This window comes from Staphylococcus schweitzeri, from assembly GCF_002902405.1.
GTDB classification, from domain to species: Bacteria; Bacillota; Bacilli; order Staphylococcales; family Staphylococcaceae; genus Staphylococcus; species Staphylococcus schweitzeri.
On record NZ_PPQS01000020.1, the window covers coordinates 8,364 to 50,421 of the forward strand.

Sequence of the window (42,058 nt, forward strand, 5' to 3'; positions counted from 1 at the left end):
ATGATAAGCCCAAAAAGAAAATTTAATACACTTATTAAAAGAATTAGGTGTAAGTACTTGTGTAGATGACATTTTACATTTAACAAGAGAAAAATCCTAACAAATATAATATTTTAAAGTATATTTGTTAGGATATATATTATTTATGTTTTCTTATTTTTTAAAAACTACTGCAGTTATAATTATCTTCTTTTTATTATCAGAAAGCTTAACACTCCCCACAGCATACTCAGTTCCTCTAGGTAAAAGAACTTCTTGTTGACCTGGGTATGCTGTTAACTCTTTAGAATCAATATATGCTGCTTTAGTCCCTTTAGGTAATTCTAATTTTAATTCAATTGGTCTACCTGCTACAGCTGCACCACTAACTAGTTGAGTACTAGAGTAGCCATTTTCTCTATAAATTCTACTATTCATAAGATTATTTAGTTTTGACACAAGTGCTTCATCATATTGACCATTGTTAGTTTGTTGTAGCATATGTAAATCTTCTCGCGTAAAGCCAGTTATACTTGATAAGTAGTCTAAATTTAATAATCTATATACATAGACTGAATCTGGTGTTACAGATTTAGATATCGTTGAGTCTAATTGTCTAATCTGCTCTTGAATGTTTTCGGGTAATTTGTTCACGTCACCATTTGCTGATCTTAGAGGAGTATTTATGGGTGAACTATTTTTTGTATAATTATAAATAGCCATCTTATCTTTAGAAGAATACTTGGCTGACTTTATTAATGAGTTTCCCCATTTTGTAGCTTCAACTAAGTCTGTAAAATTTTTAGCCTCGGCAGCTATTGAGATTTTATTATATTTAGAGGAAAAAGATGTATCTATTAAACTAATGCTTGAAAGCACGATAAATGTCGACAAAAATTTTATAATTGTATTTTTCATTTTCAAACTCATCTCCTATTTTGTTAGTATTTAATTTTACGTTTTTTATTAACGTCTTACTCTGTCAATCCAATCTGCAATTTGGCTATTAATTGGCACGACTAAACTACCATCCAAACTCCCTTCTGAAATAACGCCGATTAATTGATCGTTTTCTTTTAAAAACACACCAGATCCTGATTGTCCAGGAGTGCTTTGTAGTGTTGTACGAAGTGCTTTATCATTAAATGTTTCTATAACAGTACCCTCAGTTTTATACTGTTTGTAACCACTTTTATCAATAGGGTAACCTATTGAATATAATTCTTTACCTTTTAATTTGGAAAAATCTACACTTTTAATACTTACATTTATATTTTTTAAATAATGTGAATATTCATCAGTTTGATCAGAAGTCTTTATTAATGCTATATCGAGATCACTATAGGGGTTAAATGTAGATACACTTGCACTCCCTGCTAAAGTTGCTAGACCTGAATGACCAGGATATATTGTCCCTATGTATCCTTCTTCAAAGCCACCATCTTTACAATGTGAAGAAGTCAAACCGACATCTTTTGTAATCATAATTGCGGTGCAGTGATGTTTATCATTACCTTCATATTTTGCGGTATTCAAACTATTCTTAGTGTTGAAAATATCAGTTACGAGCGATCTATTATCTGTCTTGTTTTCTGCTTTAGATACTTGATTGTTAGCAACTAATATTAATAAAAAAGCGAGAAGTAATAAAGTTTTTTTCATAGCTATAACTCCTTTTATGTTTTTTTAATATAATTAAAATTAATGCATTTTTATTATAAAACAATAGTTATTCTTAAATTATTAAATTTATATTAAATGTTATAAATTTATTAACATCTATATTGTGATTTGAACGTTAAAAATTTATTAATAATAATTAAGCTAAAAACAGTGGGATTTAAAATTGTCTAAAAAATCTCGACACTATAAAAATGTTACAGTGCCGAGATTTTCTTGCTTATTTAGTTAATTCAAAGTGTACGCCGGATTCATTAGAAGTCGATGCATTTTTGTTTGTAATAGAGTATCCAGTCATTGAAATTTTAGATTCAATATCTGAAGCGGAATTTGTAGATTCGGGATTATAGAAGCTACATTCATAAGTGTTATCATCTTTCTTTTTAAGAATAAACATTCCTTTGGCTTTAACTTCGACTTTAGTACCATTAATGTCAAAAGTTTGAGTGCTATTACTATAGTTGACACCAGCCCAAACCGATTCATTATCTTTCACAACATGGAAGTCATCATCTTGTTTAACGACAGTTACTTGGCTTGCTTTGGATTTAAAATTATCTTTTGTTATTCCAGGATACAACACATATCCATATTTATCATCTGTATTAGAATGCTTTTGAGTTACTTCATAATACTCATCTTTTTTGTCATCTGACTTTTGACTTTTATTTATATCGCTCCACTTACCAGTATGACTTTCTTTTTTTACAGTTATTTTCGATTTGTTTAAAAAATGATAGCCTATATTGTTTTTAGGTTTATTGGTTGACTCTAAAAAGACTGAATTGGTTTCCTGATTATCGGAAGCTGTTGTTTGTTTATCGTCTGTATATAACGTATACCCATTCGCTTTGCGATTTTCAACAGTTGTCACTGGATTCTTTGATGAATCAGTTCTTTTAATGCCAGTTCCTAAGAAGACAATTTTATCGTTTAATATGAAATATGATTTTTTGGCAGTTAAAGTTTTGTCCTGATTTTCAAAATCCATTCCGATACTTGCATGTTGGTCATCGAATTTTGTTCCGCCTACAAAAGTTTTATCGGAGTTCTTATTTTCTTTAGGTTCCTCATTTTCTAAAGTTGTAGTACCTGCTAATCGTTTCATATCGGCTGTGGCCCAGAACTTATCACGGTAATGTTTCACATCGCTATTGTATAAATAAGACATTCCAGCACCAGTATGCCAGCCTTTTAGGTTTTCATTATTGATACTTTCGTAACGTGCGACGTTTTTCGACGTCATACTTAAGCCAAATGCAAAGTCTAAGTCTTTGTTATGATAGGTGACACGATCCATGTCATTATATATTTTAAGTTGCTGTGTTAAACCGTTAGTAGAAATAGTATTGTCTGACATTAAAGACTTCATTTTATCTATGTCCGAATATGAATTTAAATAATCGGTTTGTTTATAACTTGAATCAGAATTAACAGAAGTTTTAACGATTTGCTTATATCTTTCAGAAGTAGTAGTGTCCATGGCATCACTTAATCTCAACAATGATTTCATTACAGTTGCAGATGCTGAGTGACTCGTTTCATTTTCACGACTGATAGCTCTACCTCGTGATAAATCCATCATTTCACCTTTATAAATGAGTGGCATAAATCCGTCATCAATCCATGATTTTAAAATAGTATCATTTTGGTTATTTTCTTTAAAAGGTGTTTCTTTTATCAACGGCAAAATTTGAGAAATACCCTCTAAGAGTACAACGCCATAAGCACCAGTGTATGGGACGTCTTGATGATCGATATATGAGCCATCTTTATAAAATCCATTACGTTCTTTACCAGTGGCAGAATCTTGAACATAAGTAAACACTTTATTAAAAGAATCTATTGAATTTTTCATCATAGTTGCATCTTTTTCGATAATACTTTCTAAAAGTTTTACCATAGAAATGTCTACTAAATTTCCTCCTTTAGCAGGTTCAGCTTTTCCTACAGAAGATAATATTTTGTCACTATCTGGGGCGAAAGTTTTAATAGGGGCAGTGTATTTTTTCTTTTCATCATTTGAAATATCACCATTCAGTAATATTAGTGTATTTGTTAATGATTTAGGTGTTCCAATTTCATAATCCCACCAATTTAAATTGGTATTCTTTTGAGGTGCTGATTTTGAGAAATTTGTTTTTAAATCAGCAACTTTTTTATCTGGCTCTTTGCCATAGGCATTTTTATGCAGCCACTCAAGTGCATCTTTTACTTTGTTTTTATTATCCTGAGTATTCAATTTAGTATTTTTATGCTTCATCGCTTCTGCGATTTTCTCAATATTACGATAGGTTTTTGTCATATGAGATGAATTAGTTTCAAGGTTTTCCGCTCCTAACCACAAGTATTTCCTATCACTTTCAGTTTTCATTTCCTTGAGTAATTTCTCAGCCTCATTCTCCGTAGCAACAAACTTCTTCTTCATATCTTCATTACTCTCATCATATTTATCATAACCGTAGTTAACGTCAAGCCATGTGTTCCTCAACTTTTCATAATCTGGCGTTTGAGCATTCGTATCAGCTACAGCGATTTGATGTTTATCAACACTTCTGAATTCACCATCATTCAAAGTAATCATACCGGCCATTAATAATGTTATGGTGGATAATTTTTGCCATTTCTTCATTTTATATGTCATTGACATGTCTCCTTTTTGTGTTGCGCGTGCGCAATGAATAGTATGATTAAATAATGATTCAATTTTTCAAAATTCGTTAACGCATACAAATGACTGTTTACTCTCAAACAACCTACAAAGAATGTTGATAAATATAGACAATCAATCGCACCGAAATTTTCGCATCATCCAAAAATTGCAACGAAAATAATTTTGAAAAAATTAAATATTACTAATCTTAGTAATTATAACATTTTAAATTTTTAAGTTATACAATTTTAAAAGTAATTAAAAACGATGAAATGTAAAATGTTAAAAAAGAGACAAATTTCAATTTGAGTAATAAAATAAGAAGTATTCAAATGAGGATGGCAATATATAAAGCAACATTACTTAAGATGCCACCAACATAATTGAAAGGATAGTCCCAATGAAAACTAAAGAAGTCGTAGCGCTCATGAATATATCTCAAGACACTTTAAGATATTATGAAAAGGTTGGTGTGATTCCACCTGTTAATCGAGATAAAAATGGATATAGAATATACAATGATAGTGATTTAAACTGGATTTATTTAGTGAAAAATTTGCGAAATGCAGGCGTCAGTATTGAATCGCTTATCAAATTTTGTAGATTAGCGCAGCTTCCTAAAAATGAAAATATTCAAGCACAGCAAAAGCAAATTTTAAATAAGCAACTTGAAGAATTAAATGAAAATTTAAAGACAATTCATGATGCGAGAGATTTACTACAATATAAAATTGATAATTATGATAATCATATTGCTAAAATCAATGCTAGTGATAATCATGATGCTAATGTTGAACGTCTTTGGGAGAGAATGTAAACCTATTGCTTGATATAGAGTTCGCTCCATGGTTTATAGTGGGCTTACAAGATAAAGGAGGTTCATTTTATGAATCATATTGAAATAAGTAAAGATGTAAAGATACCAGTATTAGGTTTCGGAGTATTTCAAATTCCTCAAGAAAAAACAGCAGAAGCGGTTAAAGAAGCAATTAAAGCGGGTTATAGACATATTGATACAGCACAAAGTTATTTAAATGAAACTGAAGTAGGTCAAGGTATTGAAGCTTCAGGTATTGATAGAAGTGAACTATTCATTACGACTAAAGTATGGATTGAAAATGTTAACTATGAAGATACTATCAAATCAATCGAACGATCATTACAACGATTAAATTTGAACTATCTTGATCTAGTGCTTATTCACCAACCTTATAATGATGTATATGGCTCATGGCGTGCATTAGAAGAGTTAAAAGAAAATGGTAAAATTAAAGCAATCGGTGTATCTAACTTCGGCGTTGATCGAATTGTAGATTTAGGTATTCACAATCAAATTCAACCACAAGTGAACCAAATAGAAATTAATCCATTCCATCAACAAGAAGAACAAGTTGCGGCACTTCAACAAGAAAATGTTGTGGTAGAAGCTTGAGCACCATTTGCAAAAGGTAAAAACCAATTATTCCAAAATCAATTGTTGCAGGCCATTGCAGATAAATATAATAAATCAATTGCACAAGTAATTTTACGTTGGTTAGTAGAACGTGACGTCGTTGTACTCGCAAAATCAGTGAATCCAGAACGTATGGCTCAAAACTTAGATATATTTGATTTTGAACTTACAGAAGAAGATAAACAACAAATTGCGACATTAGACGAAAGTAATAGTCAATTTTTCTCACATGCTGATCCCGAAATGATTAAGTCACTTTCTGGTAGACAATTAGGTGTTTAAAATTAGCATAATAGAGTAAATAAAATGAATTAAGTTAACCTGAAACTTGGATGTTAAAATCTTTGTTTCAGGTTTTTTCATAGCTTTTAAAAAGTAGGAGAGCAAGTAAATAAGTTATTGTTAATTTTTGTATTACACAATAACTTGACTAAAATAATAATTATAGTATTGATAATTTTATAAAATCAAGTATATAATAAAAGTACAATATATAGTATAGGGGATAACAATATGAAATATAAACATTTCGTCATTATTACTTTAATTACAGGTATCATCATGCTTACAACGATGTACTTTGTACCATTTGAATATCATAAATTGCCAATTTTCGCAGGTATGGCAATCATTTTGACAGTGTACTTTAGTAATAAAAAATCAATTGATGAAACGAATATCTTTAGTAAGAAAAATCGCAATAAAAGCAAACAATAAAATAATTTGGAAGATTAAGATTTATAGGTATGTTTTAAGTTTAAATGAACCATTTTCATCAACTGAAAGATGTAATTATATCACAACGCATCAAATGAAAATGCAATAAACCAAGTCATTCTACACACAAGAATTAAAATTTGATGCTCATTTTAATTCGGAACTTCGAACGCCGTATTCCGAAAATCGAATTCCGAACGCAAACTTCGAATTCCAAATTCCAAAAATAAACACATACTGCCAAAATAAAAAGCATTTTCCGTACTACTCGGGAAATGCTTTTTACATATTGATTACTTTGTCATTAATGATTTTACAACGGAAACCATGTCGTCATGTATAACCAAAGTAGCGTCGCTATCATAAGGTGTTCGGTCTTTATTGATAATAATTAAATTGTCGCCTTTAAAATTTGATATTAATCCTGCGGCAGGTTGCACAACGAGTGACGAACCTAGTACAACAAGTGTGTCAGCATCTTCAATTTTATTTAATGCCCGTATGATGATAGGTTGATCTAACATTTCACCGTATAATACGATGTCCGGTCGTATGGCACTACCACAATTATCACAATGTTTCAACGTTCTATCGATAACCTCTTGTTTTGAATATGATTTATGACATGCATTACAATAAAATCGATTTAATGTACCATGTAATTCATCAACATGTTGACTTCCAGCGTCTGAGTGCAAACCATCGATATTTTGCGTGATGACACCTAATGATTGTTGATTATGTTCTAATTTTGCAATCCAATCATGTACGATGTTGGGTTTTGTATCGACAAATAACAATCGCTTATGGCAAAAATTGATAAAACCTTCAGGATCATCTTCTAAATAATCACGGCTTAACAAGTATTCTGGCGAAAGCCCATCTTTTGAAATTTCATCAAATAAGCCACCCATTGATCGAAAATCTGGAACACCGCTTGCAACAGATACACCAGCACCTGTAAAAAATGTGATACGATTCGAACTATCTATAATATGTTTTAATGTCACTAAATCATTTTCCAAATTAAACACCTCATCAAAATAATGAATGATTTATAACGTCTTTTGCTTTTATTATAATACATCAATTTTCTATTTATCAAAGGCGCAGTTTAAACAGTTCTTTTTAAAAATGAATTATACATATAATCGAACAGTTAAATTATATTAGTTTTTACGCAATTTTTATTATAGAATAAGCATGTATATTAAAATGGATGTCTAAACATAAAAGGTAATGCGCAATCGCCTAAATAAAGGAGGCAATTTTACATTGAATAAACATGAACGTTTGGACGAAATTGCTAAACTAGTGAATAAAAAGGGCACGATAAGAACGAATGAAATCGTCGAAGGTTTAAATGTGTCTGATATGACAGTTCGAAGAGATTTAATTGAATTGGAAAATAAAGGGATTTTAACGAAGATTCATGGTGGTGCACGCAGTAATTCAACATTTCAGTATAAAGAAATATCGCATAAAGAAAAACATACCCGTCAAATTGCAGAAAAACGATTTATAGCTAGAAAAGCTGCATCATTAATTGAAGATGGGGATACTTTGTTTTTCGGACCGGGAACAACAGTGGAACTATTAGCAGAAGAAGTCAATCATCATACGCTCACAATTATTACGAATTGTTTGCCGGTGTATAAAATTTTGTTGGAAAAACAAACATCACATTTTCGTGTCTATTTAATTGGTGGTGAAATGCGCCATATTACAGAAGCATTTGTAGGTGAAATGGCGAATGCCATGTTAGAAAAATTAAGATTTAGCAAGATGTTCTTTAGTAGTAATGCAGTAAATAAAGGTGCTGTGATGACATCTACGTTAGATGAAGCCTATACGCAACAATTGGCACTAAGTAATTCAATTGAAAAATACTTGCTAATTGATCATACGAAAGTTGGCAAAGAAGATTTTACATCATTTTGTCAGTTAAACGAATTGACTGCAGTGGTCATGGACTATGAAGATGAAGAAAAAATAGAAACGATTAAAACATATATTGAAATAGTCGACTAAATTAAAAATATAACTGCATTGTTAAAATATGTGTTTATATGCTCATAAGTGAATGTGAATTTGCATTCATTTATGGGCTATTTTTTATGCAAATTTATGTAAACGGGAACCCCGACAAAGTCTTACAACAATTTCAGACAAACACCTAATTAAAACAACTACCTAATATAAATGTTCACTTATTGTTTGAAAATATGTCATAAACAAACAAAATGCAAACATATAATGTTGATTTCTTGTTTATTTATGTTTATAATTTAAACGTAATCAAATTGAAAGCCTTTTCTCAAGATTTTCATAACCTACAAATAAACATGTCATATTTTAAGAAAGGTATTTCAAAATTAAAGTAAAAAGGAGTCTTATTATGGCGATTATTATTGGTTCAGATGAAGCTGGCAAACGATTAAAAGAAGTCATCAAATCATATTTATTAGACAATAAATATGACGTTGTTGACGTAACAGAAGGACAGGAAGTTGACTTTGTTGATGCAACTTTGGCAGTAGCAAAAGATGTTCAAAGTCAAGAAGGTAACTTAGGTATTGTTATCGATGCATTTGGTGCAGGTAGCTTTATGGTTGCTACAAAAATCAAAGGCATGATTGCTGCTGAAGTATCAGATGAACGCTCTGGATATATGACTAGAGGCCATAACAATTCAAGAATGATCACAATGGGATCTGAAATTGTTGGAGACACATTAGCGAAAAATGTCGTTAAAGGTTTTGTTGAAGGTAAATACGATGGTGGTAGACACCAAATCCGTGTAGATATGCTTAATAAAATGTGCTAAGGAGGAAAAATTACTATGAAGATTGCATTAGGATGCGACCATATTGTTACAGATACAAAAATGCGTGTATCTGAATTTTTAAAATCAAAAGGACATGAAGTCATTGATGTAGGAACTTACGATTTCACAAGAACACACTATCCAATTTTCGGTAAAAAAGTTGGAGAACAAGTTGTTAGCGGTAACGCAGACTTAGGTGTTTGTATTTGTGGCACAGGTGTTGGTATTAACAATGCTGTAAATAAAGTGCCTGGTATTCGCTCAGCACTAGTACGTGATATGACATCAGCGCTTTACGCTAAAGAAGAATTAAATGCAAACGTTATTGGCTTTGGTGGACGTATTATTGGTGAGTTATTAATGTGCGATATTATCGATGCATTTATTAATGCTGAATACAAACCAACTGAAGAGAATAAAAAATTAATCGCTAAAATTAAACATTTAGAAACAAGCAGTGCAGACCAAGCTGACCCACATTTCTTTGATGAATTTTTAGAAAAATGGGACAGAGGCGAATACCACGATTAAGGGACGACACATATGATTTTAACTTTAACATTAAATCCATCCGTTGATATTTCATACCCATTAACAACATTGAAATTAGATGATGTTAATCGTGTTCAAGAAGTGAGTAAAACAGCTGGTGGTAAAGGTTTAAATGTAACAAGAGTACTTGCGCAAGTAGGTGAGCCAGTCCTTGCGAGTGGTTTCATTGGCGGCGAATTAGGTCAATTTATTGCTAAAAAATTAGATCAAGACAGCATCAAGCATGCATTTTATAACATTAAGGGTGAAACACGAAACTGCATTGCAATGTTACATGAAGGGCAACAAACAGAAATTTTAGAGCAGGGACCGGAGATTGATAATCAAGAGGCTGCAGGATTTATTAAACATTTTGAACAATTACTAGAAAAAGTTGAAGCAGTTGCTATTTCAGGTAGCTTACCTAAAGGATTAAATCAAGATTATTATGCACAAATCATTGAACGATGCCAAAACAAAGGTGTGCCTGTGATATTAGACTGCTCGGGTGCAACCTTGCAAACAGTTTTGGAAAATCCATACAAACCAACAGTCATTAAACCAAACATTTCTGAACTATATCAGTTACTTAACAAGCCACTTGATGAAAGTATAGAAAGTTTGAAACAGGCACTGTCACAACCCTTATTCGAAGGGATTGAGTGGATTATTGTGTCTTTAGGTGCACAAGGTGCGTTCGCTAAGCACAATCATACATTCTATAGAGTGAATATTCCGAAAATAAGTGTATTAAACCCGGTTGGTTCAGGTGATTCTACGGTTGCTGGAATTACTTCAGCAATTCTTAATCATGAAAACGACCACGATTTACTAAAAAAAGCCAATACTTTAGGCATGTTGAATGCGCAAGAAGCACAAACAGGTTATGTCAATTTAAATAATTATGATGATTTATTCAATCAAATTGAAGTTTTAGAGGTGTAAAAAATGTCAAAATCCAATCAAAAAATCGCATCAATTGAACAATTAAGTAACAACGAAGGTATCATTTCTGCATTAGCATTTGACCAACGTGGTGCTTTAAAACGCATGATGGCAAAACATCAAACTGAAGAGCCAACTGTAGCTCAAATTGAACAATTAAAAGTATTAGTTGCGGAAGAATTAACACAATATGCATCTTCAATTTTATTAGATCCTGAATATGGTTTACCAGCTTCAGATGCACGTAACAAAGATTGTGGATTATTACTTGCTTATGAAAAAACTGGATATGACGTAAATGCTAAAGGTCGTTTGCCTGACTGTTTAGTAGAGTGGTCTGCAAAACGTTTAAAAGAACAAGGTGCAAATGCTGTTAAATTCTTACTTTACTATGATGTTGATGATGCTGAAGAAATCAATATTCAAAAGAAAGCATACATTGAAAGAATCGGTTCAGAATGTGTTGCTGAAGACATTCCTTTCTTCTTGGAAGTATTAACTTATGATGACAATATTCCTGATAACGGTAGTGTTGAATTCGCAAAAGTTAAGCCTAGAAAGGTTAACGAAGCAATGAAATTATTCTCAGAACCACGCTTTAACGTTGATGTATTGAAAGTTGAAGTGCCAGTAAACATGAATTATGTTGAGGGATTTACTGAAGGTGAAGTGGTTTATACAAAAGAGGAAGCGGCACAACACTTTAAAGATCAAGATGCAGCAACTCATTTACCATATATTTACTTAAGTGCTGGTGTTTCTGCAGAATTATTCCAAGAAACTTTAAAATTTGCACACGAAGCTGGTGCTAAATTCAATGGTGTACTTTGTGGCCGTGCTACATGGTCTGGCGCTGTTCAAGTATACATTGAACAAGGTGAAGATGCTGCACGTGAATGGTTACGTACAACTGGCTTCAAAAATATTGATGACTTAAATAAAGTATTAAAAGACACTGCGGCATCTTGGAAACAAAGAAAATAAGTATAAAAGGGGATTCATGCTATGAATAGAGAAGAAGTCCAATTATTAGGTTTTGAAATAGTTGCATTTGCAGGGGATGCACGTTCTAAGTTTTTAGAAGCATTAACAGCAGCTCAAACTGGAGATTTTGCAAAAGCAGATGCTCTGGTTGAAGAAGGAAACAATTGTATTGCGGAAGCGCATAGAGCACAAACAAGCTTGTTAGCTAAAGAAGCACAAGGTGATGATATAGCATACAGCGTAACGATGATGCATGGTCAAGATCATTTAATGACCACTATTTTATTGAAGGATTTAATGAAACACTTATTAGAATTTTATAAAAGAGGGTGATGGCATTGATGCAAAAATTAATCGCGCAAATTGAAAAAGGGAAGCCATTTTTCGAAAAATTATCACGTAACATATATTTAAGAGCCATTCGTGACGGTTTTATTTCTGCAATGCCAGTCATCTTATTCTCAAGTATCTTTCTATTAATTGCATACGTACCAAATATATTTGGTTTTAAATGGGATAAAGGTATGGAAGCTATTTTAATGAAACCATATAACTATACAATGGGACTTGTAGCATTATTAGTAGCAGGAACAACAGCAAAATCTTTAACAGATTCATACAATCGTAAGCTTGAAAGTACGAATCAGATTAACTTTATTTCTACGATGATAGCAGCAATGTGTGGATTCTTGTTCTTAGCTTCTGATCCAGCCAAAGATGGTGGATTCTTAAGTGCATTTATGGGAACAAAAGGTTTACTAACAGCATTCTTATCAGCATTTGTAACTGTTATTGTTTATAACTTCTGTGTGAAGCGCAACATTACAATTAAAATGCCGAAAGAGGTACCGCCGAATATTTCACAAGTATTTAAGGACTTAATTCCATTTTCAGCGGTAATCATTATTCTTTATGCATTAGATTTAATTATTCGCAACAGCTTTAAAGCGAATGTAGCGGAAGGTATTTTAAAATTATTCGAACCATTATTTACAGCAGCAGATGGTTGGATTGGTGTCACAATTATCTTTGGTGCCTTTGCATTATTCTGGTTTGTAGGTATTCATGGTCCGTCAATTGTAGAGCCAGCAATTGCAGCAATTACATATGCGAATATTGAAGCGAACTTCAAGTTACTTCAAGCTGGTGAACATGCAGATAATATTATTACTTCAGGTACACAAATGTTCATCGTTACATTCGGTGGTACGGGTGCAACACTGGTCGTGCCGTTCATGTTTATGTGGATGACGAAATCTAAACGAAACAAAGCGATTGGACGTGCATCTGTTGTACCAACATTCTTTGGTGTAAACGAGCCGATTTTATTCGGTGCACCACTAGTATTGAATCCAGTGTTCTTTATTCCGTTTGTATTAGCGCCAATTGTGAACGTATGGATATTTAAACTTTTCGTTGAAGTGTTAGGAATGAACAGCTTTAGTGTGAACTTACCATGGACAACACCAGGTCCGCTCGGCATTATCATGGGTACTGGATTTGGTTTATGGTCATTCGTATTAGCGATTACTTTAATTGTTGTAGATATTATTATTTACTATCCGTTCCTAAAAGTTTATGACAGTGAAATTCTTGATGAAGAAGAAGGACGTAAAGAAAGTAATTCAGATTTAAAAGAAAAAGTTGCAGCAAACTTCGATACGAAAAAAGCTGATTCAATTTTAGCGGCAAGTGGTGTATCAGATGATGCAGCTAAAGTTTCAAATATCACAGAACAAACAAATGTCTTAGTACTTTGTGCCGGTGGTGGTACAAGTGGATTATTAGCCAACGCACTTAATAAAGCAGCTGAAGAGTATCATGTGCCAGTGAAAGCGGCCGCTGGCGGATATGGCGCACATATGGACATTATGAAAGAGTACCAATTAATCATTTTAGCGCCACAAGTTGCGTCTAACTATGAAGATATTAAGCAAGATACAGATAAATTAGGTATTAAATTAGCGAAGACTCAAGGTGCTGAATATATCAAATTGACACGAGATGGCCAAGCAGCCCTTGATTTCGTTCAAAAACAATTTGAAAATTAAGAATAGGAGTTTTTCATATGACTAAAACATTACCTGAAGATTTTATTTTTGGTGGAGCAACAGCAGCATATCAAGCAGAAGGTGCGACAAATACGGATGGTAAAGGTCGTGTAGCATGGGATACGTATTTAGAAGAAAACTATTGGTACACTGCAGAACCAGCGAGTGATTTTTATAACAGATATCCGGTGGATTTAGAATTAAGTGAAAAATTTAGTGTTAATGGAATCCGTATTTCAATTGCATGGTCTCGTATCTTCCCAAATGGATATGGCGAAGTGAACCCTAAAGGTGTTGAGTATTACCATAAATTATTTGCAGAGTGTCATAAACGTCATGTTGAACCATTTGTAACATTGCATCATTTTGACACGCCTGAAGTGTTACATAAAGATGGTGATTTTCTAAATCGTAAAACGATTGATTACTTCGTAGATTATGCTGAGTTTTGTTTTAAAGAATTCCCAGAAGTAAAATATTGGACTACATTCAATGAAATTGGACCAATTGGTGATGGCCAATATTTAGTAGGTAAATTCCCTCCAGGTATTAAATATGATTTTGAAAAAGTATTCCAATCACACCACAATATGATGGTAGCTCATGCTAGAGCAGTAAAATTATTTAAAGATGGCGGATATCAAGGAGAAATTGGGGTAGTACACGCATTACCAACAAAATATCCTTTCGACCCATCAAATCCGGAAGACGTTCGCGCGGCAGAATTAGAAGATATTATTCATAACAAATTTATTTTAGATGCAACATACTTAGGTAAGTATTCTCGTGAAACGATGGAAGGTGTGCAACATATTTTGTCTGTTAATGGCGGTAAATTAAATATTACAGATGAAGATTATGCAATTTTAGATGCAGCCAAAGATTTAAACGATTTCTTAGGCATCAATTACTACATGAGTGATTGGATGAGAGGGTATGACGGTGACTCTGAAATTACGCATAATGCGACAGGTGATAAGGGTGGATCTAAATACCAACTTAAAGGTGTAGGGCAACGTGAGTTTGATGTAGACGTACCTCGTACAGACTGGGATTGGATGATTTATCCTCAAGGTTTATACGATCAAATTATGCGAGTTGTTAAAGATTATCCTAACTATCACAAAATTTATATCACTGAAAATGGTTTGGGATATAAAGATGAGTTTATAGAATCTGAAAAAACAGTTCATGATGATGCACGTATCGATTATGTTAAACAGCATTTAAATGTGATTGCTGACGCTATTAAAGATGGTGCCAATGTTAAAGGTTACTTTATTTGGTCATTAATGGATGTATTCTCTTGGTCAAATGGTTATGAAAAACGATACGGTTTATTCTATGTCGACTTTGAAACTCAAGAACGCTATCCTAAGAAAAGCGCATATTGGTATAAAGAATTAGCTGAAACGAAAGAAATTAAATAATTAAAGATATTAAAAGGCCTATCAGACGAGTGCTGGTAGGTCTTTATTTATAAAAAGAGATAAATTAAACATGCATATACATATTTATATATTAATCAATGGGGGACACACCATTGAAAGCTAAATAAGCAATCAATTAACAAACGTTAACGGACAACTTTCCAAAGTCATCTTAAAAGTTAATGATGTATTCAAAATCAACTAAAGGACATTTTTAATCACATCCTTTATACTTATATAAAAGATATGAATGGGAGTTAAAAGTGTGAAGAAAATTTTTGTGATTATTACAACATTATTAGCAGTAGCTATTATTATAGGTAGTATCATTACGGTCGTATTCAGTCAAAGGCAAGAACAAACATATAAGATACAACAACAGCAATTTGTTAAAAAATCGATTCCTACTTTATTCTTACATGGATATGGTGGTAGTGCTAACTCAGAAAAATTCATGGTGAAACAAGCAGAAAAAAGAGGTGTCACGAAAGATATCATTACAGCCTATGTTTCAAATGAGGGTGAGGTTACGTTTAAAGGGAAATTAAGCAAAAATGCTGTGAATCCTATTGTGAAAATTGAACTTGAAAATAACAGACAAGGTTACTTAGATAAAAATTCAAAATGGTTTAAAAATGTACTTACGAAGCTACAAACAGAATATAAATTCGATAAATTCAATTTTGTTGGACATTCAATGGGAAATTTGACATTTGCGCAATATATGATGACTTATGGTAACGACAAGTCACTGCCACAGTTAAACAAACAAGTGAATATTGCAGGGACATTTAATGGTGTTTTAAATATGAATGAAGATGTCAATGAAATTACAGTTGATAAAGATGGCAAACCAAGTCGAATGAATCAACCATATCAGCAATTACGTGTGCTAAAAGATATTTATAAAGGTAAAGGTATCGAAGTACTTAATATTTATGGAGATTTGAAAGATGGTACACATTCAGACGGCAGAGTGTCTAATAGTTCTTCGAAATCATTAAAATATTTACTGGGAAATAGTCCGAAAAGTTATCGAGAATCTAAATATGAAGGTGAGTCTGCACAACATAGTCAGCTTCATGAGAATGAAAATGTTGCCAATGAGTTAATCGACTTCTTATGGAAAAAATAAAGCAACTGCTAGTTTTTTTGGGGTGAAAAAGCTTGTAATATTAGAGCTTTTCAAAAAATTACCTATTGTTTAAGAGTTTCTATAAAATGCCTAAGTCGTAACGTTTTAAATTAATAATTATAACAAATATAATGTACTTGAAGTTAAATGAATCAGTGCTTAAGTCAAAATTTAACAACTAAGAATGTATTTGCATACAGACATCACGAAGACACAATTCAAACTTAACGCTTAAGTAACAAATAAGTAAAAGTTTCAAATAAAGAAAGGTGATTAATGATGCAAAACAAGCAAATTCTTTTTAATAAAATTCCTGAAGGTATGCCACAAGAAGATACATTTAAAATCGAGGAAGTTGCAACGCCTGAACTTAAGGAAAACGGTATCTTATTACAAACGCTGTACATTTCAGTTGATCCATATATGAGAGGTCGTATGACTAAGGCGGATTCGTATGTGCAACCATTTGAAATTGGTAAACCGATTGTCAGTCATATCGTTGCAAAGGTAATCAATTCGAAACATGAAGATTACCAGTCAGGAGATGTCGTTGTAGGTATGTTACCTTGGCGTATCATCAATCAAGTCCAAGCTAATCAAATTACTAAAGTTCCAACGATAGATGTACCTCTTGATTTGTATTTAAGTGTCTTAGGTATGCCAGGACAAACAGCATATCATGGGTTGCTCGATATTGGTCAACCTAAATCAGGTGAAACTGTGGTTGTTTCAGCTGCATCTGGTGCTGTAGGTTCAGTTGTAGGTCAAATTGCTAAGATTAAAGGTTGTCGTGTTGTAGGTATAGCAGGTGGCGACAAAAAAGTAAATTATTTAACAGAAACTTTAGGATTTGACGCTGGTATCGACTATAAGAAAGAGGATTTTGCAGAAGTGTTAGCACAAGCAGTACCAGATGGTATTGATGTTTATTTTGAAAATGTTGGTGGTACAGTTGGCGATGAAGTATTTAAGCATTTAAATCGTTTTGCACGTGTACCAGTATGTGGCGCAATTTCGTCATATAATCATCCTGAAGCAGATATCGGACCACGTATTCAAGGTACGCTGATTAAAAAGCAAGTTATGATGAGAGGTTTCTTAGTATCAGAATTTGCTAATGATTTTAAAACTGCAAGTGAGCAACTTGCAAAATGGGTTCAAGAAGGTAAAATTCAGTCACAAGTAACCATTGAAGATGGTTTTGAAAATGCGCCGCGTGCATTTAAAAATTTATTTACTGGCGATAACTTTGGTAAACAAGTTATTAAAGTTACGGAATAATAAAGTATACGTTTTTACAAATCAACTTTGTTAATTGACAAAAATTTAATAATTTTCTAATCTAAAGCAAAGTTGTTCAGTAACATGGTAGAAATAAATCTAAAATGTAATACGAAAGTTGTCTGTAATTATTTATATATTCAAATGAAAAAGGAGTCATGATGCTGCGATATAAGCACACATGGCTTCTATTTTGTATAATAAGAAATAAGTTCATAAATGAGGTGAAACGATATGAAAATGATAGGATTTGAAAAGCCCTTTAAATTGGAAGAAGGAAATTTATTTAAAGTATACGAACAAAAAACGCCAACGCCAGAAAAAGATGATATCTTAGTCAAAGTAAATAGTATTAGTGTAAATCCTGTAGATACAAAGCAACGACTAATGGAAGTCACTCAAGCACCTCGTGTTCTTGGATTTGATGCTATTGGTACCGTTGAAGCTATCGGACCAGACGTTACATTATTTAGTCCGGGTGACGTTGTATTTTATGCTGGATCGCCAAATAGACAAGGATCAAATGCGACATATCAATTGGTGTCAGAAGCTATAGTTGCAAAAGCGCCACACAACATAAGTGCTAATGAAGCGGTTAGTCTACCGCTAACTGGTATTACAGCATATGAAACGTTTTTTGATATATTTAAAATTTCACATAATCCTTCTGAAAATGTAGGCAAATCCGTGTTAATCATTAATGGCGCTGGGGGTGTAGGAAGTATTGCCACTCAAATTGCTAAACGGTATGGTTTAACTGTCATTACAACAGCATCACGACAAGAAACAACAGAGTGGTGTGAAAAGATGGGCGCAGATATCGTATTGAATCATAAAGAGGATTTAGTGCGTCAATTTAAAGAAAAAGAAATTCCATTAGTAGATTATATATTTTGCACCTATAATACAGACTTGTATTACAATACTATGATTGAACTGATAAAACCATTAGGGCATATTACAACTATCGTAGCTTTTAATGAAAATCAAGATTTAAATGCATTAAAATCAAAAAGTATAACATTTACACATGAATTTATGTTTGCGCGTCCAATTCATCGAACGCCTGATATGATTAAACAACATGAGTATTTAGAAGATATTACGAAAAATATAGAATCAGGACATTACCAACCAACAACGACACAAGTTTTTGAAGGTTTATCACCTGAAAACTTATATCAAGCACATCAATTGTTGGAAAAACAGTCAATGATTGGGAAATTAGTAATTAATATATAGTTTAGTAAGTAAAGTCGTCTTATGCAGAAAATACTGTATAGGGCGACTTATTTTTTGTGTTTAGCGACTAGTGATTCTAAAGGGAAATATGGCAATTTTGCAGGTATCAATTCATTAATGCATTAGCAAGGCATTACTTAAATACAATAAAATACTTAGTTGTTCAATGATAAATAATTTGAGTGTGATTTATATATGATTTTTAAAAGGCAAAGTATTATTAATTGCTTCTTTATAAAATTACAAATGATTAAAATGTTGCAGTTAAGGGTATGTGCTAACCATTACATAGAAAGGGTTTGTATTTATGAGAAATAAATCAGTAAGTCTTGTGTTTTGGGTGTCATTAGCGATATGTACAATATTTGTTGCTTTTGGTGCGATATTTCCGAAACAGTTAGAAAAACTCACGCAAAACATTACTACATTTATTGCGCTACATTTTTCTTGGTATTATTTATTGCTCGTTTTAGTCATTTTATTTGTCTGTGTGTATATTTTATTTTCAAGATACGCAAACATTACATTAGGTGAAGAAGGTGAAGACCCAGAATTCTCATTGCCATCTTGGTTTGCAATGTTATTTAGTGCCGGTATGGGAATTGGACTTGTGTTCTGGACAACGGCAGAACCAATCAGTCATGCCTTTAAATTAACTCCTATGCATAAAGCTGGTACGCAATCTGCCATTAATGATGCAATGCAGTTTTCATTTTTCCATTGGGGAATTCACGCATGGGCAGTCTATGGTATTGTCGCGCTTGTGTTTGCTTATTTTAGCTTTCATAAAGGGTACCCTGGCTTAGTCAGCGCTACATTGACGCCTTTATTAGGTGAAAAAGCAATGCGTGGTCCTTTAGGTGGTGCTATTGATGTTTTGGCAGTCATAGCTACAGTAACAGGCGTTGCTGCAACATTAGGATTCGGTGCATTGCAAATAAACGAAGGTTTACATTTTTTATTTAATGTACCGAGTAATTTCACGATGCAAGTAATCTTGATTGTCATTGCAACTATATTATTTACTTGGTCAGCATGGTCAGGTATCGATAAAGGCATCAAAACGCTGAGTAATATCAACATGTTATTAGCCTTTGTGGTATTAGTTGGTCTATTCATTGTTGGACCTACATTATACATTTTAAATACATTTACTAATGGTTTAGGTAATTATATTGCAAATTTCTTTAGTATGAGTTTGCGGATTCCATCAGGTGGTCAAAAATTCCAATGGTTACAAAATTGGACAATCTTTTACTGGGCATGGTGGATATCTTGGGCACCATTTGTAGGTATATTTATTGCACGTGTGTCAAAAGGACGTACGATTAAAGAATTTATTCTAGGTGTGCTTTTTGTTCCAGCGTTAGTTTGTTTTATTTTCTTTGCGGTATTCGGCGCGTCAGCAATTTATTTACAAGATAATCATATTGCCGACATTGCTAAAGCTGCGACAGAAACGGCAACTTTTGCAACGTTACAACATTATCCACTAGGTTTTATATTAAGCTTAATTACTTTACTTGTTATTATGATTTTCTTTGTTACATCAGCAGATTCAGCAACTTATGTTTTAGGTATGTTGAGTTCAAGTGGTGATATTAATCCAAAATCATTTGTAAAAGTAAGTTGGGGTATCATTATGGCGTTATTTGCTATTATCATGATTTATACAGGTGGTACACAAGCGATTCAAAATTTATTAATTATCGCAGCATTACCATTTTCAGTAGTTATTATCGCGATGATATGGTCGCTTTTAAAATCACTTAGTGAAGAAAAACCTAGAAATAGCAACAAAGTTCTAATTAAACATCGAGATCCTGATATTTTAGAATATCGCTCGTCAAAACATATTGACGAAAATTAATTAAAATTTAGGTTTTATTAACAAAAACTAGGGAATAGATAACTAAAATGGTGCTTCATCTTATATATTAAAAATAAATTTAAAGTTATTAATTTATTAGGTTTAACAAATTATTAGATGGGTACATATTTAATATGATTTTTAATTTAACTTTAACTAAGGAGGTGTCGTTAGGGGTGAAACGACTTAAAAACTTTATCCTTGGCTTATTAATAGTAGTTATTGTAGGATTCCTTTTATTCATGTATATACAAGATGGTCGTATTACTGAATATCAAGATTACTTCCTTCAATTTGAATGGTTCCAACCATTGCTTATTTCACTTGCTGCACTATTGATATTAATAGGTCTTATTCTAGTATTTAGTATCTTCAAACCTACACATCGAAAACCTGGATTATACAAAGATTTTGATGATGGACATATTTATGTGTCTAGAAAAGCGGTTGAAAAAACGGCATTTGATACAGTTGCAAAATACGATCAAGTAAGACAACCAAATGTAGTTGCAAAACTATACAACAAAAAAAATAAATCTTATATCGACATTAAAACTGATTTCTTCGTACCAAATAATGTTCAAGTAAAGTCATTGACAGAAGCAATTCGTGCAGATGTTAAGAAAAATGTTGAACATTTTACAGAAATGCCAGTACGTAAGTTAGAAGTTAATGTGAGAGATCAGAAAACATCTGGTCCACGAGTGTTGTAAGGGAGGTATATCATGGCTAATAATCATAACCAAAACGGACAAGACTCTACACAACAAGTTATTAATTTATTAAAAACTTTCAAATGGAGAATCATTGGTTTCTTAGCGTTTCTATTGATTGCTATTTTATTCTTAACGCTAGGATTTTGGAAAACAATACTAATCATCGTGTTATGTTTAATTGGATTAGGTATTGGGTATATGAAAGACCGTAAGCAAGATTTTATGAATTTTTTAAATAGATGGAGTTAATTCATCAATTTAGAATTTAATTAAAAAAATATAAAAAATCAACAAGTAAAAGGAGAATTTATTATGACTGTAGATAACAATAAAGCAAAACAAGCATACGATAATCAAACTGGTGTTAACGAAAAAGAAAGAGAAGAACGTCAAAAACAACAAGAACAAAATCAAGAACCTCAATTCAAAAATAAATTAACATTTTCTGATGAAGTTGTTGAAAAAATTGCTGGTATCGCTGCACGCGAAGTTAAAGGTATCTTAGACATGAAAGGTGGCTTAACTGATACATTCACTAATGCATTCTCAAGTGGTAACAACGTAACACAAGGTGTATCAGTAGAAGTTGGCGAAAAACAAGCTGCTGTAGATCTAAAAGTAATCTTAGAATATGGTGAATCAGCACCAAAAATCTTCCGCAAAGTAACTGAATTAGTTAAAGAACAAGTTAAATATATTACAGGTTTAGACGTTGTTGAAGTTAACATGCAAGTTGATGATGTAATGACTCAAAAAGAATGGAAACAAAAACACGAAAAAAATAATGACAACAATAACCAAGAAAGACAAGGTTTACAATAAGTCATATAATTAAAAGCTCGGCGCTTATAAGTGCCGAGCTTTTTTTGCGTTGCTTTAATTATTTATACGGCAATATAGCATGTATCGTGTAAATGTTTTACTTTAATTGATAGTAGTAAATCATGTCAAAGTTGAAATGCTAACCGACTTATCCATAGAGTGCTTTCTATTCTCTGCGATATAAAGGATTATTAACTTTTATATAAGTATAATGATGGGCCTCATCTTCAAGACGCATCGTTGTAACACATTTATAATCAATCATTGAGGCAAACATTGTAGCTTTAATTTCTCTTATGCGGGCGTCACTAACTTTATTAAATTGATGTGTAGAATGTTCTATTTGATAAAAGATATTATCTAACACATCACGAACAATAATCCATAAATGTTTTTCTAAATTTGAGTCAGTCGATGATTTAGATATTGTTAGAATTAATTCACCTAAATGATTTTGTACGGTTGAATAAAATGCTTTATTAAAGACAGAGGTTTTAGAATCAGTAAGAATTCTAGACTTTTCATGGAAATGAGATGTATCATATCCCATTTTATTCAATTGTACTTTATCAATTCTTAAACCTTCGAAATCTCTTATATACATCTTTTCTAAAAGGCCATCTTCTTGGAATGTTGCAATCGCATTTTGTAGATGTGCTTCCAAAGCAATCCCATATTTTGTTACTAACGGAATGACCAGGCCAAGTAATGCTTTACTGTATGTTTCAATCCACCATCTTGCTGATGTTTCAAATGAAGATAGTCCTGCTGATGACTGATATCGTTTGATCAGTGTTACGACAGGCGCTTCATTGTTAAATGGATAGGTTGCAACTAAACTTGAAGGTATCATTGGTGTGACTGTTTGCGGAATCATTTGATATATGTTTTCCCTGAATAAAGTTCCTAATTGTTCACTTCTTTCAGTTTGATTTTCCGACTTATCTTGGTTGTTATAAAAATGAATACCAGCAACTTCATCAATAATATTCGATGCATAGCGTTTGAAAATTGTATCGCGGTGTAGAATATCATTTAAAATGCGTGTCATTAAAGGACCATTATGTGTCGTTTGTTCGGATAATGTGCGAATCTCACCTGTTATATGAACATTCGTCGACAATTTTATATGTGGTAACATTTCTGGATATTTCGGTACTAAAGTTCTAAATGATAAACCTGCATAATAAGTTAAAGTATGCTTTGATACAACGATCGCATTTTGTGTTACTTCTTTTTGATAATCAGAAAGTAATACATCATTTAATTGCCAAGGATGAACAATCATGATGTGATATTCGCTAAAATTGATATTCTTCGAAAATTCATTTTCTAATTGGTCAATTAAATTAGGGAAGAGTCGTCGTATTGTTGCATCATAATCTTCATTAAGTGACATTGTTCTACTTAATTTGTCGTGAAGCAGTATGACTTTTAATTCAATTGGTTGCCCGAATTCTGATGAATATTGGTATGTTTGTAATGCATTTAAACCTTTACGTAACTTTGCACCTGGATGTAACGGATGCCCTTCGATAACAGCTTGTTCTGACCGTAAATAACAATCATTAAAACTTTCGACAATATTAAATAAAGGTGCATTATCATGTTGCATTGTTAATGCTTGATAGCTCATCGCAAATGTCATATTATTGGCACTGTTTATTAAATCTTGATGAAATTGTTCGCTGGCTTCATTTTCTAAATGAGGCGCTTCAACTAAAATGCAGTCAAGAATTTCATTTGGATGTTGTACACGTGCAATCGTATGCTTGTGATTATATTTAATGTAAAAAGGACCTTCAACATCAATTCGATCAAAGGCATGTTCGCCAGTAATAGGTGCATATAAAGTTCGATTAGATTGTGGAAATTCAATTTCTAGCACTTTAGATGTGGGTATGTCTAATGTATTCAAAACAGTACTAGATAAAATCTCACTACGAGATTTAACTTCAACTAAATTTTCTCGATGCATAGAAGTGACTAATCGCTGTGTGACTTTGTCTCGACCTTGTAAAATCATCTCTTTGAAAATACTCGCCCAATCACGATCGTGTTTTTGTAAAAATAAATATGTTTCTTGTTCTTCTTTATTTAATTTTAAAATTTGTTCTTTAAAAGTTAACTTCAAATTCATAATTCACCTCTATGAAATATTTTACAAAAGCAAGATTGATTTGTATAATCCATATTAATGATAATGATTCTTATTATCAACATAATACGGGTGGAAGTTTTATGACAAAATATTTTTTTAGCAGTTCATTTCTACTATTTTTAGGTAATTGGATTGGACAAATAGGGCTAAATTGGTTTGTGCTTACCACTTATCATAACGCAGTTTATCTAGGGATTGTCAATTTTTGCAGACTTGTACCAATTTTGTTATTAAGTGTCTGGGCAGGGACGATAGCCGATAAATATGATAAAGGCAGGTTATTAAGAATTACGATAACATCCTCGTTTATGGTGACTGCGATTTTATGTGCACTTACTTACACTTTTACTGCAGTTCCAATTATCGTCATCATCATATACGCGACATTAAGGGGAATTTTAAGTGCGATAGAGACACCACTAAGGCAAGCGATTTTACCAGATTTGTCTGAAAAAATGTCTACGACACAAGCAGTATCATTTCATTCGTTCATCATAAATATTTGTCGTTCTATAGGTCCTGCTATTGCAGGTGTGATATTAGCAGTTTATCATGCGCCCACGACATTTTTAGCACAATCAATTTGTTATTTGATTGCGGTTTTATTATGTTTACCATTACATTTTAAAGTGACAAAAATTCCAGAGGAAACGTCACGTTGTATGGCTTTGAAAGTTATAATAGACTATTTCAAAATACATATGGAAGGACGTCAAATATTTATTACATCGCTATTAATTATGGCGACTGGTTTTTCATATACAACACTATTGCCAGTTTTAACCAATAAAGTATTTCCAGGGAAATCTGAAATATTTGGTATTGCGATGACAATGTGTGCAATTGGTGGTATTGTTGCGACACTTATTTTACCAAAAGTGCTGAAATATATTGAAATGGTGAACATGTATTATTTGAGTTCGCTTTTATTTGGCTTCGCTTTATTAGGCGTTGTATTTCATAATATCGTTATCATGTTCGTATGCATTACACTGATAGGACTATTTAGTCAATGGGCACGTACGACAAATCGTGTTTATTTTCAAAATAATGTCAAAGACTATGAGCGTGGTAAAGTACTAAGTATTATTATGATGGATCGGGGTATGATACCGTTAGGAAGTCTTTTAATGAGTATATGTGCAGATATATTTGGCATTGTTAGAACTTTTACAATAATGGGAATAAGTACTATATGCATTACACTGGTATTCTATATAATAAATAGAAAGTTGAAGTTAAAGTTGGAGGAAAGTAAGCATGGTATATCTTGAATGGACAAAAGCGGATAGAAATATCCAATATCGCGTAATTAATGCAATCATTAAAGAACGTATTTATCCCGAACAAACATTTGTTAGGTATAAAGATAAAGAATCATTGATTGAAATACAGTATCATATGCATATGCTAACTATTGAAGTTGAAAGAAAAAGTGCTTTAGAACGCTATGAATTTAAAGGGGATATCACATATTTAAATAAAGGTGAAAAATCATTGATAATTACGTTAGAAGGATTGTTAGATGTATTAAATAATGATTTTGAAATCCCTATTACGGAGCAATTGCGAAATGAGTTAATACACAGTCGAGATAGTTTAGTTGAAACATATAAACAAATGTCTCATAGGCAGACATTGATTAGCCAAAGTTTCAAATTTTCAAGATTACCAGAAAATATTAACTTTTTTGCATGGTTACAACATATTAAAGATAGCGGTATGACAGATGATTTGACCTATTCTGAAAGTTTGGTTCCAGAGGGTCATCCAACACATCCTTTAACGAAAACGAAACTACCATTAACGATGGAAGATGTACGTGCGTATGCACCTGAATTTGAAAAAGAAATCCCATTAAAAATTATGATGATTGAGAAAGACTATGTGGTTTGTACATCAATGAATGGTGATGATCAATTTATCATTGATGAAGTCATTCCAGAATATCATAATCAAATTCGTGTGTTTTTAAAAAGTTTAGGTTTAAAAAGTGAAGATTATCGTGCAATATTGGTACATCCTTGGCAATATGACCACACAATAGGTCAGTATTTTGAGCAGTGGATTGCTAATAAAATATTAATACCAACACCGTTTACAGTAGCTTCAAAAGCAACCTTATCATTTAGAACTATGTCACTCATCGATAAACCATATCATGTTAAATTACCGGTAAACGTTCAGGCAACGAGTGCTGTTAGAACGGTTTCAACTGTAACTACTGTAGATGGCCCTAAATTGAGTTATGCTTTACAAGGCTTGTTAAATCAGTATCCAGAATTAAAAGTTGCAATGGAACCATTCGGTGAATATGCAAATATTGATAAAGATATTGCGCGTCAACTTGCATGTATTATTAGACAAAAGCCTGAAATTGATGGGCATGGAGCAACGATTGTAAGTGCATGCCTAGTGAACAAAAATCCTATCGATCAAAAGGTAATTGTAGATAGTTACTTAGAGTGGCTGAACCAAAGCATTAACAAAGAAAGCATTACAACGTTTATTGATCGATACGCGGAAGCATTAATTACGCCATTAATTGCCTTTATTCAAGAGTATGGTATTGCAATAGAAGCGCATATGCAAAATACACTCGTAAATTTAGGACCGCATTTTGATATTCGATTTTTAGTTAGAGATTTAGGTGGCTCGAGAATAGATATAACTACATTACAACATCGTGTATCAGATATTAAAATTACGAATGATAGCTTAATAGCTGATTCAATAGATACGGTGATTGCAAAATTTCAACATGCTGTTATTCAAAATCAAATGGCAGAATTAATTCATCATTTTAATCAGTATGAATGTGTCGATGAAGCGTCATTGTTTAAAATAGTACAAGAGAAAGTTGCTCATGCGATTGATCCTGCGAGACCACATGCTAAAGTATTAAGAGAAATATTATTTGGGCCAAAAATAACAGTTAAAGCTTTGCTTAATATGAGAATGGAAAATAAAGTTAGACAGTATTTAAATATAGAATTAGATAATCCGATAAAAAAAGAGGTGTAGTACTGTATGGCACATGTGAGCATAAATATATCGAAAATTAAATACAACGCCAAAGTACTCCAGACAATTTTTCAAAATAAAAATATGCAATTTACTCCAGTGATTAAATGTATAGCTGGAGATCGTATGATTGTAAATAGTTTAAAAGATTTAGGTATTACGCATGTTGCAGAATCTAGATTAGATAATATCGTTCAAATTGATGATGATGATTTGTCGTATACCTTAATACGTACACCTTCACAACAGGATATACCAATGATGATTGAAAAGGTGGATATGAGTATTCAGACTGAATTATCCACAATATATAAAATAAACGAAGTAGCGGAATCTTTAGGAAAAAAACATAAAATTTTACTAATGGTGGATTGGAAAGATAGTAGAGAAGGTGTACTTACTTACGACGTTTTAGAATATATTAAAAAAATCATTCATTTGAAAAATATTCATTTCATTGGCTTAGCATTTAACTTTATGTGCTTTAAATCAGATGCACCAACAGATGACGATATCTTTATGATTAATAGATTTGTTACAGCTGTTGAAAGAGAAATAGGATACCGTTTGAAAATTATTTCAGGGGGCAATTCGAGTATGTTGCCACAACTTTTATATAATGATCTAGGTAAGATAAATGAATTGAGAATTGGCGAAACACTGTTTAGAGGTGTTGATACAACGACAAATCAAACGATTGCGATGTTATATCAAGATGCCATTACGATAGAAGCGGAAATACTAGAAATTAAGCCACGTATTAATGCCACAACGCATGAATCATTCTTACAAGCAATTGTTGATATAGGATATTTAGATACCAAAGTCGATAATATTTATCCATTGGATCAATATATTAACATTTTAGGTGCTTCGAGTGATCATTTAATGCTTGATTTGAATGGTCAAGGACATTATCAAGTAGGCGATTATATTAACTTTTCTTTAAATTACGAGGCATTATCACATTCGATGTATATGAAAAATTTACATAAAATTTATGTTGAAGATTCAAAGATTGACACGCTACTTCAAAACTTCGATGTCAAATCACCAACAATGGTAAATCAATATTAACGCTATAAAATAAGTCTAAGTTGTAAAAATGAAAGGCACAATGAGTCGTGCCAACATCGACATTTTCAACTTGGACTATTTTTGTATGTAAACAAATAGCTATTTATTGCTGTATGAAGTGTGAATTTCTATTAAGAGCGTGTCATAGTTATATTTTCAAAGATGAAAATTGGCTCAATTGTAAAATTAATGATTGATTACCTGAATGAAGGGTGGATTAAGTATTTAGTTTATACACAGAGGATTGAGTAAAAAAGAATTCATAGATTGTTTGTAGAAGATATTGATGGTCTGCGTAATTTATCAAAGTATTTATGAACATGTAACTGTAAAACTGACAATTTAAAAATATCAGCAGGTTATAAATAAGTTTAGTATGACACTTTAGATATACAAAAATATAGAAGGCTACTTGACAATGATAATTGTTATCAATAAAATAATAAATGAAGTTTATACATATTAAGGAGTGGAACGATGAGAGGTCTAAAAACTTTTAGTATATTGGGATTAATAGTTGCCTTATTTTTAGTTGCAGCTTGTGGAAATACTGATAACTCTAGTAAAAAAGAAGCATCGACTAAAGATACAATTTCGGTAAAAGATGAAAATGGTACAGTAAAAGTGCCTAAAGACGCAAAACGTATCGTTGTTTTAGAATACTCATTTGCAGACGCATTAGCAGCATTAGATGTTAAACCGGTTGGAATTGCTGATGATGGCAAGAAAAATCGTATTATCAAACCAGTTAGAGAAAAAATTGGAGATTACACATCTGTAGGTACACGTAAACAGCCAAACTTAGAGGAAATTAGTAAATTAAAACCAGATCTAATCATCGCTGATAGTAGTAGACATAAAGGTATCAATAAAGAATTAAATAAAATTGCACCTACATTATCATTAAAGAGTTTTGATGGTGACTACAAACAAAATATCGATGCATTCAAGACAATCGCTAAAGCATTAGATAAAGAAAAAGAAGGCGAAAAACGTCTTGCTGAACATGATAAATTAATCAATAAGTATAAAGAAGAAATTAAATTTGATAGAAATCAAAAAGTGCTTCCAGCAGTAGTTGCTAAAGCTGGATTATTAGCACATCCAAATTATTCATATGTTGGTCAATTTTTAACAGAATTAGGATTTAAAAATGCGTTAAGTGACGATGTAACAAAAGGTTTAAGTAAATACTTGAAAGGACCTTACTTACAATTAGACACTGAGCATTTAGCTGACGTCAATCCAGAACGTATGATTATCATGACGGATCATGCTAAAAAAGATTCACCTGAATTCAAAAAGTTACAAGAAGATGCAACTTGGAAAAAATTAAATGCGGTTAAAAATAATCGTATTGATATTGTCGACCGTGATGTTTGGGCAAGATCTCGTGGTTTAATTTCTTCAGAAGAAATGGCTAAAGAGCTTGTTGAATTATCAAAAAAAGAACAAAAGTAAGGTGGAAGTAAATGGCTATTAAACAAATTAGTAGCCAATCCGCTATAGATTATAAAAGAAAAAGACGCACAACACTCACATATATTGTGAGTGTGTGCTTTCTTTTTATTTGTGTTTATTTAAATATGGCGATTGGTTCATCAAAAATTAACTTTAGCGATATCGTACACTATCTTTCTGGTCATACCGATACAAAAGCGTCATTTTTATTACATAATGTACGCTTGCCACGTATGATAGCAGGGCTATTTATTGGTGGTGCTTTAGCAGTATCAGGATTACTAATGCAAGCAATGACACGTAATCCACTTGCGTCTCCAAAAATATTTGGTGTTAGTTCTGGTGCATCATTCGTCATTGTTTTAGTAACTATTATTATTCCTTCGCTAGAATATTATGCATTATATTTAGGGGTAATTGGTGCCTTTGTAGGTGGTTTAACTGTCTACACGCTTTCAGGTGCTACAAAAGGAATGACGCCAATTAAATTAGCTTTGGCTGGTATGGCAATCCATTTGTTTTTTAGCAGTATGACTGAGGGAATCATTATTTTGAATGAAAACTCAAATGAGCAGGTAATGTTTTGGCTTGTCGGTTCACTATCAAGTATGAAATGGGATGAAATTTTAACAATATTACCATGGATTATTGGAGCTTTAATTGTAACAATTTTTATTGGAAGACAATTAACAATTATGGAACTCGGTGATGATATTGCTAAAGGATTAGGACAAAATATCAATAAAGTTCGAATTATAATAGGGCTATTAGTAATCATACTTACGGGTATGTCTGTATCAGTAGCTGGACCGATAGGATTTGTTGGTTTAATCGTGCCACATATTGTAAAGCGATACGTAAGTAAAAATTATCTAGTAATGATTCCATTAACATTTATTATAGGTGCGAATTTATTACTTCTATCTGACGTTTTAAGTCGTTTAATTACGTATCCATATGAATCACCAGTAGGTATTGTTACATCATTCGTAGGTGCACTTTACTTCTTATTTATAACAATTAGAGGGGTGAAAAGAATATGATGACAGCAAAAATGATTCGTCGTTATAGTTTAATTGTAATCCTTTTAATTATTAGTATTTTCATCAGTTTATGCGTAGGGTCAGTAATGATTCATCCAATTGATGCAATAAAAGGAATATTTACGCAAGATGATTTTATTTTAAATGAGTACCGGATTCCACGAACATTACTTGGAATTATTATAGGTAGTAGTCTTGCAATATCAGGGGCTATTATCCAGGCTGTAATTAGAAATCCATTAGCTTCTCCAGACGTCATTGGTATTTCTAAAGGTGCAAGCTTGGCAGCTGTTATTATTATTATGATTTTTCCAACAGCCCCATTATTCGTATTACCTATCGGCTCATTTTTGGGGGCATTTGCTGTAAGTTTATTTTTATCATTTTTAATTTCTAAGTATGACGTTAAAGGTTCAAAGTTGGCTTTAATTGGTTTGGCTATTGGTGCCATATGTACGGCAATCGTTCAATTTTTGTTAATTAGAAATCCATTAGAAGCGAATAAAGCACTAGTTTGGCTAACAGGTAGTTTATATGGACATGATATGTCTAATATTTATACGATATTACCTTGGTTTTTAATTACAATTCCAATTATCATTTTATTAAGTTATCAGTTAGATGTATTAAACTTAGGCGATGCTGTTGCTACGGCGCTAGGTTTAAAAGTTAAGACAATCAAAATGTTGTTATTAATTTTAGCAGTAGTATTAGCGGGATCTGCAATATCTGTAGTAGGTGGTATTAGCTTTTTAGGTTTAATCGCACCACACATTGCGAGACAACTAATAGGTAATAAAACGCTACATGTCATCATTATGTCAGGATTAATAGGATCAATATTATTAACATTTGGTGACGGTTTGGCGCGTGGAATTCATCCACCACTTGATATACCTGTAGGTGTCATCATTGCAATTATAGGTGCACCATATTTCTTGATATTATTACGTAGAATAAAATAATAAGTTTTATTAAATTGATTACACGGTTGAGTACGATTGTTAAAATTGTACTTAACCTTTTTTAGAATTCACCTTGAAAAAACAGCAATAATAGCGTATATTTAATTACTGTAATTATTCATTATTTTGCATACATAAACATTTTCGGCATTGAATTGATATGAAATATGATTGTTTAATGAATAGAATATTGTATATACTTAAAACGAATATATAGAGAAACGGATTGATTTTATGGATAGCTTTTCAAGGAAAGAGATAGTCATTGGGAGACTTAAATTTATCACAATGTCTTTAATAGGTATCTTGTTATTTCTAATACCTATAACAGTTGAACAAGATGGTCAAAAGCAAACTACGTTACCAGTTGCATTTTTAGCCGGGGTACTTAAAGATGCATTAGGTGATGTTATGCCAATATTAATTGTGACGATAATTACTTTATCAGGTATTCTAACGTTGATTTGTTCTACTATTTTAAAAGATAAGTTGAAACCTGATGGATTAATGCATAATGCTTTTAACGTAAGGATTGGTTGGTTAATTTTACGTATACTAGCGGTTATATTTGCATGGATGACGTTTTTACGAATTGGATCAAAAGTAATATATTCTGATGAAACGGGAGGGTTACTTTTTTCTAGCTTATTGCCAACATTAGTAGCTGTATTCTTGTTTGCGGCATTATTTTTACCTTTATTAATGGAATATGGATTGCTAGAGATGTTAGGACCAATTTTTAGACCAGTTATGAGACCTTTGTTTACGTTGCCTGGACGTTCGACAGTCGATAATTTAGCATCGTTTATTGGAGATGGAACAGTAGGTGTATTAATTACAAGTAGACAGTATGGCGAGGGTTACTATTCTCGCCGTGAAGCAACAGTGATTTCAACAACATTTAGTGTTGTTTCTATAACATTTGCTATCGTTGTTGCTGAAACAGTGCATATGCAAAATCAATTTTTTGCTTTCTATTTATCTGTTATCGTATCTTGTCTTGTTGCAGCTGTCATTATGCCGAGAATTTGGCCATTGAACAAAATTCCTGATGAATATGCTAAAGAAGTACCCGAAAGTGCGCGTACAGAAGCATTGCCAGAAGGTAAGAGTGCATTAAGACATGGATTTGATACGGCAACAGAAGTAGGTATTAAAGCGCCAGGATTTATTGACTTCTTTAAGTCTGGATTGAAAACAGTTATAGATATGTGGTTTGTTATTTTACCAGTCGTTATGAGTATTGGTACAATCGCTACAATTATTGCGAATTATACACCATTGTTCGTTATTTTAGGTAAACCATTTGTGCCATTTTTAGAATTAATGCAAATACCGGAAGCGGCACAAGCTTCTCAAACGATTATTATTGGTTTTGCTGACATGTTTTTACCTTCTATATTAATTGAAGGTGTACAAAATGATATAACTCGCTTTGTTATTGGTGCACTGAGTATTTCACAATTAATCTACTTGTCTGAAGTAGGCGGCGTCATACTAGGTTCCAAGATTCCTGTAAGCATAGGCAAATTGTTTATGATTTTCTTAATTAGAACCATTATCACATTGCCGATTATTTCTTTGATGGCACACCTTTTGTTATAGATATATGGAAAAGGACAACTGTTAAAATTTAGGGGGACAGTTGTCCTTTCGTATATGCTAATGATGTTGTGTATGTCTCTGCTTGTTTTAAATGAATCAAAAAAATCATTCATGAAGCCCTCAATCATGAATGATTTTTTTATACAATTTATTTAGTTAATTCATTGTAAACTTTTTGATCGTTTTGAGTGTAAATAATGTATTCGTGGTCCTCAGTATCGATAATAACGCGATTTGTTTTACCAAATGTTGAGCCGATTCTAGATACATCTTTGCTATCTAGTTTAGGAACTGCGTGAATATCTTGGTCTTGTGTAATATTTTTAATTGCACTTGTAGGAATTTTGATATCAGCAACTCTCCATTGAATACGCACTTCATTATTATCTTTCTTTACTGTCATTGCCATTATTCAAACACATCCTTTAAATATTTTGTAAATATATCATAAACGATTTTGTAATCGTTTTCAAGACTTTATGTGATACTTTTTTAAATTGTGTCATACTAATGACGTTTGACACGAAAATACGTTCGTGTTTTTGGTGGAAATGTGGTAAAATACGTATACTTAAGGAGAACGATTATGACAGGTAAAACACATGCATCATGCGGTATGCTCGTTGGGGCAATTACAACGCAATACTTTCAAACAGATATTTTTTCTTCGGTAACAATTATAATTTTAGCCACTATAGCAAGTTTGTTACCGGATATATGTCACACTCAAAGTAAAATTGGACGACGATTTAAGTTGGTTAGTTTTTTTATAAGATTAATTTTTGGTCATCGAACCTTTACACATTCAATATTATTTATAGCAATTATAACGTTTTTGTTACACATCATACAAACGCCTAGTTATTATATGGTAGCTATTATAATTGGTTTATTGTCACATGTTATACTTGATATGATGACACCTAAGGGCGTTAAGTTATTTTATCCGTTACCGTTTAATGTTAGGTCTCCAATACAATTTAAAACAGGTGGATTTGTAGACTTATCTTTAGCGACTGCATTAATGGTTGGGACAGTTTATGTTTTATTTCAACCTTTCATCAATGATATAATAAGCAATTGGAATAATAAGTTTTTTAAATGAAAAATGATACAAACTCAGCAGGAGGCATAAAATGCTAGATAAAAATCAATTAGCTAAGTATAAGCAAGATCATTTATGTGAGTATGAAAAATTAATGAGCAATAATGAAAAAGAAGCGTTAGAAGAGAAAGTTGATTCTTTAGACTTAGATTTTATTGCTAAATTATATAATGATTTATATATCAATAAGAAAATAATTGATGATATATCTTCAGTTTCTGAAGTGAAATACGATGTGAAATCAAAATTTAAAGATGAAGACATTAAACAATTAGAAGAAAAAGGGTTACAAGCTATTAAAGAAGGGAAGTTTGCAGTTCTTTTAATGGCTGGCGGACAAGGTACACGACTTGGTTATAAAGGACCAAAAGGGTCATTTGAAATTGAAGGTGTTAGTTTATTTGAATTACAAGCAAAGCAATTAAAGCAGTTGCAACAACAAACTGGTCATACGATTCAATGGTATATTATGACAAGTGATATTAACCATGAAGAAACATTAGAATATTTTGAAGTGCATGATTACTTTGGCTATGATAAAGAATCGATTCATTTCTTTAAACAAGACAATATTGTAGCACTTAGCGAAGAAGGTAAATTAATTTTAAATCAGCAAGGTCGTGTTATGGAAACACCAAATGGTAATGGTGGTGTATTTAAATCTTTAGACAAGGCAGGATACTTAGAAGAGATGTCTAATAATGGCGTTAAGTATATTTTCCTGAATAATATCGACAATGTTTTAGTAAAAGTATTAGATCCTTTATTTGCAGGATTTACTGTTGAACATGATTATGATATTACGTCAAAAACAATTCAACCAAATCCAGGTGAAAGTGTTGGACGTTTAGTTAATGTAGATTGTAAAGATACAGTTTTGGAGTATTCGGAATTAGATCCAGAAGTTGCCAATCAATTTAATAATGCTAACATTGGTATTCACGCATTCAAACTTGGTTTTATTTTAAATGCGGTAAATCGTGAATTACCTTATCATTTGGCTGTAAAAAATTTAAAACAATTAGATGAAAACTTTGGAATTATTGAACAGCCGACTTTAAAATTTGAATTGTTCTATTTCGATATATTCACATATGGAACAAGTTTTGTAACACTACAAGTACCTAGAGAAGAAGAGTTTTCACCTCTTAAAAATAAAGAAGGTAAAGACAGTGTTGCAACTGCAACAGAAGACTTACGTAGAATGAGATTAATTTAATGGTAGGCGGTGACTATGATGTCCAAATCAAGAAAAAAGGCTAATGACACAATTGTAGAAACATTTAAGGATATCATTCCATTATCATTTGGAGAAGAAATTGGTAATGCAGCATCTCATGGTGTAGCTGCTTTATTAACATTACTAGTTTTACCGTATGCAGCAGTTCATAGTTACATTATGAACGGTACTTTAGGTTCGGTAAGTATGTCCATTTATGTTATTTCAATTTTTATGATGTTTATGTCATCTACAATTTATCATTCTATGCAGAATGAAACACCACATAAATATATATTAAGAATTATTGACCACAGCATGATTTATGTTGCTATATCAGGAACTTATACTCCGATTTTATTAACAGTAGTAGGTGGATGGATTGGTTGGACAGTTTTTATTTTGTTATGGGGAACAACGCTGTGGGGCATTTTATATAAATCTATTGCAGTTAATGTCAATCATAAACTAAGTTTAATCGTATACTTAGTGATGGGGTGGGTTGGTATTATATTGCTACCTATCATATTTATTCGTACCTCATGGATATTTATTTTATTCATATTCTTAGGTGGGGTATCTTATACAATTGGAGCATGGTTTTATGCTCAAAAGAACAGACCTTATTTCCATATGATTTGGCATATTTTTATTGTCCTAGCATCATTATTGCATTTAATTGCAATTTTATATTTTATGTAAATTCGTTTTTTAGTGAAAGGTGGAGGGAACTCCGCTTTTTTTATTCCTCAAATCATTCTAATAGAGTATTGTTTTATTTTAAGAGTATCGTTATGATTTGAAAGTTGAAAAAAATATACATAATTCGGGTATGTAAAAATTAAATTCTTTAATTTTACAAAAAAGAAGGGGGTAAATTATGCGTTTGAAATCAATTGTAACAGTAGTAGCTTTAATTTTAATCATGTTTATGGCAGCTATAGAATCATCTATCATTTCACTTGCTTTACCTACAATAAAAAAAGATTTAAATGCAGGAAATTTAATATCATTAATATTTACAGCATATTTTATCGCGTTAGTTATTGCTAACCCGATAGTAGGAGAATTACTTTCAAGGTTTAAAATTATTTATGTTGCAATTGCTGGATTGCTTTTATTTAGTATAGGTAGTTTAATGTCAGGTTTAAGTACTAATTTTACTATGCTAATAATCTCTAGAGTTATACAGGGGTTTGGTTCTGGTGTATTGATGTCATTGTCTCAAATTGTGCCGAAATTAGCATTTGAAATTCCGTTACGATATAAAATAATGGGCATTGTTGGCAGTGTCTGGGGAATTTCAAGTATTATTGGTCCATTATTAGGCGGAGGCATTTTAGAATTTGCTTCATGGCATTGGTTATTCTATATAAATATACCAATCGCTATTATTGCTATCATATTAGTTATTTGGACTTTTCATTTCCCAGAAGAAGAAACGGTTTCTAAATCAAAATTCGATACTAAAGGACTTTCGCTGTTTTATGTTTTTATTAGTCTGATTATGTTTGCTTTATTAAACCAACAATTAATTTTCTTTAATCTAATAAGTTTTATTCTAGCAATTGTTGTAGCAATTCGATTATTTAAGGTTGAAAAAAATGTATCTTCACCGTTTTTACCAGTAATGGAATTTAATCGATCAATAACTTTAGTATTTATAACAGATCTTTTAACGGCGATTTGTTTAATGGGATTCAATTTATACATTCCAGTATATCTCCAAGAGCAATTAGGATTATCACCTTTGCAAAGCGGATTAGTTATTTTTCCTTTATCGGTAGCATGGATAACATTAAATTTTAATTTACATCATTTAGAAGCTAAATTATCAAGAAAAACAATTTATTTACTTTCATTTACGTTGTTATTATTAAGTAGTATTATCATTGCATTCGGCATTAAATTGCCACTGCTAATTGCAGCAGTATTGATATTAGCAGGACTAAGTTTTGGATATATATATACGAAAGATAGTGTAATCGTACAAGAAGAAACAAGTCCGATACAAATGAAAAAAATGATGTCATTTTACGGATTGACTAAAAATCTAGGTGCATCAATAGGATCAACGATTATGGGATATCTTTACGCGTTACAATCTGGGGTGTTTGGCTCCAATCTTCATAATATTTTAGGCGTTGTTTCTATAATATGTATTGGTCTTATTTTTGTCTGGATTAAAATCTTTAAAGAATATCCACCTCAAACAAAAGAATAGAATTATATATAAAATTGATGTAGTGTAATTAAAGTAAGAAATAATAAATTTACTTGACTATAGTTAAATAGATTGCAATATATGTGATTAACTTTTCAATACACGATATTAAGGAGGGCAATGGTTGTGAATTTTTTCAAACATAAATTTTATAATTTATTAACTACAATGATTGTTCTCTTTGTGTTTGTATTGTCCGGTGCAATATTTTTAACATTTCTAGGCTTTGGACTTTATGGTCTAAGTAGGCTACTTATATACTTTAGATTAGGTGATTTCACGTATAATAGAAATATGTATGATAATTTATTGTATTACGGTAGTTATATCATATTTGGTTACTTTATCATTTTTGCAGTCGAACATTTAATGGATTATTTTAGAAAGATGCTTCCTGAAAATGCGTATTTTAGAGGAACGACATTCCATTTAATATCTTATGCGGTTGCTACAACATTATTTTACTTCATTATTCATTTACATTATGTGTATATTAATATTGATTTTTGGGTCATTATGGTGATCATCGGTTTTCTTTATGTATGTAAACTTCAATTTTATCCTGAAAGTAAAAATCTCAATAATAGAAAATAAACATTTGGAGTTTGGGGCATATTTAGGTGTTCCAAATTCTTTTTTATTAAATTGAGTTATTTGACACGACGTGTTTGAGTAACTAATTAGTGGTATTTAAAATGTTAGATCTATATTGATAGGTTAAAATTTGTTGGTTATTTTGATGTTTCAAAGTCAAAGATTAATGATGAAACATTAAATAAAATTTAGTTGAAAGGAGGAAATACAATGTCCAATGTTCAATTATCAACGCGTAGACGAAATTTTATAGTAGCTGTCATGTTAATAAGTGCCTTTGTTGCAATATTAAATCAAACCTTATTAAATACAGCACTACCAAGTATTATGAGAGAATTAAATATTAATGAAAGTACATCTCAATGGTTAGTGACGGGTTTTATGCTTGTAAATGGTGTCATGATTCCTTTAACTGCATATTTAATGGATAGAATCAAAACTAAACCATTATATCTAGCGGCAATGGGAACATTTTTAATAGGTTCTATTGTAGCAGCTATAGCGCCGAACTTTGGCGTTTTGATGTTAGCGCGAGTGATACAAGCTATGGGCGCTGGTGTACTCATGCCGTTAATGCAATTTACATTATTTACTTTGTTTAGTAAAGAGCATAGAGGATTTGCCATGGGGTTAGCAGGTTTAGTAATTCAATTTGCACCAGCAATCGGTCCAACAGTTACTGGTTTAATTATTGATCAAGCAAGCTGGCGTGTGCCATTCATTATAATAGTAGGTATAGCTTTAGTAGCATTTATATTCGGTTTAGTTTCAATTTCAAGTTATAATGAAGTAAAAGTTACGAAATTAGATAAACGATCAGTGATGTATTCAACTATCGGATTCGGATTAATGTTATATGCATTCAGTAGCGCAGGTGATTTAGGATTTAATAGTCCCATTGTTATTAGTACAATGATAATTAGTTCATTTATCATTTATCTATTTATTCGAAGACAATTTAATATTAGTAATGCGCTTTTAAATTTAAGGGTCTTTAAAAATCGAATATTTGCATTATGCACAATAAGTTCAATGATTATTATGATGTCAATGGTAGGTCCAGCATTACTAATACCACTTTATGTACAAAATAGTTTAGCTTTATCTGCTTTGCTATCAGGCCTCGTAATTATGCCTGGTGCGATAATAAATGGTATTATGTCGGTATTTACGGGGAAATTTTATGATAAATACGGACCTAGACCATTAATTTATACTGGGTTTACAATATTGACAATTACAACGATAATGTTATGTTTTTTACACACAAACACCTCATATACGTATTTAATTATAGTTTATGCCATTAGAATGTTTTCAGTTTCTTTATTAATGATGCCAATTAACACGACTGGTATAAATTCTTTGAAAAATGAGGAAATCTCTCATGGTACGGCAATTATGAATTTTGGTCGTGTGATGGCAGGATCATTAGGAACAGCATTAATGGTTACATTGATGAGTTTTGGTACAAAAATATTTTCAGCTACATCATCTTCACATTTATCTCCGATTGAAATAAAGCAACAATCAATAGCGATTGGTGTAGATATTTCATTTGCGTTTGTATCAGTTTTAGTTATCATTGCATTTGCGGTTTCACTATTTATTAAAGAATCAGAAACACTAGAATCTAATAGAAGAAAGTTTTAAAATAATTGCAACAGTTGGTCTATTGAAAATAATAGGCTAACTTCTTTTTTTATTTAATAAAAAGTTTTATACTTTTATTGGTAGACTACGTAAAAATTGATATTTGTAATTATGTAGATATTTTAAAAAGGTTAAGGGGGATTTACTTTGTTAACGGTAGATCAAGTAAAAGATTTAGTAGGAGAAATTAAAGATCCTATTATAGATGTACCTTTAAAAGAGACAGAAGGTATTGTAGAAGTTTCTATTAAAGAAGAAAAAGAGCATGTAAGTGTTAAGCTAGCAATGGCACAATTGGGTGGTGCACCACAATTAGATTTACAAATGGCTGTTGTTAATGTTTTAAAAGAAAATGGTGCGAGAACTGTGGGCATTCGTTTTGAAACATTACCTGATGATAAAGTAAATCAATTTAAACCTAAAGAAGAAAATAAGCCGAAAACTATAGAAGGACTTTTATCACAAAACAATCCAGTTGAGTTTATTGCAATAGCATCTGGTAAAGGTGGCGTTGGTAAATCTACTGTTGCAGTGAATTTAGCAGTTGCATTAGCTCGTGAAGGAAAAAAAGTAGGATTAGTTGATGCTGATATATACGGATTCAGTGTTCCAGATATGATGGGAATCGATGAAAAGCCTGGAATTAAAGGCAAAGAAGTAATCCCTGTTGAACGTCATGGCGTTAAAGTTATTTCGATGGCGTTTTTTGTTGAAGAAAATGCACCAGTAATATGGCGAGGACCAATGTTAGGTAAAATGTTAACGAATTTCTTTACAGAAGTTAAATGGGGAGACATTGAATATCTAATACTAGATCTTCCACCTGGAACTGGAGATGTAGCACTTGATGTACACACGATGTTACCTTCAAGCAAAGAAATTATAGTTACAACGCCTCATCCAACAGCAGCATTTGTTGCTGCTCGAGCTGGTGCAATGGCGAAACATACAGAGCACTCTATTTTAGGTGTTATAGAAAACATGAGTTATTTTGAGAGTAAAGAAACAGGGAATAAAGAATATGTATTCGGAAAAGGCGGTGGAACTAAGTTAGCGGATGAGTTGAATACACAGTTACTTGGTGAATTACCATTAGAACAACCGTCTTGGAATCCAAAAGATTTCTCACCTTCTATTTATCAACCTGATGACCGATTAGGTAAAATATATAGTTCTATTGCACAAAAAGTTATAGCATCGATAAATAAATAGGTATAAAATAAGCTAAACGTACAAAATTACTTTTATTTTGTACGTTTTTATATTGAATTGTTATAGAATGCTGGTAAAATAAATTCTTGTGTTAAGCAATCACGTTTTGAAATAGAACATGAATTACAAACACGAAAATTTTAAAAAAAGTTATTGACTTTAAAATCTAAAGTTGGTAATATTAAAAAGTCGTCAAAAACGGCAAGTGGTTTTTAAGGAAGTGTTTCAAAAGTGTAAAACTTACTATTGAAACTGCTATAAAAACGATATAGAATAAATAAAGTAATCGTTCAAAAAGTTATTGACTTCTAAAAATAAACGAAGTAAAATGAAAGAGATTGAACATTAATGAACATTGAAAACTGAATGACAATATGTCAACGTTAATTCCAAAAACGT

38 protein-coding genes and 1 pseudogene are annotated in these 42,058 nt (G+C 31.9%); 32 read left to right on the forward strand and 7 right to left on the reverse strand.

The features are described 5' to 3' along the window. Positions 1 to 153: 153 nt before the first annotated feature. The 4 genes from ednB to CD116_RS04155 form a co-directional block, all read right to left on the reverse strand. Entirely contained in the window at positions 154 to 909 is a 756-nt protein-coding gene (gene ednB / locus CD116_RS04140; RefSeq protein WP_047551514.1) for an epidermal cell differentiation inhibitor EdnB, read from the reverse strand. 36 nt (positions 910 to 945) lie between these two features. Further along, positions 946 to 1,641 carry a trypsin-like serine peptidase gene (locus CD116_RS04145; RefSeq protein WP_047449639.1) on the reverse strand — a complete coding sequence of 232 codons (696 nt, stop codon included), beginning with the start codon at positions 1,639 to 1,641 and terminating at the stop codon, positions 946 to 948. Between the two features lie 238 nt (positions 1,642 to 1,879). Further along, complete coding sequence (locus CD116_RS04150) at positions 1,880 to 4,303, reverse strand: polysaccharide lyase 8 family protein (protein ID WP_047551518.1); 2,424 nt, start codon at positions 4,301 to 4,303, stop codon at positions 1,880 to 1,882. Then, complete coding sequence (locus tag CD116_RS04155; RefSeq protein WP_047551521.1) at positions 4,300 to 4,449, reverse strand: hypothetical protein; 150 nt, start codon at positions 4,447 to 4,449, stop codon at positions 4,300 to 4,302. Before CD116_RS04155 ends, CD116_RS04150 begins: the two co-directional genes overlap by 4 nt. 263 nt (positions 4,450 to 4,712) lie before the next feature. Between CD116_RS04155 and CD116_RS04160 the strand changes: the two genes are divergently transcribed. The 3 genes and pseudogenes from CD116_RS04160 to CD116_RS04170 all read left to right on the forward strand — a co-directional run bounded on the left by CD116_RS04160 (position 4,713) and on the right by CD116_RS04170 (position 6,482). Beyond that, complete coding sequence (locus CD116_RS04160) at positions 4,713 to 5,129, forward strand: MerR family transcriptional regulator (RefSeq protein WP_047551524.1); 417 nt, start codon at positions 4,713 to 4,715, stop codon at positions 5,127 to 5,129. Positions 5,130 to 5,198: 69 nt separating this feature from the next. After that, positions 5,199 to 6,047: pseudogene (locus tag CD116_RS04165) on the forward strand (aldo/keto reductase). A gap of 231 nt (positions 6,048 to 6,278) precedes the next feature. Further along, a complete protein-coding gene (locus CD116_RS04170; protein ID WP_047426055.1) occupies positions 6,279 to 6,482 on the forward strand; it encodes a hypothetical protein in 204 nt (67 codons plus the stop codon). A 293-nt stretch (positions 6,483 to 6,775) separates the two neighbouring features. Here CD116_RS04170 and CD116_RS04175 read toward each other — a convergent pair whose 3' ends face one another. Then, positions 6,776 to 7,516 carry an NAD-dependent protein deacylase gene (locus CD116_RS04175; protein ID WP_078101795.1) on the reverse strand — a complete coding sequence of 247 codons (741 nt, stop codon included), beginning with the start codon at positions 7,514 to 7,516 and terminating at the stop codon, positions 6,776 to 6,778. A gap of 241 nt (positions 7,517 to 7,757) precedes the next feature. Between CD116_RS04175 and CD116_RS04180 the strand changes: the two genes are divergently transcribed. The 15 genes from CD116_RS04180 to CD116_RS04250 all read left to right on the forward strand — a co-directional run bounded on the left by CD116_RS04180 (position 7,758) and on the right by CD116_RS04250 (position 22,316). Next, entirely contained in the window at positions 7,758 to 8,513 is a 756-nt protein-coding gene (locus tag CD116_RS04180) for a DeoR/GlpR family DNA-binding transcription regulator (RefSeq protein WP_047551530.1), read from the forward strand. Between the two features lie 367 nt (positions 8,514 to 8,880). After that, a complete protein-coding gene (gene lacA, locus CD116_RS04185) occupies positions 8,881 to 9,309 on the forward strand; it encodes a galactose-6-phosphate isomerase subunit LacA (protein WP_000974608.1) in 429 nt (142 codons plus the stop codon). Positions 9,310 to 9,324: 15 nt separating this feature from the next. Then, on the forward strand, positions 9,325 to 9,840 hold the full coding sequence (gene lacB / locus CD116_RS04190; protein ID WP_047551533.1) for a galactose-6-phosphate isomerase subunit LacB: 516 nt from the start codon (positions 9,325 to 9,327) through the stop codon (positions 9,838 to 9,840). 12 nt (positions 9,841 to 9,852) lie between these two features. Further along, positions 9,853 to 10,785, forward strand: a complete 933-nt coding sequence (lacC, locus tag CD116_RS04195; protein WP_047551536.1) for a tagatose-6-phosphate kinase — start codon at positions 9,853 to 9,855, stop codon at positions 10,783 to 10,785. Positions 10,786 to 10,788: 3 nt separating this feature from the next. Then, entirely contained in the window at positions 10,789 to 11,769 is a 981-nt protein-coding gene (gene lacD / locus CD116_RS04200) for a tagatose-bisphosphate aldolase (RefSeq protein WP_047551539.1), read from the forward strand. A 21-nt stretch (positions 11,770 to 11,790) separates the two neighbouring features. Beyond that, a complete protein-coding gene (locus CD116_RS04205) occupies positions 11,791 to 12,102 on the forward strand; it encodes a PTS lactose/cellobiose transporter subunit IIA (protein WP_047551542.1) in 312 nt (103 codons plus the stop codon). Between the two features lie 5 nt (positions 12,103 to 12,107). Then, positions 12,108 to 13,820, forward strand: coding sequence for a lactose-specific PTS transporter subunit EIIC (locus tag CD116_RS04210; protein WP_078101799.1), 1,713 nt, complete (start codon positions 12,108 to 12,110; stop codon positions 13,818 to 13,820). 17 nt (positions 13,821 to 13,837) lie between these two features. Beyond that, positions 13,838 to 15,250, forward strand: coding sequence for a 6-phospho-beta-galactosidase (gene lacG, locus CD116_RS04215; protein ID WP_047551545.1), 1,413 nt, complete (start codon positions 13,838 to 13,840; stop codon positions 15,248 to 15,250). A gap of 265 nt (positions 15,251 to 15,515) precedes the next feature. Further along, entirely contained in the window at positions 15,516 to 16,385 is an 870-nt protein-coding gene (locus tag CD116_RS04220; protein WP_047529552.1) for an alpha/beta hydrolase, read from the forward strand. A gap of 279 nt (positions 16,386 to 16,664) precedes the next feature. Then, positions 16,665 to 17,666, forward strand: coding sequence for an NADP-dependent oxidoreductase (locus tag CD116_RS04225; protein WP_047551548.1), 1,002 nt, complete (start codon positions 16,665 to 16,667; stop codon positions 17,664 to 17,666). Between the two features lie 234 nt (positions 17,667 to 17,900). Next, positions 17,901 to 18,908, forward strand: coding sequence for a zinc-binding alcohol dehydrogenase family protein (locus CD116_RS04230; protein WP_047551551.1), 1,008 nt, complete (start codon positions 17,901 to 17,903; stop codon positions 18,906 to 18,908). Between the two features lie 307 nt (positions 18,909 to 19,215). Next, a complete protein-coding gene (locus tag CD116_RS04235) occupies positions 19,216 to 20,778 on the forward strand; it encodes a BCCT family transporter (RefSeq protein ID WP_047426068.1) in 1,563 nt (520 codons plus the stop codon). Between the two features lie 176 nt (positions 20,779 to 20,954). Further along, positions 20,955 to 21,491: an alkaline shock response membrane anchor protein AmaP gene (gene amaP, locus CD116_RS04240; protein ID WP_047426069.1), complete on the forward strand. Its 537-nt coding sequence runs from the start codon at positions 20,955 to 20,957 to the stop codon at positions 21,489 to 21,491. Between the two features lie 12 nt (positions 21,492 to 21,503). After that, the gene (locus CD116_RS04245) at positions 21,504 to 21,743 is read left to right on the forward strand and encodes a DUF2273 domain-containing protein (RefSeq protein WP_000002684.1); all 240 of its coding nucleotides are present in this window, start codon (positions 21,504 to 21,506) and stop codon (positions 21,741 to 21,743) included. A 63-nt stretch (positions 21,744 to 21,806) separates the two neighbouring features. Further along, positions 21,807 to 22,316, forward strand: coding sequence for an Asp23/Gls24 family envelope stress response protein (locus CD116_RS04250; RefSeq protein WP_000215235.1), 510 nt, complete (start codon positions 21,807 to 21,809; stop codon positions 22,314 to 22,316). 166 nt (positions 22,317 to 22,482) lie between these two features. Here the strand turns inward: CD116_RS04250 and CD116_RS04255 are convergent, their stop codons facing one another. After that, the gene (locus tag CD116_RS04255; protein ID WP_047551554.1) at positions 22,483 to 24,456 is read right to left on the reverse strand and encodes an IucA/IucC family protein; all 1,974 of its coding nucleotides are present in this window, start codon (positions 24,454 to 24,456) and stop codon (positions 22,483 to 22,485) included. A 101-nt stretch (positions 24,457 to 24,557) separates the two neighbouring features. Here CD116_RS04255 and CD116_RS04260 point away from each other — a divergent pair, with 101 nt between their 5' ends. The 7 genes from CD116_RS04260 (at position 24,558) to CD116_RS04290 (ending at position 33,652) form a co-directional block, all read left to right on the forward strand. Next, positions 24,558 to 25,751, forward strand: coding sequence for an MFS transporter (locus CD116_RS04260; RefSeq protein WP_047449680.1), 1,194 nt, complete (start codon positions 24,558 to 24,560; stop codon positions 25,749 to 25,751). Next, complete coding sequence (locus CD116_RS04265) at positions 25,738 to 27,501, forward strand: IucA/IucC family protein (RefSeq protein WP_047551556.1); 1,764 nt, start codon at positions 25,738 to 25,740, stop codon at positions 27,499 to 27,501. The genes CD116_RS04260 and CD116_RS04265 overlap by 14 nt, the downstream gene beginning before the upstream one ends. Before the next feature lie 6 nt (positions 27,502 to 27,507). Next, complete coding sequence (gene sfnaC / locus CD116_RS04270) at positions 27,508 to 28,578, forward strand: ornithine racemase SfnaC (RefSeq protein WP_047426073.1); 1,071 nt, start codon at positions 27,508 to 27,510, stop codon at positions 28,576 to 28,578. Positions 28,579 to 29,055: 477 nt separating this feature from the next. After that, a complete protein-coding gene (locus CD116_RS04275) occupies positions 29,056 to 30,039 on the forward strand; it encodes an ABC transporter substrate-binding protein (protein WP_047426074.1) in 984 nt (327 codons plus the stop codon). 11 nt (positions 30,040 to 30,050) lie between these two features. Further along, positions 30,051 to 31,082 (forward strand): FecCD family ABC transporter permease, encoded by a 1,032-nt coding sequence (locus tag CD116_RS04280; RefSeq protein WP_047551560.1) that lies wholly within the window; start codon positions 30,051 to 30,053, stop codon positions 31,080 to 31,082. Continuing rightward, a complete protein-coding gene (locus CD116_RS04285; protein ID WP_047426076.1) occupies positions 31,079 to 32,047 on the forward strand; it encodes a FecCD family ABC transporter permease in 969 nt (322 codons plus the stop codon). Before CD116_RS04280 ends, CD116_RS04285 begins: the two co-directional genes overlap by 4 nt. A 234-nt stretch (positions 32,048 to 32,281) precedes the next feature. Further along, a complete protein-coding gene (locus tag CD116_RS04290) occupies positions 32,282 to 33,652 on the forward strand; it encodes a YjiH family protein (RefSeq protein WP_047551563.1) in 1,371 nt (456 codons plus the stop codon). 148 nt (positions 33,653 to 33,800) lie between these two features. On the opposite strand, the gene CD116_RS04295 is transcribed toward CD116_RS04290, so the two are convergent. Next, entirely contained in the window at positions 33,801 to 34,061 is a 261-nt protein-coding gene (locus tag CD116_RS04295) for a SunI/YnzG family protein (RefSeq protein ID WP_047551566.1), read from the reverse strand. Positions 34,062 to 34,238: 177 nt separating this feature from the next. On the opposite strand from CD116_RS04295, the gene CD116_RS04300 reads away from it, so the two are divergent. The 7 genes from CD116_RS04300 (at position 34,239) to CD116_RS04330 (ending at position 41,659) form a co-directional block, all read left to right on the forward strand. Next, positions 34,239 to 34,757, forward strand: a complete 519-nt coding sequence (locus CD116_RS04300; protein WP_047551569.1) for a metal-dependent hydrolase — start codon at positions 34,239 to 34,241, stop codon at positions 34,755 to 34,757. A 31-nt stretch (positions 34,758 to 34,788) separates the two neighbouring features. Next, the gene (locus CD116_RS04305; protein ID WP_047551572.1) at positions 34,789 to 35,976 is read left to right on the forward strand and encodes a UTP--glucose-1-phosphate uridylyltransferase; all 1,188 of its coding nucleotides are present in this window, start codon (positions 34,789 to 34,791) and stop codon (positions 35,974 to 35,976) included. 18 nt (positions 35,977 to 35,994) lie between these two features. Beyond that, positions 35,995 to 36,678, forward strand: a complete 684-nt coding sequence (trhA, locus tag CD116_RS04310; RefSeq protein WP_047551575.1) for a PAQR family membrane homeostasis protein TrhA — start codon at positions 35,995 to 35,997, stop codon at positions 36,676 to 36,678. Positions 36,679 to 36,856: 178 nt separating this feature from the next. After that, positions 36,857 to 38,200: a multidrug efflux MFS transporter SdrM gene (sdrM, locus tag CD116_RS04315; protein ID WP_047551578.1), complete on the forward strand. Its 1,344-nt coding sequence runs from the start codon at positions 36,857 to 36,859 to the stop codon at positions 38,198 to 38,200. Positions 38,201 to 38,320: 120 nt separating this feature from the next. Next, positions 38,321 to 38,794, forward strand: a complete 474-nt coding sequence (locus CD116_RS04320; protein ID WP_051981589.1) for a SepA family multidrug efflux transporter — start codon at positions 38,321 to 38,323, stop codon at positions 38,792 to 38,794. 210 nt (positions 38,795 to 39,004) lie between these two features. Beyond that, positions 39,005 to 40,447, forward strand: a complete 1,443-nt coding sequence (locus CD116_RS04325; RefSeq protein ID WP_047551580.1) for an MDR family MFS transporter — start codon at positions 39,005 to 39,007, stop codon at positions 40,445 to 40,447. Between the two features lie 147 nt (positions 40,448 to 40,594). Further along, positions 40,595 to 41,659: an Mrp/NBP35 family ATP-binding protein gene (locus tag CD116_RS04330; RefSeq protein ID WP_047551583.1), complete on the forward strand. Its 1,065-nt coding sequence runs from the start codon at positions 40,595 to 40,597 to the stop codon at positions 41,657 to 41,659. Positions 41,660 to 42,058: the final 399 nt, after the last annotated feature.

Excerpts from the sequence above, each read along its gene's own strand:
- ednB (WP_047551514.1), bottom strand. The coding sequence starts at position 909 with ATGAGTTTGAAAATGAAAAATACAATTATAAAATTTTTGTCGACATTT.
- CD116_RS04145 (WP_047449639.1), bottom strand. The coding sequence starts at position 1,641 with ATGAAAAAAACTTTATTACTTCTCGCTTTTTTATTAATATTAGTTGCT.
- CD116_RS04150 (WP_047551518.1), bottom strand. The coding sequence starts at position 4,303 with ATGACATATAAAATGAAGAAATGGCAAAAATTATCCACCATAACATTA.
- CD116_RS04160 (WP_047551524.1), top strand. The coding sequence starts at position 4,713 with ATGAAAACTAAAGAAGTCGTAGCGCTCATGAATATATCTCAAGACACT.
- CD116_RS04170 (WP_047426055.1), top strand. The coding sequence starts at position 6,279 with ATGAAATATAAACATTTCGTCATTATTACTTTAATTACAGGTATCATC.
- lacA (WP_000974608.1), top strand. The coding sequence starts at position 8,881 with ATGGCGATTATTATTGGTTCAGATGAAGCTGGCAAACGATTAAAAGAA.
- lacB (WP_047551533.1), top strand. The coding sequence starts at position 9,325 with ATGAAGATTGCATTAGGATGCGACCATATTGTTACAGATACAAAAATG.
- lacC (WP_047551536.1), top strand. The coding sequence starts at position 9,853 with ATGATTTTAACTTTAACATTAAATCCATCCGTTGATATTTCATACCCA.
- lacD (WP_047551539.1), top strand. The coding sequence starts at position 10,789 with ATGTCAAAATCCAATCAAAAAATCGCATCAATTGAACAATTAAGTAAC.
- CD116_RS04205 (WP_047551542.1), top strand. The coding sequence starts at position 11,791 with ATGAATAGAGAAGAAGTCCAATTATTAGGTTTTGAAATAGTTGCATTT.
- lacG (WP_047551545.1), top strand. The coding sequence starts at position 13,838 with ATGACTAAAACATTACCTGAAGATTTTATTTTTGGTGGAGCAACAGCA.
- CD116_RS04225 (WP_047551548.1), top strand. The coding sequence starts at position 16,665 with ATGCAAAACAAGCAAATTCTTTTTAATAAAATTCCTGAAGGTATGCCA.
- CD116_RS04230 (WP_047551551.1), top strand. The coding sequence starts at position 17,901 with ATGAAAATGATAGGATTTGAAAAGCCCTTTAAATTGGAAGAAGGAAAT.
- CD116_RS04235 (WP_047426068.1), top strand. The coding sequence starts at position 19,216 with ATGAGAAATAAATCAGTAAGTCTTGTGTTTTGGGTGTCATTAGCGATA.
- CD116_RS04245 (WP_000002684.1), top strand. The coding sequence starts at position 21,504 with ATGGCTAATAATCATAACCAAAACGGACAAGACTCTACACAACAAGTT.
- CD116_RS04250 (WP_000215235.1), top strand. The coding sequence starts at position 21,807 with ATGACTGTAGATAACAATAAAGCAAAACAAGCATACGATAATCAAACT.
- CD116_RS04255 (WP_047551554.1), bottom strand. The coding sequence starts at position 24,456 with ATGAATTTGAAGTTAACTTTTAAAGAACAAATTTTAAAATTAAATAAA.
- CD116_RS04260 (WP_047449680.1), top strand. The coding sequence starts at position 24,558 with ATGACAAAATATTTTTTTAGCAGTTCATTTCTACTATTTTTAGGTAAT.
- CD116_RS04265 (WP_047551556.1), top strand. The coding sequence starts at position 25,738 with ATGGTATATCTTGAATGGACAAAAGCGGATAGAAATATCCAATATCGC.
- sfnaC (WP_047426073.1), top strand. The coding sequence starts at position 27,508 with ATGGCACATGTGAGCATAAATATATCGAAAATTAAATACAACGCCAAA.
- CD116_RS04275 (WP_047426074.1), top strand. The coding sequence starts at position 29,056 with ATGAGAGGTCTAAAAACTTTTAGTATATTGGGATTAATAGTTGCCTTA.
- CD116_RS04280 (WP_047551560.1), top strand. The coding sequence starts at position 30,051 with ATGGCTATTAAACAAATTAGTAGCCAATCCGCTATAGATTATAAAAGA.
- CD116_RS04285 (WP_047426076.1), top strand. The coding sequence starts at position 31,079 with ATGATGACAGCAAAAATGATTCGTCGTTATAGTTTAATTGTAATCCTT.
- CD116_RS04290 (WP_047551563.1), top strand. The coding sequence starts at position 32,282 with ATGGATAGCTTTTCAAGGAAAGAGATAGTCATTGGGAGACTTAAATTT.
- CD116_RS04295 (WP_047551566.1), bottom strand. The coding sequence starts at position 34,061 with ATGGCAATGACAGTAAAGAAAGATAATAATGAAGTGCGTATTCAATGG.
- CD116_RS04300 (WP_047551569.1), top strand. The coding sequence starts at position 34,239 with ATGACAGGTAAAACACATGCATCATGCGGTATGCTCGTTGGGGCAATT.
- CD116_RS04305 (WP_047551572.1), top strand. The coding sequence starts at position 34,789 with ATGCTAGATAAAAATCAATTAGCTAAGTATAAGCAAGATCATTTATGT.
- trhA (WP_047551575.1), top strand. The coding sequence starts at position 35,995 with ATGTCCAAATCAAGAAAAAAGGCTAATGACACAATTGTAGAAACATTT.
- sdrM (WP_047551578.1), top strand. The coding sequence starts at position 36,857 with ATGCGTTTGAAATCAATTGTAACAGTAGTAGCTTTAATTTTAATCATG.
- CD116_RS04320 (WP_051981589.1), top strand. The coding sequence starts at position 38,321 with ATGGTTGTGAATTTTTTCAAACATAAATTTTATAATTTATTAACTACA.
- CD116_RS04325 (WP_047551580.1), top strand. The coding sequence starts at position 39,005 with ATGTCCAATGTTCAATTATCAACGCGTAGACGAAATTTTATAGTAGCT.